Annotated in this window: 47 protein-coding genes (1 of these 47 only partly in view); 29 read left to right on the top strand and 18 right to left on the bottom strand. The window is 63.9% G+C overall.

Annotation, left to right across the window (positions count from 1 at the left end; genetic code table 11):
- Positions 1-352, bottom strand: the 5' portion of a protein-coding gene (locus tag LNV09_RS19455) for a DUF3667 domain-containing protein (RefSeq protein ID WP_263558732.1). The gene continues 89 nt to the left of window position 1, outside the view; 352 of the gene's 441 nt are visible here — the first part of the coding sequence; the start codon lies at positions 350-352; its stop codon lies off the left edge, out of view.
- A 120-nt stretch (positions 353-472) separates the two neighbouring features.
- Between LNV09_RS19455 and LNV09_RS19450 the strand changes: the two genes are divergently transcribed.
- Positions 473-688 (top strand): SlyX family protein, encoded by a 216-nt coding sequence (locus LNV09_RS19450; protein ID WP_263558731.1) that lies wholly within the window; start codon positions 473-475, stop codon positions 686-688.
- Between the two features lie 14 nt (positions 689-702).
- Here LNV09_RS19450 and LNV09_RS19445 read toward each other — a convergent pair whose 3' ends face one another.
- Positions 703-1,248, bottom strand: coding sequence for a LuxR C-terminal-related transcriptional regulator (locus tag LNV09_RS19445; protein ID WP_263558730.1), 546 nt, complete (start codon positions 1,246-1,248; stop codon positions 703-705).
- A 184-nt stretch (positions 1,249-1,432) separates the two neighbouring features.
- Between LNV09_RS19445 and LNV09_RS19440 the strand changes: the two genes are divergently transcribed.
- Both LNV09_RS19440 and LNV09_RS19435 read left to right on the top strand, forming a co-directional pair.
- Complete coding sequence (locus LNV09_RS19440) at positions 1,433-2,137, top strand: CoA transferase subunit A (protein WP_263558729.1); 705 nt, start codon at positions 1,433-1,435, stop codon at positions 2,135-2,137.
- A gap of 2 nt (positions 2,138-2,139) precedes the next feature.
- Complete coding sequence (locus LNV09_RS19435) at positions 2,140-2,778, top strand: 3-oxoacid CoA-transferase subunit B (protein WP_263558728.1); 639 nt, start codon at positions 2,140-2,142, stop codon at positions 2,776-2,778.
- 116 nt (positions 2,779-2,894) lie between these two features.
- On the opposite strand, the gene LNV09_RS24775 is transcribed toward LNV09_RS19435, so the two are convergent.
- Positions 2,895-4,442 (bottom strand): methyl-accepting chemotaxis protein, encoded by a 1,548-nt coding sequence (locus LNV09_RS24775; RefSeq protein WP_318023309.1) that lies wholly within the window; start codon positions 4,440-4,442, stop codon positions 2,895-2,897.
- A gap of 500 nt (positions 4,443-4,942) precedes the next feature.
- Here LNV09_RS24775 and LNV09_RS19425 point away from each other — a divergent pair, with 500 nt between their 5' ends.
- From LNV09_RS19425 to LNV09_RS24770, 15 genes are all read left to right on the top strand, one after another.
- Positions 4,943-7,342, top strand: coding sequence for a catecholate siderophore receptor Fiu (locus tag LNV09_RS19425; protein ID WP_263558727.1), 2,400 nt, complete (start codon positions 4,943-4,945; stop codon positions 7,340-7,342).
- 33 nt (positions 7,343-7,375) lie between these two features.
- Positions 7,376-8,059: a Fe2+-dependent dioxygenase gene (locus tag LNV09_RS19420; protein ID WP_263558726.1), complete on the top strand. Its 684-nt coding sequence runs from the start codon at positions 7,376-7,378 to the stop codon at positions 8,057-8,059.
- On the top strand, positions 8,056-8,724 hold the full coding sequence (locus tag LNV09_RS19415) for a PepSY-associated TM helix domain-containing protein (protein ID WP_263558725.1): 669 nt from the start codon (positions 8,056-8,058) through the stop codon (positions 8,722-8,724). The genes LNV09_RS19420 and LNV09_RS19415 overlap by 4 nt, the downstream gene beginning before the upstream one ends.
- An 8-nt stretch (positions 8,725-8,732) precedes the next feature.
- Entirely contained in the window at positions 8,733-9,245 is a 513-nt protein-coding gene (locus tag LNV09_RS19410; RefSeq protein WP_263558724.1) for a DUF2271 domain-containing protein, read from the top strand.
- Positions 9,246-9,257: 12 nt separating this feature from the next.
- On the top strand, positions 9,258-10,076 hold the full coding sequence (locus LNV09_RS19405) for a DUF4198 domain-containing protein (RefSeq protein ID WP_263558723.1): 819 nt from the start codon (positions 9,258-9,260) through the stop codon (positions 10,074-10,076).
- A gap of 6 nt (positions 10,077-10,082) precedes the next feature.
- Positions 10,083-11,105: an FAD:protein FMN transferase gene (locus LNV09_RS19400; protein WP_263558722.1), complete on the top strand. Its 1,023-nt coding sequence runs from the start codon at positions 10,083-10,085 to the stop codon at positions 11,103-11,105.
- 116 nt (positions 11,106-11,221) lie between these two features.
- Positions 11,222-11,815, top strand: a complete 594-nt coding sequence (locus tag LNV09_RS19395; RefSeq protein WP_263558721.1) for an ECF-type sigma factor — start codon at positions 11,222-11,224, stop codon at positions 11,813-11,815.
- A gap of 50 nt (positions 11,816-11,865) precedes the next feature.
- Positions 11,866-14,721, top strand: a complete 2,856-nt coding sequence (locus LNV09_RS19390) for a serine/threonine-protein kinase (protein ID WP_263558720.1) — start codon at positions 11,866-11,868, stop codon at positions 14,719-14,721.
- A gap of 188 nt (positions 14,722-14,909) precedes the next feature.
- Complete coding sequence (locus LNV09_RS19385; protein WP_263558719.1) at positions 14,910-15,770, top strand: PEP-CTERM sorting domain-containing protein; 861 nt, start codon at positions 14,910-14,912, stop codon at positions 15,768-15,770.
- A gap of 29 nt (positions 15,771-15,799) precedes the next feature.
- Positions 15,800-16,513 (top strand): PEP-CTERM sorting domain-containing protein, encoded by a 714-nt coding sequence (locus tag LNV09_RS19380; RefSeq protein ID WP_263558718.1) that lies wholly within the window; start codon positions 15,800-15,802, stop codon positions 16,511-16,513.
- A 602-nt stretch (positions 16,514-17,115) separates the two neighbouring features.
- Positions 17,116-17,415 (top strand): antibiotic biosynthesis monooxygenase family protein, encoded by a 300-nt coding sequence (locus LNV09_RS19375; RefSeq protein WP_263558717.1) that lies wholly within the window; start codon positions 17,116-17,118, stop codon positions 17,413-17,415.
- Positions 17,399-18,499 carry a cobalamin B12-binding domain-containing protein gene (locus LNV09_RS19370; RefSeq protein WP_263558716.1) on the top strand — a complete coding sequence of 367 codons (1,101 nt, stop codon included), beginning with the start codon at positions 17,399-17,401 and terminating at the stop codon, positions 18,497-18,499. Before LNV09_RS19375 ends, LNV09_RS19370 begins: the two co-directional genes overlap by 17 nt.
- 9 nt (positions 18,500-18,508) lie before the next feature.
- Entirely contained in the window at positions 18,509-20,767 is a 2,259-nt protein-coding gene (locus LNV09_RS19365; RefSeq protein WP_263558715.1) for a putative bifunctional diguanylate cyclase/phosphodiesterase, read from the top strand.
- Positions 20,768-21,173: 406 nt separating this feature from the next.
- Positions 21,174-21,830, top strand: a complete 657-nt coding sequence (locus tag LNV09_RS19360; protein ID WP_263558714.1) for a DVUA0089 family protein — start codon at positions 21,174-21,176, stop codon at positions 21,828-21,830.
- A 71-nt stretch (positions 21,831-21,901) separates the two neighbouring features.
- Positions 21,902-23,134 (top strand): DNRLRE domain-containing protein, encoded by a 1,233-nt coding sequence (locus LNV09_RS24770; RefSeq protein WP_318023308.1) that lies wholly within the window; start codon positions 21,902-21,904, stop codon positions 23,132-23,134.
- 292 nt (positions 23,135-23,426) lie between these two features.
- Here the strand turns inward: LNV09_RS24770 and LNV09_RS19345 are convergent, their stop codons facing one another.
- Complete coding sequence (locus LNV09_RS19345; protein ID WP_263558713.1) at positions 23,427-23,882, bottom strand: MAPEG family protein; 456 nt, start codon at positions 23,880-23,882, stop codon at positions 23,427-23,429.
- Between the two features lie 104 nt (positions 23,883-23,986).
- Between LNV09_RS19345 and LNV09_RS19340 the strand changes: the two genes are divergently transcribed.
- Positions 23,987-25,003 carry a GlxA family transcriptional regulator gene (locus tag LNV09_RS19340; RefSeq protein WP_263558712.1) on the top strand — a complete coding sequence of 339 codons (1,017 nt, stop codon included), beginning with the start codon at positions 23,987-23,989 and terminating at the stop codon, positions 25,001-25,003.
- A 13-nt stretch (positions 25,004-25,016) separates the two neighbouring features.
- Here LNV09_RS19340 and LNV09_RS19335 read toward each other — a convergent pair whose 3' ends face one another.
- From LNV09_RS19335 to LNV09_RS19310, 6 genes are all read right to left on the bottom strand, one after another.
- The gene (locus LNV09_RS19335) at positions 25,017-25,742 is read right to left on the bottom strand and encodes an ABC transporter ATP-binding protein (RefSeq protein ID WP_263558711.1); all 726 of its coding nucleotides are present in this window, start codon (positions 25,740-25,742) and stop codon (positions 25,017-25,019) included.
- 14 nt (positions 25,743-25,756) lie between these two features.
- Positions 25,757-27,769: a branched-chain amino acid ABC transporter ATP-binding protein/permease gene (locus tag LNV09_RS19330; RefSeq protein WP_263558710.1), complete on the bottom strand. Its 2,013-nt coding sequence runs from the start codon at positions 27,767-27,769 to the stop codon at positions 25,757-25,759.
- A 9-nt stretch (positions 27,770-27,778) separates the two neighbouring features.
- Positions 27,779-28,657, bottom strand: coding sequence for a branched-chain amino acid ABC transporter permease (locus LNV09_RS19325; protein ID WP_263558709.1), 879 nt, complete (start codon positions 28,655-28,657; stop codon positions 27,779-27,781).
- A 153-nt stretch (positions 28,658-28,810) separates the two neighbouring features.
- Complete coding sequence (locus tag LNV09_RS19320; RefSeq protein ID WP_263558708.1) at positions 28,811-30,064, bottom strand: ABC transporter substrate-binding protein; 1,254 nt, start codon at positions 30,062-30,064, stop codon at positions 28,811-28,813.
- 163 nt (positions 30,065-30,227) lie between these two features.
- On the bottom strand, positions 30,228-30,875 hold the full coding sequence (locus tag LNV09_RS19315; protein WP_263558707.1) for a response regulator: 648 nt from the start codon (positions 30,873-30,875) through the stop codon (positions 30,228-30,230).
- Positions 30,872-32,260: a cache domain-containing protein gene (locus tag LNV09_RS19310; RefSeq protein ID WP_263558706.1), complete on the bottom strand. Its 1,389-nt coding sequence runs from the start codon at positions 32,258-32,260 to the stop codon at positions 30,872-30,874. Before LNV09_RS19310 ends, LNV09_RS19315 begins: the two co-directional genes overlap by 4 nt.
- A 293-nt stretch (positions 32,261-32,553) precedes the next feature.
- Between LNV09_RS19310 and LNV09_RS19305 the strand changes: the two genes are divergently transcribed.
- Together LNV09_RS19305 and LNV09_RS19300 are read left to right on the top strand one after the other, a co-directional pair.
- The gene (locus tag LNV09_RS19305) at positions 32,554-34,452 is read left to right on the top strand and encodes a GGDEF domain-containing phosphodiesterase (RefSeq protein WP_263558705.1); all 1,899 of its coding nucleotides are present in this window, start codon (positions 32,554-32,556) and stop codon (positions 34,450-34,452) included.
- 150 nt (positions 34,453-34,602) lie between these two features.
- The gene (locus LNV09_RS19300) at positions 34,603-36,474 is read left to right on the top strand and encodes a gamma-glutamyltransferase family protein (protein WP_263558704.1); all 1,872 of its coding nucleotides are present in this window, start codon (positions 34,603-34,605) and stop codon (positions 36,472-36,474) included.
- Here the strand turns inward: LNV09_RS19300 and ubiM are convergent, their stop codons facing one another.
- From ubiM to LNV09_RS19285, 3 genes are all read right to left on the bottom strand, one after another.
- On the bottom strand, positions 36,475-37,731 hold the full coding sequence (gene ubiM, locus LNV09_RS19295; protein WP_263558703.1) for a 5-demethoxyubiquinol-8 5-hydroxylase UbiM: 1,257 nt from the start codon (positions 37,729-37,731) through the stop codon (positions 36,475-36,477).
- 66 nt (positions 37,732-37,797) lie between these two features.
- Positions 37,798-38,289 carry a disulfide bond formation protein B gene (locus tag LNV09_RS19290; RefSeq protein WP_263558702.1) on the bottom strand — a complete coding sequence of 164 codons (492 nt, stop codon included), beginning with the start codon at positions 38,287-38,289 and terminating at the stop codon, positions 37,798-37,800.
- A complete protein-coding gene (locus tag LNV09_RS19285; RefSeq protein WP_263558701.1) occupies positions 38,289-38,762 on the bottom strand; it encodes a RidA family protein in 474 nt (157 codons plus the stop codon). The genes LNV09_RS19290 and LNV09_RS19285 overlap by 1 nt, the downstream gene beginning before the upstream one ends.
- Before the next feature lie 155 nt (positions 38,763-38,917).
- Between LNV09_RS19285 and LNV09_RS19280 the strand changes: the two genes are divergently transcribed.
- Entirely contained in the window at positions 38,918-41,425 is a 2,508-nt protein-coding gene (locus LNV09_RS19280; RefSeq protein WP_263558700.1) for a DNA internalization-related competence protein ComEC/Rec2, read from the top strand.
- On the opposite strand, the gene mltB is transcribed toward LNV09_RS19280, so the two are convergent.
- Genes mltB through LNV09_RS19260 form a run of 4 tightly spaced genes read right to left on the bottom strand, consistent with a single transcriptional unit; the run spans position 41,405 to position 46,598 of the window.
- Positions 41,405-42,496, bottom strand: a complete 1,092-nt coding sequence (gene mltB / locus LNV09_RS19275) for a lytic murein transglycosylase B (RefSeq protein WP_263558699.1) — start codon at positions 42,494-42,496, stop codon at positions 41,405-41,407. The two genes, LNV09_RS19280 and mltB, sit on opposite strands and share 21 nt — an antisense overlap.
- A 9-nt stretch (positions 42,497-42,505) precedes the next feature.
- A complete protein-coding gene (locus tag LNV09_RS19270) occupies positions 42,506-44,629 on the bottom strand; it encodes a transglutaminase TgpA family protein (protein WP_263558698.1) in 2,124 nt (707 codons plus the stop codon).
- Positions 44,626-45,645 (bottom strand): DUF58 domain-containing protein, encoded by a 1,020-nt coding sequence (locus LNV09_RS19265; protein WP_263558697.1) that lies wholly within the window; start codon positions 45,643-45,645, stop codon positions 44,626-44,628. Before LNV09_RS19265 ends, LNV09_RS19270 begins: the two co-directional genes overlap by 4 nt.
- A gap of 2 nt (positions 45,646-45,647) precedes the next feature.
- Positions 45,648-46,598 (bottom strand): AAA family ATPase, encoded by a 951-nt coding sequence (locus LNV09_RS19260; protein ID WP_263558696.1) that lies wholly within the window; start codon positions 46,596-46,598, stop codon positions 45,648-45,650.
- 81 nt (positions 46,599-46,679) lie between these two features.
- Between LNV09_RS19260 and LNV09_RS19255 the strand changes: the two genes are divergently transcribed.
- From LNV09_RS19255 to LNV09_RS19225, 7 genes are all read left to right on the top strand, one after another.
- The gene (locus LNV09_RS19255) at positions 46,680-47,615 is read left to right on the top strand and encodes a histone deacetylase family protein (protein ID WP_263558695.1); all 936 of its coding nucleotides are present in this window, start codon (positions 46,680-46,682) and stop codon (positions 47,613-47,615) included.
- A gap of 48 nt (positions 47,616-47,663) precedes the next feature.
- Complete coding sequence (locus LNV09_RS19250) at positions 47,664-48,980, top strand: mechanosensitive ion channel family protein (protein ID WP_263558694.1); 1,317 nt, start codon at positions 47,664-47,666, stop codon at positions 48,978-48,980.
- 107 nt (positions 48,981-49,087) lie between these two features.
- Positions 49,088-49,807, top strand: coding sequence for a TetR/AcrR family transcriptional regulator (locus tag LNV09_RS19245; RefSeq protein ID WP_263558693.1), 720 nt, complete (start codon positions 49,088-49,090; stop codon positions 49,805-49,807).
- A gap of 11 nt (positions 49,808-49,818) precedes the next feature.
- Positions 49,819-51,270, top strand: coding sequence for an efflux transporter outer membrane subunit (locus tag LNV09_RS19240; protein ID WP_263558692.1), 1,452 nt, complete (start codon positions 49,819-49,821; stop codon positions 51,268-51,270).
- A 14-nt stretch (positions 51,271-51,284) separates the two neighbouring features.
- Positions 51,285-52,409, top strand: coding sequence for an efflux RND transporter periplasmic adaptor subunit (locus LNV09_RS19235; protein ID WP_263558691.1), 1,125 nt, complete (start codon positions 51,285-51,287; stop codon positions 52,407-52,409).
- 12 nt (positions 52,410-52,421) lie between these two features.
- Positions 52,422-55,511, top strand: coding sequence for an efflux RND transporter permease subunit (locus tag LNV09_RS19230; RefSeq protein ID WP_263558690.1), 3,090 nt, complete (start codon positions 52,422-52,424; stop codon positions 55,509-55,511).
- Between the two features lie 19 nt (positions 55,512-55,530).
- Complete coding sequence (locus tag LNV09_RS19225; protein ID WP_263558689.1) at positions 55,531-56,685, top strand: alpha/beta hydrolase family protein; 1,155 nt, start codon at positions 55,531-55,533, stop codon at positions 56,683-56,685.
- Here LNV09_RS19225 and LNV09_RS19220 read toward each other — a convergent pair.
- On the bottom strand, positions 56,580-57,212 hold the full coding sequence (locus tag LNV09_RS19220; RefSeq protein WP_263558688.1) for a hypothetical protein: 633 nt from the start codon (positions 57,210-57,212) through the stop codon (positions 56,580-56,582). The two genes, LNV09_RS19225 and LNV09_RS19220, sit on opposite strands and share 106 nt — an antisense overlap.
- Positions 57,213-57,240 lie beyond the last annotated feature (28 nt).

Raw genomic sequence — 57,240 nt, 5'->3', positions numbered from 1 at the left:
TGAATATTTTCAACAAGAGCAGCGCGATAAAGCTGATGCTGAGGTAGAGACGAAAAGGGTGGACAAACGACTTTCGCTGGCCCCGAAAGTAGGCCAGGGTCAGCGCACCCGGCTCGCACAGTTTGCGCAAGCTGCGCCACAGAGCGCCTTCTGTGGAGATGTAGTGGCCGCCGAAATGCTGAATAAATTCCAATAAGGTCGGTGCCTTGATCAAGACTTCCTGCCCACAGCGGCCGCAAAAGGGCTCGGCCGGCACTGGCAAATCCTTGCCGCAGTTGGGGCAAGAAGCGAGAGGCGAGGCCAGGTGAGGCGCTGCCGTCGTTGGCAGCGCTTTGAGCGATGGATCGGACATGGGCTCGCATGCTATCAAGCCGCGACGCGCCGCAAAGCGATTCGGACTTGCTCGGATGAGTCAGACCTGCAGTGGACACTAGGCCAGCAAAGGCCGTTCAGAATGAAGTCCAATACGGTCATGGACTCTACAAACACCGAACACCGCCTGACCGAGCTGGAAATCAAAGCCAGCTTCACCGAAGACATGGTGGATCAGCTGAACCTGATCATTACGCGTCAACAAGCGCAAATCGATTTGCTGCTGCGCGAAGTTGCCGAGCTGCGCCAGCAGGCACCCGATTCAGGCACGCCGGTGTTTCGCAGCTTGATGGATGATCTCCCGCCGCATTATTGACGGCCAATACAGTCTCAAGCGCTCAATAGTTTGTGGATCAGCTCAGGCGTCGAGCCGGCCGAGTATTTTTTCATCAGGCGCGCCCGGTACACGTCCACCGTGCGTGGGCTGATGTCAAGCCGGCGGCCAATCATCTTGCTGCTCAGGCCTTCGATCAAGAGCGCGGCTATCTCACGCTCGCGCGCGGTCAAGTCGGCCTTCAGTTGGCGATGCGCCGACAAATCTTCAAAGCTCCAGATGCCTTGCGCATGCGGGTCGGCCGGGTTCAAGGCGCGGCCCGACACATGGCACCAGAACAGCTCGCCGCTGCCGACCCGTTTCATCACCCGGTCATCGGCATAAAAGCCCCCTTGATCGAGGCTGGCAATGATCCGAGCGCCGGTGCGCTCGAACTCGATCATGCTGGGGTAGAGCACCTCAAAGCTGCGTCCTACCAATTGATTCTGTTCGGCGCCGAACATGCTGAGCAATTGCTGGTTGCAGTCGACGATCAAGCGATTGGCTGACAGCACCAGGCCAATCGGCGCCAATTCAAAGGCAGTGCGGTAGTCGAGTGGCATGTACTTTGGCGGCTCAGGGTGGCGAAAAGGGTCAAAAGTCGTCAAAGCGCCGGTGCTAGGGACGCGCTGCTTGGGTCGTAACGCTCAATCCTGGCGTATTGACTTAGGCGATTCTACGTATGCCTTGTAGCTGCCGGGTCGTAGTACGCTCTGACGCTTCCGACGAATTAACGGAGATTGCTCAATGAACAAGATTTTCCCCAGTGCCGACGCGGCGCTCAAGGGTATCGTCAAAGACGGCCAGTTGCTGGCGGTCGGCGGCTTTGGCCTGTGCGGTATTCCCGAGGCCTTGATCGCTGCGCTGCGTGACAGCGGCGTCAAGGAATTGACCGTGATCTCCAATAACGCCGGTGTTGACGGCTTTGGCCTGGGCCAGTTGCTGGAAACGCGCCAGATCAAGAAGATGATCTCCAGCTATGTGGGCGAGAACAAGGAGTTCGAGCGTCAATACCTGGCCGGTGAGTTGCAGCTCGAGTTCACGCCGCAGGGCACGCTGGCCGAGAAGCTGCGCGCCGGCGGTGCGGGCATCCCGGCTTTCTTCACCCGTACCGGCGTGGGCACCATCGTCGCCGACGGCAAGGAGCTGCGCGAATTTGATGGCCACACCTATGTGATGGAACATGCCTTGTGCCCCGAAGTGGCGCTGGTCAAGGCCTGGAAGGCTGACAAGAGCGGCAATCTGGTGTTCCGCCGTACGGCGCGCAACTTCAACCCGGCCGCCGCGATGGCCGGCAAGATCACCGTGGTAGAGGTGGAGCAATTGGTCGAGGTCGGCGAGATCGACCCGGACGCCGTGCACCTGCCGGGCATCTATGTGCATCGCATCGTGGTGAACGCCAATCCCGAAAAGCGCATCGAGAAGCGCACTCTGACAGTGAAGGGAGATTGATCATGGCCTGGACTCAAGACCAAATGGCGGCCCGTGCCGCGCAGGAGCTGGAAGACGGTTTCTACGTGAACCTGGGCATCGGCATCCCGACCCTGGTGGCCAATTTTGTGCCGGCAGACAAGGAAGTCTGGCTGCAGAGCGAAAACGGCATGCTGGGCATTGGCCCGTTCCCGACCGAGGATGAGGTCGATGCCGACCTGATCAACGCCGGCAAGCAAACGGTCACGACCATCGCCGGCTCTTCGATCTTCGGCAGCCATGACTCCTTCGCGATGATTCGCGGTGGCAAGATCAATCTGTCTATCCTGGGAGCGATGCAGGTCAGCGCCAAGGGCGATCTGGCCAACTGGATGATCCCGGGCAAGATGGTCAAGGGCATGGGCGGCGCGATGGATCTGGTCGCCGGCGTCAAGCGTGTGATCGTGCTGATGGAGCATGTGGCACGCAAGAAAGACGGCACGGAAGACATGAAGATCCTGCCGCACTGCACCTTGCCGCTGACCGGCGTGGGCGTGGTCAATCGCATCATCACCGATCTGGCCGTGATGGACGTGACGCCGGCGGGCTTGCAGTTGGTCGAGTTGGCCGAGGGTGTCACGCGTGAGCAGGTGCAGTCCAAGACGGGCGTACCGCTGCTTTAAGCTGTTATTGATTGCCGTTGCTTGATGGCCGCTGTTCAGGCCAGTCAAAAAAAGAAAATGAAAATAGAGAAGGCCGGCGTAAGCCGGCCTTTTTGCTGGGTCAAACTGGGTCAAACCTAGACAGGCAGGCCCGCCAGCTTGAAGACCGACACGCTTTGCACCAAAGCCTGAGCCTGCATGCGCAGACTCTCGGCGGCGGCGGTGCTTTGCTCAACCAGGGCCGAGTTCTGCTGCGTCGCCTGGTCCATCAGATCGAAGGCCTGGCCGACCTGCAAGACGCCGGCACTTTGGGCGCGGCTGGCCTCGCTGATCTCGCCCATGATGTCGCTGACATGCTTGATCGCGTCGACGATCTCGTTCATTGTCGAGCCAGCCTGGTTGACCAGGTGGCTGCCTTGCTCGACTCGCTCCACGCTGGCGCCTATCAAAGTCTTGATCTGCTTGGCCGCTTCGGCGCTGCGCTGCGCCAGGCTGCGGACCTCGGCGGCCACCACCGCGAAGCCGCGCCCTTGCTCGCCCGCGCGGGCGGCTTCCACCGCCGCATTGAGCGCCAGGATATTGGTCTGGAAGGCGATGCCGTCAATCACGCCGATGATGTCGGCAATCTGCTTGGAGGAATCGTTGATGCCTTTCATGGTGTCGACCACCTGACCCACCACATCGCCGCCCCTGACGGCCACTTCTGACGCGCCTTGGGCGAGTCGGTTCGCTTCGCGGGCATGGTCGGCGTTCTTTTCCACCGCCGATCCCAGCACCTTGATGGACAAGGCCGTGCCCTCCAGCGCGCTCGCCTGCTGCTCGGTGCGCTGACTCAGGTCCATATTGCCCTGCGCGATCTGCGCGGAGGCGCTGGCGACCGATTCGGAGTTCTGGCGCACGCTGTGCACCACGCTGGACAAACTGCCCATCATGCCGACCAGCTGCGCCATCAGGCTGGCGCTGTCGCCCGAGTTCAGCTTGATGCGTTGCGCAAAGTCACCGGCCGCCACGCTTTGCGCCAGGTTGGCCGCCTCCAGCGGATCGCCGCCCAACTGCTTGGCGATATGGCGGCTGAGCCAGAGTCCCGCCACGATGCCGCAAGCACTGGCCAGCCCCATCAACAGCAAGCTCAAGCCTATGGCCCGCTCGCTCTGGTCCGCGACCGCCTGGGCCGCGCGCTCGCCCTGTGCAGCGAACTGCGCGTCCAGCTCCTCCAGCAATTGCGTCGGTGCACGGTCCATGCCTTTGACGGCCTTGTCGCCCGCGCTCGGTTCAAAGTCGGCCGTCGTGAAGGCGCGGTAGCCCAGCCGGTAGTTGTCCCCCATCGACTGGTGGGCGAGCGCGAATTTGGCCAATAAGTCTTTGCTGGCGCCGGCGGGTAGTTCGCGCAGCAGCTTGGCTGTTCGCTCGCTGACCAGGCGCTCCTGCTTTTGAAACGCGGCCCAATGCTTGTCCAGTTGCTGTGGGTCTTTGCCGCGCAAGAGCGTGTTCTTCCACTCCTGAACCTGCACCTTGAAGCCGACAGTCAGCTCGCTCAGCGTGCGCTGCCGGCCATGACTGCTTTGAACCGTCTGGGTGAAACTGTCGAGCGAATGGTTGACGCTGAAGATGCCGTACAAGGCTGCCATTAGCATCAAGGCCAGCACGGCCACAAAGGCAAGAGGTAGTTTCAGACTGAGCTTCATATTTCTTGTTTGAAATCCGGCAAGTTGGCTTGTTAGGGTTCGAAAAATACGCGGGCGCCGCAGCTTGTCTGCCCGGCCACTTTGGCCGAGAGCGGTGCGACGGATGTGCGCTCTTCGGCCGGGCTTGGTCACGACTTGAGGGGCAAATCAGTCTTCCTGTGGGTGCTCGCTTGTATCAAGCGCCCAAGGGTGGAATTTTTCACACCATGGGGCTTCGCCGATCAAGGGGGCCCAAGCTGTGTTTGGGCGCTGCGCGCGCGGGTGGTTTTATAGCTGGGCTGTTTCGGCGCGCGCGGGGACATATAGCCGTGCGAACAGCCCCGAACTTGACAAAGACCTGTAGGCCTGAAAAATTTGCACATGCAAATAAGAACTGTTATCATTTAGGCCTGTCGCAGAGTAGACCCAGGCTATCCCCAGGTAAGGCGCGCACGCAAAAAGAACAGCGGCGTCGCGCCCACGCTCGAAGAAATCCAATTCGATCCCTGGAGTGTTCCTCAATGTCTTTCATCAAGAGCCGCAAGCACGCGGCCATGCCGACTTCATTCACCTCTTCTGCTTCTTCTCACTCGGTCGCCAGCGCGGCCTTGCTGGCACTAACGCTGCCGCTCGGCGCATGGGCGCAGACGCAAACTGCAGACTCGGCTGAGACCGCGCTGCCGGTGGTGCGCGCCAAGGCCAAGGCCGTGGTTGAGAACGAGTTCAAGGCCGAGGCAGCCTCATCGCCCAAGTTCGTCAAGCCCTTGCTGGACACGCCGCAGACCGTCACCGTGATCAACCGTGAGTTGATTCAGCAGCAGGGCACAGCGTCCTTGAGCGAGGCGCTGCGCAACACGCCCGGCATCACCTTCACGCTGGGCGAGAACGGCAACACCAATACCGGTGACACCGTCTTCATGCGCGGCTTCGACGCCAGCGCCAATATCTTTGTGGACGGCGTGCGCGACCTCGGCGGTATCACCCGTGACACCTTCAATGTCGAATCGGTCGAAGTGGTCAAGGGCCCGAGCGGCGCCGACAACGGCCGGGGCTCGCCCAATGGCTTCATCAATATGGTCAGCAAGAAGCCGCAGTTACGGGACTTTGCCGAAGGCTCGGCGCAAGTGTCCAGCGGCAGCCGTGTGCGTGTCAGCGCTGATCTGAACAAGAAGTTGGATCTGGGCTTGCCCGGCGCGGCGTTGCGCCTGAATGTGTTCAGCGACCGTGGCAATGTGCAGGGCCGCGATGTGCTGGAGCGCAATCGCTGGGGGGTGGCACCGTCCTTGACCTTGGGCCTGGGCACGGCCACCCGCGCCACGCTGAGCTATCTGCATGTGGATCAGGATGCAATTCCCGATGGCGGCATCCCCGGTGTGGGCCTGATGGGCTGGACCAATCAGCTGATCTTCAAGGATCTGGCTGGTGCGAATGCCAAACCGCCGGTGGGCGGCGTGTTGGCCACCAGCATCAAGGCGGTTGAGCGCAGCAATTTCTACGGCAGCAAAGACGATTTCGACAACACGCAAGCCGATATGTTGACCCTGCTGCTGGAGCATGACTTTGCGCCGGGCACCAGCCTGCGCAATATCTCGCGCTTTGGCCGCACCCAGCAGGATCTGAACCTGACGAACACCATCATCAGCAGCACGCCCGGCAATTGGTCCATCATCGGCGACGCGGCCAAACCGGCAGCCTGGACGGTAGGCCGAGGCCGCCTGGGCCGCGATCAGCGCAACCAGATTCTGGCCAACCAGACCAGCTTGAACAGCGCCTTCACGATTGCCGGCTTCAAGAACAACATCAGCACCGGCGTCGAGCTGACGCATGAAAAGCAGAACACGGCGGGCTTTGCCTATGTCAACACCGCCGGTGATCGTGCCAATTTGTATGCACCATCGGTCAACGACAAGTTCGCCCCGCTGACCCGCAACGGCGCCAGCACGGCCGGCGAGACCACGACCGCCGCCGCCTTTTTGTTCGACACCTTGGACATCACCGAGCGCTGGCAGCTCAGCGCCGGCCTGCGCGCCGAGCGCTTCCGCAGCGAGTACACCAGCATCCCCGCCACCTCGACCCCAGCGGTCGCGGCCAGTGCTTTGGTGAACAGCGACACGCTGCTCAGCGGCAAGCTGGGTCTGCTGTTCAAGCCGAGCGAGAACGGGAGTGTCTACCTGTCTTACGCCACCTCGCAAAAGCCGCCCGGCAGCGACAACTTCGCGCTCAGCAGCGCGACGCCCAGCTCTGACACCGGCGCGGTCAGCATCAACGCACCTAACTTGAAGCCACAGCAGGCCAATAATCTGGAACTGGGCACGAAATGGGACTTGCTGGACAGGCAGTTGCTGTTGACGGCCGCTTTGTTCCGCTCGCAAAACGAGAACGAGCTGGCGCGTGCCGGCAGCGCCACCGGCGAAGTGACGCAATACGGCAAAAAGACGGTCAAGGGCCTGGAGCTGGGTGCGGCGGGCGCAGTGTCCAGCAACTTGCAATTGCAGGCCGGCCTGGTGTGGATGGACAGCAAGGTCAATGAGGCCGTCACGGTCGTGCCCGGCGCGGTCGACGTGCAGACCGGCGCTCAACTGGTCTACACGCCGAAACTGAGCTTCACGTCCTGGGTCAACTACCGCGTGGCCGAAGGCCTGATGCAAGGCCTGAGCCTGGGCGGCGGCGCACGCTACACCGCCAGCCAGACCACGCAGGTCAATAACGGCGCGGCGCCGGTGGTCGGCATTGATGGCATCCCGAGCTACTGGGTGTTTGACGCGATGGCGGCTTACGAGATCAACAAGAACTTGGCCCTGCAGTTCAATGTGGCCAATCTGGCGGACAAGTTCTATCTGGCCTCGGTCAATAGCGGGCGCAATCGCTTCACGCTTGGCGCGCCGCGCAGCATGAGCTTGGCACTGAACGTCAAGTACTGATCTGGGATAGACGGAAGAGGAGGGCGGGCGACCATGTTGCTGCATATCCAGGGCGTGCTGAGTGCCGCCGAAGTGAGCGAGTTTCGTCAGCGTTTGCTGGCCGAGGGCGAGTGGGGCGATGGCCGGGCGACCGTCGGCGCTTTGGGTGCGCAGGTCAAGCGCAATCAGCAACTCAAGCCGGGCTCGGCGCTGGCGGTCGAATTGGGTCAGCTGATCCAGCAGCGCTTGAGCGCCCACCCGCAATTCTTCTCCGCCGCCTTGCCCTTGCGCATGCTCAGCCCTTTGTTCAACCGCTATGCCGGCGGCGAGCATTACGGCCTGCATGTGGACGGTGCGGTGATGAGCCAGCTCGGCAGCACGCAGCCGCTGCGCAGCGACGTCTCCAGCACGCTGTTCCTGTGCGAGCCTGGCGAGTACGAGGGCGGCGAGCTGGTCGTGCAAGACAGCTATGGCAGCCACGAGGTCAAGCTGCCGGCTGGCGACTTGGTCTTGTACCCGTCGACCAGCTTGCATCAGGTGCTGCCGGTGACAGCGGGCGAGCGACTTGCGGCCTTCTTCTGGACCCAGAGCATGGTGCGCGATGACGGCCGCCGCACCATGCTGTATCAGCTCGATCAAAGCATTCAGAGCCTGCGCGCTCGCTTCGGCGAGATCGACGAGGCGGTGAGCTTGAGCGGCCATTATCACAACCTGTTGCGGCAATGGGCCGAGACATGAGCAATGCCTCCGCCTATATCGCGACCGACACCGCAGCCAGCAAAACGCAGGTCAAGAGCCGGGCCGCCTATCTGAAGCAATTGCATTTGTGGCATTGGGTCAGTAGCGCGATCAGCCTGGCGGCGCTGCTGATGTTCAGCGTCACGGGGCTCACGCTGAACAACGCCGGTCTATTTGAATCCAAGGCAAGGATTTCGAGCGGGCAGGCGCAGTTGCCGGACGCGGTGTTGCGGGCCACGCTGGTGGCGGCACATTCGGGCGCGCAGAAGGCAGAGTTGCCGCCACCCCTGCAGCATTGGTTGCACCGGCAATGGGGCTTCAAGACCGAAGGTCTGTTGGCTGAATGGGCGCCGGACGAGCTCTATCTGTCCTTGCCGCGCCCCGGCGGCGACGCCTGGCTGCGGATCGCCTTGCCCAGTGGTGAGGCCGAATTCGAGCGCAGCGAGCGCGGCGCCGTCGCCTATCTGAATGATCTGCACAAAGGGCGCCATACCGGCCCGGTGTGGAGCTGGTTCATCGACCTGTTCGCCGTCGCCAGCTTGTTGTTCGCGATCACCGGCTTGCTGATTTTGAAAATGCACGCGGCCAAACGGCCCAGCGTCTGGCCCTTGGTGGCCGCTGGTTTGCTGCTGCCGGTCGCTTTATTGCTCATATTTGTTCATTGAATTTTTCTATGCAAAACAAACTTTTTTCCTACACGGTCTTGCTCGCCAGTGCTAGTGCCGTGCTGCCCGCCTGGGCCGCCGAAGCCCAGCTCAGCCTGGAGTTGCCGCGTCTGAATGTGGCCGAATACCACCGGCCCTATGTGGCCGTCTGGGCCGAGCGTGCCGGGGAGCCGGCCATCAGCTTGGCGGTCTGGTATGACCAGAAAAAAGCCAGTAACGCCGGTGCCAAATGGCTGCCCGATCTGCGCCAGTGGTGGCGCAAAAGCGGGCGTGACTTGAGCATGCCCATGGACGGGGTCAGTGGCGCGACCCGCCCGGTGGGCGAGCACAAGCTCAATCTGAGCAAGAGTCTGGCTGCTCTTCCCGCCGGCAAGTATGAAGTCGTGGTGGAAGTGGCCCGCGAAGGTGGCGGCCGCGAGGTCCAGCGCGTGCCGCTGCAGTTACCGATTAGCTCGGCGGCGCAGTTCAGCGCGCAGGGTGAGCACGAGCTGGGCAGCTTGGTGCTGTCGGTCAAACCTTGAAGGGATAAACACATGAAACGATCAATCTCAAGCTTAGCCTTGGCCGGCCTCATGCTGCTGAGCGCTGCCGGAGCGGCGCAAGCCCACCGCACTTGGCTGCTGCCGCAAACCGCGCACATCAATGTTGCGGCCGGTGGCAAGCCCAGCCTGGTCAGTATCGACGCGGTGGCTTCGGAGGAATTGTTCGAATATGAAAACGCGCTGCAGCTCGATCGGCTGCTGATTCTTGGCCCCGACGGCAGGCCTGTGGCGGCCGAGCCTGTTGTTGCGGCTCGCAACCGCACTAGTTTTGATATCAAGCTGGAGCAGCCCGGCACCTACCGCATCAGCAATACGGCCGAGTCGGCGTTTGCCAGCTACAAGCTCGGCGGCGAGACCAAACGCTGGCGCGGCAAGCCGGCCGATCTGGCCGGGCAGATACCCGCCGAGGCGCAGGATGTGCAGGTCACACGCAGCTGGATGCTCAGCGAAACCTTCGTTAGCAAAGAGCGCGCCGGCCTGCCGTCCGCTCAGCCCAGTAGCGTTGGCCTAGCCCTGCAAGCGTTGACGCCAGTGACTGATCTGAGCGACGGCGACAGCGTGCGCCTGCGCCTGCTGCTGGACGGCAAGCCGCTGCCCGATGCCAGCGTGACCGTTTTGCGTGGCGGCAGCCGCTACCGCTACAAGCTCGGCGAGTTAACGTTGAAAACGGACGCACAGGGCGAGCTGAACATCAGCTGGCCCGAGGCCGGCCGTTATTGGCTGGGCCTGGGGCATGAAGTGGCCGCCAGCGCCGATCAGCCAGCCAAGCGCTACCGTTACAGCGCCACCTTTGAGGTCTTGCCGAAGTAGGGCGAGATGACACTGACGATGGACAGGCGCGTGCTGCTGCCGGCGCACGTAGCCCCGGCTACGCCCGCGCTGGGCGAGCAGCTCTATGTGCTCGACGGCCAGAGCATGGGCACCCGTTGGAGCGTCAAGTTCTACGGGCCGTGCGGGCTTGACTGCGCACCTTTGCAACGCGGTCTGGAGGCCCGGCTGGCCGAGGTGGTGGCGCGCATGAGCCCTTGGGAGCCCGATTCGGATCTGCGGCGCTTCGGTCGCGCCCAGCCGGCCAGTTGGGTCGCGATCTCCGAGCCTTGTGGCCAAGTCTTGCGCATGGCGCTGGAGGTGGCGCAGGCCAGCGGTGGCGCTTTCGACCCGGCGGCAGCGGCCTTGGTGCGGGCCTGGGGCTTTGGCGCCGGTCTGCGTCATGACGAGCCGGGCTTTGTGATGCCAGCCGCTGCGCCGCAAGCAGCCGGCCTTGGCTGGCAAGATCTGCCCCTGCAAAGAGCTGTCGGCGGCTGGGAAGTTTGGCAGCCGGGCGGCTTGGAGCTGGATCTGTGCGGCATCGCCAAGGGCTTTGCGGTCGACCAAATGGCGGAGTTTTTGCTGGACTGTGGCTTGCCGCACCATCTGGTCGAGGTCGGCGGTGAGCTGCGCGGCGCCGGCCTTAAGCCGAATGGCCAGCCCTGGTGGGTGCAGCTGGAGGCCGTGCCCGGCGCCGCTGGCTTGAACGGCTCGGTGCTCGCCCTGCATGGGCTTGCCGTGGCCACCAGCGGTGACTACCGCAATTGCTTTGTCGACACGCAAGGCCGGTCTCGTTCGCACACGCTGGACCCGCGCAGCGGCGAACCTATCAAGCATGGTCTGGCCAGCGTCAGCGTGTTGCACTCGAGCTGCTGCTGGGCCGATGCCTGGGCCACAGCACTGATGGTCTTGGGGCCGGAGGATGGGCCAGCCTTGGCGGCGGAGCTGGGGCTGGCGGCTTTGTTCGTGCTGCGCGAACCGGGCTGGCGTGAGATTCTCAGCCCGGCCTTGCAGGCCATGTTGCAAGCTTAGGCGGCTGGCCCGGTCAAGTCCGGTCGTCTGCGTCGGCTGCAGCGCCAGCATCCCGTCGCAGTGCATGGGACTTTGATGTTAGATGCAACATCTGCCGTGTGCCAAAATCTCCGCCCATGGCTAGCCCTTCGTCTGCCCCCGGTCTGGAATCGCTGACGCTGCTCTTGCACCAGGCTCAGGCCGGTGATGCGCAGGCGGCTGAGCGTGCCTACCAGGCCCTTTACCCCGAGCTGCTCAAAATCGCCCATGCTCGCCTGCGCGGCCACCAGGTACCGACCTTGCTGGATACCCAGGCCTTGGTGCATGAGAGCTTTCTGCGTTTTGTGGGCGGCGCTGAGGTGGAGCTGAAAAGTCGCAAGCATTTCTATGCCCACGCTGCCAAGGCCATGCGCCATATCGTGATCGACTTCGTGCGGCGCTCCCAGGCGCAGCGGCGTGGCAGCGGGCAGGGCTCCATCACGCTCGATACCTTGGCCTTGCACAGCCTGAATGAGGTGGCCGCTACGGTCGTGCCGGTGAGCGCGGTGGAGCAGGCCTTGCAAGCGCTGGAGCAGCTCGACCCTCAGCTGGCCGAATTGGTGGAGTTGCGCTATTTCGGCGGCTATACCGATGTCGAGGTGGCGCAGGCCTTGGGGATCAGCGAGCGGACGGTGCGGCGCCTGTGGGACCGTGCCCGGGCCTTCCTCTTGTTGCAGATGCAGGCCGTTTAGGCAAGGCGCTGCTTGGCCGCCTTGCACCGCTTTTTGCGTATGTGCCTGTCATGAGTTCGGTCGAACCTTTGCCCCCTGCTGCGCCGACAACGGCTCCTTGCATTCCGCTGGCGTTGTGGCCCGAGGTGGCGGCGCGCTTTGACGAGGCGATGGGCCTGCCCGAGGGCGAGCGTGATGCTTGGCTTGCCGCCCTGCAAGGCGAGGCTGCGCCCTGGGTGCGCCAGATGCTGGCCTGCCATGCCCAAGTCGCCACGCTGGCGCCGCCCGCAGCGCAGCTGCTGAGCGAAGCGCTTGATGCACAGGGTCAAGTCTTGAGCCCTGGATTGACCATCGCCCAGTTTCGTCTGCTGGCGCCGCTGGGGCAGGGCGGCATGGCGGCGGTGTGGTCGGCCGAGCAATGCCACGGCGTGCGGCGGCGTGTCGCTTTGAAGCTGCCATTTGCGGGCCTGGAGCCCGCAGCTGTGATGGCTCAGCGCTTCGAGCTGGAGCGTGACCTGCTGGCCAGCCTTGAACACGAACATATCGCCCGTTTGTATGAGGCCGGCGTCAGCCCCGAAGGCCAGCCCTTTCTGGCCATGGAATTGATCGAAGGCCGGCCCATCACCGAGTATGCCGCCGGTCTGACCTTGAAGGCGCGGCTGGCGCTGTTTGCGCAGGTGCTTTCAGCGGTGAGTTTCGCGCATGGGCGGCTGGTAATTCATCGCGACTTGAAGCCCAGCAACATCCTGGTCACCATGCAAGGTCAAGTGAAATTGTTGGACTTCGGCATTGCGCGCTTGCTGGGTGAAAACGAGCCCCTGGCAGCTGGGCTATCGGGCCAGGCCTTCACACCCGAATGCGTGGCACCCGAGCAATGGTCCGGCCGGCCGCTGGGCGTGGGCGTGGATGTGTATGCGCTGGGCATTGTGCTGTTCGAGTTGCTCACCGGGCGCCGTCCTTACCAGTTGGACCGCGCCGGCGCCGCGCCCTTGGCCGAGCACTTTGCCAGCCAGTTGGCAGCGCTGCAGTTGCCGCTGGCCAGCGAAGCGGCGCCGGCCCAGCGAGCTGCTTTGCGGGGTGACCTGGAAGCCATCGTCGCCAAAGCCATGGCGCGCGACCCCGAGGCGCGTTACGCCAGCGTGGAGGCCTTGGCGGCTGATTTGCAGCGCCACCTGAACCGCGTGCCGGTGCTGGCGAGAGGCGCGTCGCGTGGCTTGTCGATCTGGCGTTATGTGCAAAGGCATGTGCTGGCTTTGTCGACCGCGACTGTGGTGGTGTTGGCCTTGGCGGGCGGCCTTTCACTGGCTTTGTGGCAGGCCGAGCAGGCGCGCGCCCAGGCGCGGCGGGCCGAGGCGGTGAAGGGTTTTTTGGTCAGTGTCTTCGAGGCTTCGGACCCGCGCCGCCCCGGCAGTGTCGCGCCCGGCCAGGCCAGCGCCCGCCAGTTGCTGGACGCCGCCGCCGAGCGGGTGGAGCGGGAGTTCGCCGACGAGGCGGTCCTGCGCATCGAGCTGATGGGTTTGCTGACTGAAATCTACGACTATCTTGAAGAAGACGAGCGCTACGCCCGCCTGCATCAGCGCCACCTGGCTCTGGCCGAAGCTCACTTTGGCGCGAACCACCGCGTGCCGCTCAAAGCGCGCCTGGAGGATGTGACGGTGGACGTTTATCACGCGCGTTATGCCAAGGCACAAGCGGCGCTGCGGGAGATCGATCGCCGGCTGCGCGAGGCCGAGCTCGACGCGACCGAGCTGCGCGCCCTGTGGTGGATGGAGCATAGCGAGGCCCAGCGTGGTACGCCGGGCGTGCTGCCACAGCGTCTGCAGTCACTGAACCGGGCGATCGCTTTGTACCAAGCGCATGCGCCTTCGAGCTTTGACCACGCAGCGGCGCTGGCCTTGCGCGGCGATGTCCATACCGCCTTGGAACAATGGCCGCAAGCCCAGCAAAGTCTGGAGCAAGCTTTGGCCTTGCCGCTGCCCGCGGGCGCCAGCCAGGAGAACCTGGCCAGCACGCACCAAAGTCTGGCCGAGGTTTTGTGCGAGCTGGGCCAGCCGGCGCAGGCCATGCCGCATTTCGAGCGGGCCCGTCAGCAAGCCTTGCGCACCTACGGGGCCGAGCATGTCAGCCACGTGCGCGCCGTTTCGCAGCAGGCGCTTTGCTTGCATAGGCAGGGGCAACGCGAGCAAGCCTTGGCCTTGTTTGACTCGCTGGGAATAGCCGGCGCGAAGGGTGCAGAGGGGGCGGCGACCGCGACCGCTGCTGTGCAGGCCGGTGATGCCGGTGAGGCCAATGAAGCTTGGGCCACAGCGCTATTGGCCGAGGGCCGCGCAGCTGAGGCTTTGGTGTTGGTGCAAACCCTGCTCGCCCGCGACCCCGCGCTGCGGGCCGAAGGCGATGAGCGGCGCTGGCTGGGCTTGAAGGGCGAGGCTTTGTTGCAATTGGGACAAGGGCCGCAGGCACGCGCGGCCTTACAGCAAGCGCTGAGTGCCTGCGAGAAATGGGACGCGCCTGACTCTTACCGCCTGGCCCAGGCCCGCGAGCGTTGGGCGCGCTGGCTGCTGGCCGACGGGCAGGGCGCTGCGGCGGCGCAGGCCTTCCAAGCGGCGGCGCAGTTGCCGCCCGGTGGGGCGCGTGGCCCCCAGGTCTTGGCCGCCATCGGCCTGGCTCGCGTGGCATGGGCCGAGGGCGACGCCGCGCTGGCTCTGAGCGCCGTGGAGGCGGCTCAACAACGCTGGCAGGCTTTGCCGAGCGGCCTGGCCGATGTGCGCATAGCCGCCTATTTGTGGCGCGTGCAAGCCTTGGCTTTTGAGGCCTTGGGTCAGCACAGCGAGGCCCTCAGCCGCCGACAAGCGGCGCTCGCCTCTGCGCTGCGGACCGATGCGCCTGAGGCGCCCACGCGCCAAGCGAGGCCGGCGCTGGGTTTTTGAAGCGCGGGGCTTGCAAGGCCTTATCCCTACGTTCTAGGGGGTGAGGGGCTGGCCGGTTTGCTTCCGGCGCTGCGTATGTCCCGGTGTCAGCATTTTCAAGTCGCGGCGCTGTTTGGCGCCGGCCTGAACAAGTTGGCGCGGCAGCAAGGCCGCCCCAACCAATGCTTCACTTCACCGGAGAACCGAGCATGAACCTCTTAAAACTCAGCGGCTTTGCCCTGGCCATCGCTGTGCCCCTGGCCGCGGGCGCGCAGAGCTATGGGGCCTATGGCAATGTCAACGCCACCAGCACGCTGATCCTCCCTGACCAGCCACGCGAAGACTTCAATCTCGTCGATAGTTTCGGCTTTACGGACAACCCGCAGGCCCTCTTGCCCCATAGCCTGAGCCGCACCGCCGAGGTCAGCAACGGCGGCGGCGCCACGGCGCTGTTCAAAGGCTCGGTGGGCAGCCTCAAGGCCTATTCCTCGGCCAACTTTGGCTATGGCTTTGATGCGCTGGGCCATGGCTTGTTCAGCGGCTATGGCAGCGGCTCGGCGCAGGGCAGTTTTGCCGATCTGGTGGTGGTGAGCGGCGCGGGCCTGGCCTTGGGCACGCCGGTGAGCTACCGGGTGGACTTCAGCATTGACGGCAGCTTGTCCTCACCAAGTTTCGAGATGGGCGGCTTCTTGGAAGTGAACGCCGGCGCCAGCACAACGCTGCGAGATCAGCAAAGCGGCCAGGAGATCCGCTTCGATTGGGACGCCCGCAAGCAGGCTACCGGCCTGTACTCGCTCAGCTTGGCCACCCAGGTCGGCCACACCTTGCAGTTCACGGGAAGTCTCTACACCTCGGCCTATGTCAGCTATTACGCCCAGCTCGGCCGCAGTGCCGAGGCCGACTTCTATCACTCGGCGCTGTATTCGCTGGCGCCCTCGGTCGCCGGCCTGAACACCGTGGGTGCCAGCGGCCATGATTTCTTGGCCGGCAATGTGCCCGAACCCGCCAGCTGGTCGCTGTTCGGCAGCGGCTTGTTGGCCTTGCTCTGGCTGCAGCGCCGCCGCAGCTGAAGTCACCTTTCTTTTACCGGAGAACGACCATGAAGCACCACAAACTCAGCGCACTCGCCGGCGCCATGATCTTGTCGCTCAGCAGCGCGCAGGCCGCGTCTATCCTGGATACTTTCAGCGACGGCCCCGGCCTGATTCAAACCGACGCCGCCCCCTATGCGGAAATCTATCTGCCCTCGGTCGAGGCCCCCGGCGCGGGCCGCTACATCGCCAATACCATCGCTGCGGGCGTGGCGCAAACCGGCAAGTTCAGCTTCGCCGCCATCCAGGCCGGCGCCTACTTCACGCTCTCGGATGCGGCCATCCCGCTCTACACCAACCTGGCCTATGGAGTCGCCCATGGCTTTGGGCAAGACCTCTCGCTCGATCTGCAAAGCGAGTCCGCTTTCAGGCTCGACTTTCGCTACCTGAGCGCACCGATCTCGCTCACCGTCACCGTCATCACCGCGCATGGCGGCGGCTCGCCGAGCAGCGTGGCCGATTTTGCGATGACGGTGGACGCCTCGTTCGCCCAGACCGTGCTGATCCCCTTCGCTGCCTTCGTCAACGACGCAGGCAACCCCAGCCCGGTGAGCTGGGGCGATATCGATGCGATCAGTTTCATCGCATCCGGCCCTGGCGGCGCGGGCTTTGCGATCGACACCTTCAGTACGGTGCAGGCGGTGCCGGAACCAGCCAGTCTTGGCTTGCTACTGGCGGGTTTGGGGCTGGTGGCGAGGGTGGCGAGGCGGCGCAGCATTTGAGACCACGGCGGCGTCCTTGGCCAGCGAGCCGCTGCTGGCCAACCTGTTTGTGCTGCGCGAGCCGGACTGGCGCGAAACTCTTGGCTGGGCCTTGCAAGCCCTGTTGGAAGCGTAGGGCAGCTCGCAGCCCGCGGATGGGGGCTATGCGACGTACTTGGGGGCAAAGAAGCGCCTCTCCGTTTCGATTTGGCCGGCTGCAGCGGCGCTTGTGACTACGAATTCTGAAACTTCAAAAGGACTGCGAAGTGCCGTTGCAGTGGCCGCAAGCCTCGCAAAGGTGCCCAACAAAAACTCCGATTCCGACCTACCTGGTCGCCATGAGCGACGGCCAGATACAAACGATGTTTGACCTGTAGCAATACAAAGGCCATGCGTTGAACCATACTGGCGCGAATTCCTTCCGAGACGAGCACCAAAGTAGGAGCGACCTTGCTCTTTCCATTCATCCAGATGACCGTGATAGGTAGGCGTGCCTGGGCATTTGGAACGATTCTTCTAATCCTGGGTCCCCTTGCGTATTGCGAATATAGTGCTCGAAGCACAGCAATAAAAAGCTATCAGCATCAAAGCGCGGATGGGCATCGTCCTCGGGAAAGGCTTTCATGTTCGTTGTCCTAAGTCGCTTCGAGATTGCCAATGGCATGGTGGAAGAGGTCAGAGCAGCGTTCCGGGAGCGCCCACATCGCGTGGAAGATGCGCCGGGCTTTGTGCGGATGGAGGTCATGAGTCCCTGCGACAAGCCCGAGGAAGTCTGGCTCCTCACCTATTGGTCGGATGCCGACAGCTTCAATGCCTGGCACCATTCTCACGCCTACAAGGACGCTCACCGCGGCATCCCCAAAGGCCTGAAGTTAGTACCCCGGAGTACCGAACTGAGGCAGTTCAATGTATTCGCTCGCTGAGCCTATGCCTCAGCCTGTGCCGCGCCTCATCAGCAGCGAGGATTTGCAGCGCCTGTTCCTGCTCAAGGGTGCGGCTGCCGACTATGCCTGCCAAGCGTTTTACGACAAATTCGGAGAGCGCTATGCGCAGTTCGGCGAGCGCGGCCGACAACTCTGCCTGGAAGATCTCCACCACCACCTGGACTTTTTGCTTCCTACACTGGCCACCGGACTTGCCGCCCCGTTCTCTGCCTATCTTTGCTGGGTTCGCGAAATGCTGGGGGCCAGGCACATTCCGTCAGAACACATCGACATCTGTTTGCGCTGGATGGTGGAGTATTTGGCCAATAGTCTCGGCGAAGAGGGCCCGCTCCTGACGGACTGGCTAGACGCCGCGTTAAGGGAGTCCAATGAGCCAGGTCGGCCAGTGGTAGCGCCAAGTCGCCATGCGCCTTTCGACATCCAAACTCGCTTCGAGGATGCGCTGCTCACGGGCGATCGCAGGGGCGCCCTTCAAATGGTCGCGGACCTGGAATCGCAAGGTCATGGCTTGGTGGAGATCGAGGTCAGGTTGGTCGAGAACTGCCTGCGCAGCATTGGCCAACGTTGGCAGCGCAATGAGGTATCGGTGGCTCAGGAGCACTTGGCCACGGCCACGGCCAGCACCGTCATGGCAGAGCGTTTTGCCCACCATCCCTTGCCCGCAAGCCTAGGCCACAAGGCCGTGTTGGCCAGCGTGCAGGGCAATCAGCATAGTGTGGGTTTGCGCATGGTGTCCGATGCGCTGGAACTTGCCGGATGGGACGTCCAGTGCCTCGGTGCCAACACGCCGACCCGTGATCTGGTACGCCAAATCCAGCAATGGCAGCCGGATCTGGTGGCCTTGTCGGTCGCCTTCCCAAGCCAGTTGGCGGATGCCCGACACGCCATCCAACAGATTCGCCAAGCCTGCCCCCTGAACAGCCCGCGCATCATTGTCGGCGGCATGGTGCTCAATCAGCATCCGGGCTTGGCGGACTTCCTGGGGGCCGACGCCTTTGCCCACGACGCGCTGGCTGTAACGGTGCCGCCCTTGCCACTGTTAGGCGAACTGCCCGCGCGCTGAGAACCTGCAATGATGCTGGACTTGCCCGGCCCCCACGAACATTCCTTTGGGAGCGCTTTGGAGTCTGAGGAATGGGTCCGTTGCAGTCTGTGCGTCGTCCAGGCCCGCATCAACGCCCGGGGCGAGTTGCTGCAGGCCAATGCGGGCTTCCAGCACCTGCTGATCGGTGGGGCGCCCCAAGCACCCGCTTGCGCGCGCCAGGTGCGCGCCATCTTTCAGAGTCCGACGCTGGACGAGCTGTTGGAATTGCCCATGGATGCCACCGGACAGGTCTACGCCGGTCTACTGACCCTGGGCTGGCCGACTGTCTCGAGGCACAGCCTGAACGGCTGGGTCCGGCGCGAGGGTGATGCCTTGCTGCTCATGGCCGAACACAATGTCAACGACTGGGACCACCTGCAATGCAAGGTGCTGGCCCTGAACGAAAACCTGATCGACTCGCAGCGGGCCCTCGCCCGAGCCAATCGCAACCTGACCACCCGTGTGATGGAGCTTGACGCCGCGCTGACGCTATCCCGGACACAGGCGCAGGAGCTGCGTATTGCAGCCATTGCCTTCGAGACTCAGGAGTCCGTGTTCATCGCCGATGGACAACTGAAGCTGCTGCGCGTCAACCCGGCCTTTTCCCGGCACACGGGCGTCGATGCCGTGGCGGCCATCGGGATGGCTTGGACCGATATCCTGGCGCCTCGGCATGGGGCAGACTTCCTGGCCAACGTCTGGCAACTGCTCACCCGCAAAGGCACCTGGGAAGGCGAATGCTGGACCCGTCGGGCAGGTGGTTCGGACAGTCCCTCATGGCTGACGCTCACCGCCGTTCATGATGAGGTCGGGACTTGCAGCCACTATGTGGGCTGCTTTCTGGATATTTCGGCTCGCAAGGCTGCCGAAGACGAGATTTATCACCTCGCGTTTCACGACGCGCTCACTCAGTTGCCCAACCGGCGGCTGCTCCATGAAAGGCTTCGGCATGCCTTGGCCATTCATCAGCGCAGGGGAGCCCCCTGCGCGTTGATCTTTCTGGACCTGGATAACTTCAAGGCGATCAACGACTCCCTGGGGCATGACTTCGGCGATGCCCTACTCGTGGCAGTTGGCCGGCGAATCAGCGCCTGCGTTCGCGAATGCGACACCGTGGCGCGATTGGGAGGCGACGAATTCGTCATCCTGCTGGAGGGGCTGGATGCCGAGATGGTTGGAATGCAGGCGGAGCGGGTGGCGCAGAAAGTGGCCGAACAGGTCCGCCAACGCCACAGCTTGACCCTGGACCGCGACGGCGCCGTCATGCACGTCGAACATTTTTGTACCGCAAGCATTGGTATCGCGGTGCAACAGGGGCCCGACCAGAGCGCCGACGAGTTGTTGCGCCATGCCGACCTGGCCATGTATCAGGCCAAGGCCTCGGGGCGCAACCTGATTCGCAGCTTCGAATCGCATATGCAGGCCAGAATGCTGGAGCGGACCGCCCTGGAGTCCGATCTGCGAGAGACCCTTCACGGTGGGCAGCGTCAACTTCAGCTTTACTTCCAGGTTCAGATCGATGCGGACAATAATCCCATGGGGGCCGAGGCCTTGTTGCGCTGGTGTCATCCCACGCTGGGCATGATTTCCCCAGCGCAGTTCATCCCCTTGGCTGAAGAGTCAGATCTGATCCTGACGCTGGGGCTCTGGGTGCTGAACAAGGCTTGCGAACAATTGGCAGCTTGGGCAGCTCATCCGGTGCGCGCATCACTGACCTTGTCGGTCAATGTCAGCCCCAAGCAGTTCTTGCAGACCGATTTTGTCGATTCCGTGTTCGGAATCCTGACGGAGCACCACGCCCCCCCGACCCGGCTCAAACTCGAACTGACCGAAAGTACATTGATTTCCAAAACTGACGAAGTCATGTCCAAGCTGCACCAGTTACGCAAGATCGGAGTCGGGCTTTCGCTGGACGACTTTGGAACCGGTTTCTCGTCACTGGCCTACCTGAAACTGCTGCCCTTGGATCAGATCAAGATCGACCAAGGCTTTGTAGCCGGACTTCCCGATGATGCTCACGATGCTGCGATCTGCCGCACCATCATCGATCTGGCCAAGAACCTGGATATCGCTGTGATTGCCGAAGGTGTCGAGTCGCAAGCACAACTGGAATTCCTGCGCGCAAATTGCTGCCAGCATTACCAGGGCTACCTATTTGGCAAGCCGGTGCCGATCGAGGACCTGGAACCGTGGCTGGACAGCCACTCTCCCTCTCTCCAGTCAAACCAAACACGTAGCCTGTGTTGAGAGACATCCGGAGCGATTACTTCGCGCTAGTCTTCATCGAATGCCATTGTCGGTCCCAAATTGACGGACCTAAGCCTCGGCTGCACCTAGGTCTATCGCCACTTCAGCAGGCTTGCGCAGATTGCCAAGTACAACATCTGGGCTTTCCTCATGTGGCTCGCACCTCGGCAAAAGGAACTCGACGCACAACTCAGTCAAGCCCTGCAATTGATGGCTGGTGAGCTTGCGCAATGTTCATCATGGACTTCTCTGCGCGTGCCGGTCAATGCCAGCACGCGCCCTCGACGTGCCGGCGCTGGCCGATTCCGCACGGCGGGTCCGAGGTAAAAATCGCCCTCCAAAAAGGCCAGCCTGCTCATATAATTTTGCACCCGCCTGACATTTTTGTCGGCCAAAGGAGTAGAGCATGCCTCGATTCCGATTGAAAGTTTTGGCCGCCGTAATATGTGCCGCCAGCTTAGTTAGTGTGGGCCAGGCCGCCACCAGTTCCTACCAGGGGAATTTCAGCCTCGACAATGACTTGGCGATTTTCGCCTTCGATCTGGCCGCTGCCGGCGACATTGCCGTTACCACCTTTTCGCACAGCGGTGGCCTCAATGGCGCTGGGCAAAGCATTCTGGCCGGTGGCTTCGCCCCGGTTCTGACCCTGTTCGATGCCAGTGGCTACAGCGTGCAAGGCAATATAGGTTCGAGCAATGCTTGCGCAAGCGCTGGCAGTTTTTGCTGGGACGCCATGTTCAGCTTGGCAGGCGCTGCCGCCGGCCATTACACGCTGGTGCTGTCACAGGACGACAACAATGCAGTCTCGGGGCCTGTCACGGTGCACGCGATGAGCAGCTTTTACAGCCATGCCGGCGAGACCCATTACACCTCGGCCTATCTCGGCTTTCCCGATGACGACACCCTGCATTTTGTGCGCGTCGACGGCGCTCAGCGCAGCGGCCATTGGGCGCTGGATGTTGATGTGGCTGCCAGCGTGATCCAGGTGCCAGAGCCGGCCAGTGTGCTGCTGTGGGCGCTGGGGCTTGGCGCTTTCACCCTCGCCCGCCGCCGCAGGGCTTGAATCCCCTTCCTCCCGCCCATGGGCAGGCCCGCGGCCGGTTTGCACTTCGCTCGCAACCCCAAGGAGATGTCATGACAAACCAATGTCTCGCGCCTCAGCGCCCGCAACTCCAGCGCTCGCGCGCCCTCTTGGCGCTGTGCCTTGCCACCTGCGTCCTGATCACCGCACCGGCTCTGGCGCTTGAGGCGCCGCTGGCCGCCGACACCCATATCAGCTCGACTCAACCGGCCGTCAATTTTGGCGCGCAGCCGACCCTGAACGTGGGCGGCGGCTCGAACGCGCTACTACGCTTTGATCTTGGCACGCTACCTGCGGCCACCACGGCCGCCAAGCTGCTCAAGGCCACACTGGTGATGTATGTCAACCGTGTGGGTGCGCCGGGTGCTGTCGACATCAACTCGGTGAACACGGCCTGGACCGAAGCTGGCATCAATTTCGGCAATCAGCCCGCGGCCGGCGGCATCAGCCTGCTGGGCGTGGTGGTGCCGGCTGCCGGACAGTACCTAGCGGTGGACGTCACCGCTCAGGTCAAAAGCTGGATCAGCAACCCCGCCACCAACTACGGCTGGCTCATCGGCGCCGCCGGCACCGCACCAGGCACCGTGGTGTTCTTTGACAGCAAGGAAAACACCGCCACCGGCCATGTCGCGAGGCTAGACCTGACGCTGGCCGATCAGGGGCCGGCCGGGCCGCAGGGTGCGCCCGGCCTTGCTGGGCCGCAGGGCGCGACCGGGGCAACAGGACCGGCCGGTGCCACGGGACCCATCGGCCCGGCCGGGCTGACCGGGGCTACTGGTGGGTTCGGCCCCGTTGGAGCTACTGGCGCGACAGGCGCGACTGGTGCCACTGGTCCCCAAGGCCCCCAGGGTCCGCAAGGTGCGCAGGGGCCGACCGGTGCGTCGGGAGTTGTCAACATCGCCTTTGCCCAGTCCAGCATCAGTTCGTCGATCGCAGTGGCGCAGGGTGTCTTCAGCTTTGTCGGCACATCGACCCAAGTCACGACGACCGCGAGCCAGCGTGTAACCGCCTCGGGTGCCTTCTCGGTGGGAGCAACTGCGGGCGGGACTCTTCTGGTCGACATCTGCTTCCGCGCATCCACCAGCAGTTCTGCCCCGAGCAGCATCAACAATGCCTACAAGACGGCCAGCGCACCGGCAAATCAACGCATGATGTTCTCGCCGGTCACGTCCTTCGTGCCCGGCGCAGGTTCTTGGCAGATCGGTAACTGCGTTGCAAGCAATAGCGGGAATGTCACCTTGAACCTCAACGACTGGAACACGATCTGGAGGATGGTCAGCAACTGAGGGTGCCGGGGCCAAGTGGGCCTGCGATGCGAGAAAAAGAGGGGGCAGCGATCATTGCGGAAGTCGGATTGAGTCCCTGACAATGACCAGCGCCACAGGCCAAGTCAGGCGTTTGCGCTGATTGAGATTTACTCACTCAGCTCAGCTCAGGGAACGGAGCTGACTTCCAAAATTGAAGGTTATCAGTTCAGCGGGGCACCCCGCTCAGCAATTTGCAGCAATCCTTCACGCACGAGCGCCATGCCAATCTGGCGGGCTCACCGCATTCAAGCCAGCCCTTTGCTCCAAACATTCAAGCAAGCAGGCCGCCCAGCAGCAAGGACTTCCACGCGATCACCCAGCACACCGCCATGCCGCTCAAGTAAAGCAGGGCGCGCCAGGGCTGCAGGCCCAGCAGGAACACGAGCGTATGGGCGAAACGCAGCAACACATAGGCGCCGAACAACTGGCTTGCCGATTCGGCCGACGCCCCCAAGAGCGTATAGACGAGCGCGAGCGCAAAAAACAGCGGCAGGTTTTCGGTATCGTTGCGCCAGACATTGGCGCAGCGGCGCACAAAGGGTGCCTCGGCCTCGGCCGGCTTTTTGCGCAGCAGGCGGGCGTCCTCCGGGATCGGGAAGATGCCGGCACGCAAGCGGCTGAGCACCTGTACCACGCTGGTCAGCGTGGTCTTGGCAAACAGCGCCACCAAGGCCAAGGTGAAGGCGGGCAGGGCAGGATAGATTTGGCTTGAAGCAGTGAGCAGCATGGGCGTCGACTTTCAATTTATGGAGCCTTAGTGTGCGACTGTTCGAAATAATCGGCCATTGGCTAAAATGACATTTCTATGTTGGTTTTAGACAGTCTATGACTATGGCGAACGGCAGATCGATCACCGTGGGTATCCTGGTCTATCCGGGCTGCTTGGCCAGCGGGGCGGTCGGCCCGGCCGATGTGTTTCGCATCGCCAATACCTTGAGTGAGCTGCAGCCGGCGCGCCAGCGTGTGCACTTCGAGCTTGACTGGCTGACGGCGCGCCGCGAGCCGCTGCTCAGCGTCGGCGGCCTGAGCTTTGCGTGCAAGCCGCTGCAGGGCAGCCGCCTGGATGTGTTGCTGCTGCCGGGCATCTACCACGCTGGTGTGGGCGAACTGGAGGCCGTGCTGGCCGATTGCGATGCCGAACTGCAGGCCTTGCGAGAGCTGGGAGAGTTGATAGATTTGCGAACGGCACCGCCCCTGCTCGCCGCCGCCTGCTCGGGCACTTGCCTGCTGGCTGCAGCCGGTCTGCTGAACGGCCGCCGCGCCACCACCAGCTGGTGGTTGGGCAGTTACTTCCGCAGTCATTACCCGCGGGTTGAGCTGGCGGCGGATCAGTTGCTGGTGCAGGATGGGAATTTGATGACTTCCGGGGGCATAACTTCTTACTTCGACCTCAGCCTGGCTTTGATCGGCCGCTTTGGCGGTGACGATTTACGCCAGCAGACGGCACGCGTGCTGGTGATGGATGCGCAGCGGGCCTCCCAAGCGCCCTATATTGCCAGCGCGATGATGGCGGGCGAGGGCCATGTCTTGATCGAGCGCGCTCGCAGTTGGTTGAACGCGCGGCTGGACCTTGACTGGACGCTGCCCGAACTGGCCGCGCATTGCAACGCCAGTTCGCGCACCTTGCTGCGCCGCTTTCATGCGGTGCAGGGCTGCACGCCGGTTCAATACGTGCAGCAGCTGCGGGTCGAGCGCGCGCGCGGGCTCTTGGAAAGCACACAGCTGTCCATGCAAGACATCACCTCGCGCTGCGGCTATGAGGATGTCTCGACCTTCAGCAAGGTCTTCAAGCGCTGGGTCGAGCTGACGCCGCGTGACTATCGCAAGCGCTTTGGTTTACGGGTGTAAAACCAGGCGGGCCTCAATGCACGCCGCTGCCCAGATAGGCAGCTTTCACGGCCGGGTCATCGCGCAGCTGGTGCGCCGGGCCATGCACCGAGATGCGGCCGTTTTCCAGCACATAACCATAATCAGCGACGGCCAGTGCGGCGGCGGCGAACTGTTCGACCAGCAACATGGTCACGCCTTCGCTTTTGAGTCGGGCGATGATCTTGAAGACCTCCTCCACCAGCACCGGCGCCAGACCCATGGACGGCTCGTCCAGCAGCAGCACCTCGGGGTTGAGCATGACCGCGCGTGCCATCGCCAGCATTTGCTGCTCGCCGCCCGAGAGCGTGCCGGCCAGCTGCGTGCGGCGCTCCTTCAGACGGGGGAAGAGTTCCATCGCCCGCTCCAAGTCGCGTTTGACGTCGCCACGCGGGCGTGCGCCGGTGATGCGCGGGAAGGCGCCGAGCAGCAGGTTGTCGGCCACACTCATGGTTGCAAACACGCGCCGGCCTTCCGGCGAATGGGCCAGGCCCTTGCGGGCGATGTAGAAGGATTCGAGGCCGCCGATGGGCTGGCCGTTGAGGCTGATGTCACCGCTGCTCGGCGCGATCATGCCGGATATGGCGCGCATGGTGGTGGTTTTGCCGGCGCCGTTGGAGCCGATCAGCGTCACGACCTGGCCCTTGGGCACATTCATGCTGATGCCTTGCAGCACTTCGACCTTGCCGTAGCCGGCATGCAGATTGCTAATTTGGAGCATAGGGGCTTTCGCGGTCAAACGGATTCGGCGCCGAGGTAGGCCTCGATCACCTTGGGGTCGTTGCAGACGTCGGCGGGGCTGCCTTCGGCGATCTTCTGGCCGAAGTCGAGCACGCTGACGGTGTCGCAGATGGACATCACCACGTCCATATGGTGCTCGATCAGGATCACCGTGATGCATTGCGCCTTGATCTTTTCGATGATGGCGATCAGCTCTTTGATGTCCGGCGCGGTCAGGCCGGCGGCGGGCTCATCCAGCAGCAGCAATTGCGGATCAAGCGCCAGTGCGCGTGCAATTTCCAGCAGGCGTTGTTTGCCGTAGGGCAGGTTGCGCGCCTCCTCTTGGGCGAGATCGCTCAGGCCGACGAAACGCAGCAGTGCCATGGCGCGCGCGCTGGCCTGTGCATGCTCGCGTCGATAGCGCGGCAATTGCAGCGCCACATCCAGCAAATTACTGTTGAAGCTGTGATGCAGGCCCACCATCACGTTGTTGAGTGCCGTCATTTCGCCGAACAGCTGCACGTTCTGGAAGGTGCGGGCAATGCCGCTGAGCGCGATGTCGGACGGCGTGCGCCCGTTGACTGCGCGGCCGCAGAAGGCGACCTTGCCGGCCGTGGGCTCGTAGATGCCGGTCAGCACATTCATCATCGTGCTCTTGCCCGAACCATTCGGCCCGATCAGGCCGTGCACGGTGGCGCGCTGCACCCGCAAGTCGACCTGATTGAGCGCCTTCAAACCACCAAACTGCATCAGCACGCCTTCGGCCACCAGCAGCTCGGCGGGGGTGCCGCTTTGGGCGCGCATCAATGCGGCTTCGCCCCCGGCGGTATCGGCGGCCAGCGCAGCGGCGTCGTGCGCCGGTTTGATGCCGAGCGCCTGACGCACGAAGCCCACGATGCCGTCCTGCAGGTAGTAGACGACGAACAGCGTGATCACACCGAACACCGACAGCCGCCATTCGGTCATGCCTTGCAGCACAAAAGACAGACCGGCCAAGGCGATGCTGCCGAGCACCGGCACGGCCACCCGCTGCCAGCTGCTGCGGCCCTTGGCCAGCAACACCACCGCGCCGATCAGCATCAGCAGCGCCAAAGCGACCGCGCCGATACGAAACCATTCCAGGTCGTCCAGCAGCTTGGGCAGCAGCACGATGATGGCCGCACCCAGCAGCGAGCCGACGCGGCTCTTGCGCCCACCCATGATGACCGCGAGCAAGAACATCACGGTCAACTCGAAGTTATAGGTATTGGGGCTGATGTACTGTTCGGAGTACGCGTACAGCGCGCCCGACAAGCCGGCCAAACCGGCACTGATGACAAAGGCATAAACCTTGTAGCGGTAGACCGACACGCCCATGCAGTCCGACGCCACCGGGCTGCCGCGCAAGGCTTCGAAGGCGCGCCCCAGATGCGAGCGCAGCACGCGGTGCACGAACACCAGCGACAGCAAGAGCATCACGGCGACCACCCAGAAGAACTCGACCTCACTCAGCTTGTGACCGAACAGCGCCGGCTTGGCGAGCTTGATGCCCATTGGCCCTTCGGTCAAAAAGCTCATCTCATTGATGAGGATCTGGATGATGGTGCCGAAAGCCAGCGTCACCATCGCCAGATAGGGCCCGGAAACACGCAGCGCCGGCAAGGCCAGCAAGGCGCCAAACAAGGCGGTCACCGCGATCGACGCCGGCAGCGTGACCCACAGCGAGGCGCCCAGTTGGAACACCAGCACGCCGGCCGTGTAGGCGCCGATGCCGAACAGCCCGGCGTGGCCCAGCGAGACCTGGCCGGTGTAGCCGACCACGATGTCCAGGCCGAACAGCACGATGGCATAGATCAGAATCGTCTCGACCAGGTGGACGTAATAGGGGTTGTGCACCACCAACGGGAAGGCCGCCAGGGCCAACACGGCCAGCACGCCGAGCACCCAGGGGCCGAGGGCGTTAGCACCAGCCTCGCGTGCAATCGGCGCGGGAATCTTGGCTGCGGTGGAGTTGTCAGGGGCGCTCATGTGATTGATCGGGGTCTGCATACGAGGTCCTTAAACCTTCTTGATGGCGGTCTTGCCAAACAGGCCGGCCGGTTTGATGGCCAGCACCATCAGCAGCAGCAGCAGGCCCGGCACATCCTTGTAGCCGGTGGAGAGGTAGTAGCCGGTGCAGGTCTCGGCGATGCCCAGAATCAGCCCGCCCACGATGATGCCCATGCCGCTGTTGAGCCCGCCGATGATGGCCACCGCAAAAGCCTTGAGCCCGAGCACGGCGCCCATGGTGGCGCCGGTCAGCGTCAGGGGTGCGATCAACATGCCGGCGAAAGCAGCGGTCAGTGAAGACAAGGCGTAGGAAAAGGTGATGACCAGGCCGGTGTTGATGCCCATCAGCTTGGCCGCGTCGCGGTCATTGAAGGTCGCCACCACGGCCTTGCCGTAGATGGAGCGGCGGTTGAATACCTCCACCGACAACATCAGGGCGAGGGCACCGAACACGACCAGCAGCTCCATCGGCAAGACATTGGCGCCCAGCAATTGCAGCGGCGCTTCGGGCAGCGGCGAGGGAAACTTCAGGTCATCGCGACCCCAGACGTTCTCGGCCACGTTCTTGAAAATGATGCCCAGCGCGATGGTGGACATGATCCAGCCGAACTCGCTTTTGATCTTGATCGCCGGGCGCACGCCGATGCGCTCGACGAACATGCCTTGCACGGCACCAAACAGGCACACCACGGGCAGCGCCAGCCAGTAGTTCAGCCCCACCACGGTGACCAGGGTGAGGCCGACCAGCGCCCCCAGCATCAGCGCGTCACCTTGGCCGAAGTTGAGCGTGTCCGAGGTGGCGAAGGTGAGTTGGTAGCCGAAGGCGATGACGGCGTAAATCATGCCGAGGGCAATGCCGCTGAAGACGAGTTGGGTCAGAATTTGCATGGGTGCGCTCCGGCGCGCCGCCATGGGCGGCGCGCGAGGGGTCAATCAAGAAGGACTGCCGAGGCGCTAAGGCCCCGGCAAAAACAGGCCGCAAAGTTCATACAGGCCGGACCGGCCCGTAGAGGCCATAGAGGCCATAGAGGCCGTACAGGCTTACTTCTTGATCAGGGCGCCTTTGGCGTTGACGTCCTTCAGGCGCACTTCCGAGGCCTTTTTGAAGTCTTCCGGGTAGGCGTAGACGACGCGCTGGCCCTTGACCTCACCGAACACCGGGATGTTGGGCGTGATGGCCTCGTGGTCCTTGGCGGTGAAGGGCTTGATATAGGTCGTGACCACGCCTTCCACCGGCGCCTTCAGGTCTTCAAGCGCGGCCTTGATCTTGGGGCCCTCGGTGCCGCCTGCCTGCTTGATCGCGGCCGCCAGCAGAAAGATCGAGTCATAGCCTTGCGCGGCCGATACCGGCGAGTCGATGCGACTCATCTTCGGGTTGAAGCTGCGCAGATAGTTGACGATGAAGCTCTGGCGCTTCGGCGTGGTGGGCTCCTGGATGAAGGTTTGCGGCATGCGCGCGCCTTCGCCGCCGGGGCCGGCGTTGTCAATGAAGTTGGCCATCGACAGCGTCCAGCTGCCGATCATCGGCACCTTCCAGCCGAGCTTGGTCATGCCGTTGGCGATTTGCGCCAGCTCAGGGCCAATGGCATAGGTCAGCACCGCCTCGGCGCCCGCTTCCTTGGCCTTGAGCAACTGCGGCGTCATGTCCACATCCTTGATGTTGAACTTCTCGACCGTGACCGCCTTGAGGCCTTTTTGCGCCAAGGCGGCCTCCAGGTCGGCGCGGCCCAACTGGCCGTAATTGGTGGAGTCCGCCAGGATCGCCACGCGCTTGTAGCCGCGCCTTGCGACGGCTTCCTCAACAATCATCGGGGCCTGGATGCTGTCGTGCGCGGCGTTGCGAAACACATAGTTCTCGGGCTGGTCGTCGAACTGGTGGGTCACCAGCGAGCCGGTGGCGACGTTGTTCATGACCGGGATCTTGGCTTCCTGGAAGAAGCGCTGCGAGGCCAGGGCCACGCCGGTGTTGATATAGCCCACCACGGCGGCGACGCGCTCCTTGTTGATCATCTCTTGCGCAATCTGCACGCCACGCTCGTTCCTGGCCTCATCGTCGCGCTCAACCAGCAGAATCTGGCGGCCGAGAATGCCACCGGACTTGTTGATCTCGTCCGTGGCCATGCGCACGCCGTCGCGCATCGACACGCCCATCGACGATGAACCGCCGGTGAAGGGGCCGGCCACACCGATCTTGATCGGGTCGGCAGCAAATGCAGCAGGAGCGGCAAATGTGGCTACAGCGGCAGCAGCAGCCAGGGTGAGCGTGCTGAGCGAAGGAAGGAATTTTGTGTGCATGGCTTGTCTCGGTGGTTTTTGTGAGCTGCCGGTGACGAGGATTGACCCGACATGACCACAATGGTGCGCTGATGCACCAAAACAAGCTTCCGTCTGATTACGCAGAGCGGCTGCGCAAGAACACGTACTAGAAAACCCTGAACGACTTGTGCGCCAGCTGCGCTCAGCGCGGCGGCTGGCGCCCGTGTTCCACCGCATAGCGTATCAAATCGGCCTGGCCCGACAGGTCGAGCTTGCGATGCAGGTTGAGGCGGTGAGTTTCCACCGTGCGCACGCTGATTTCGAGCGTGCGGGCGATCTGCTTGCTGGACTGCCCTTGACCGATCAAGCCGAGGATTTGCGTCTCGCGTTCCGACAGTTCCACCCGTGCCGGCGCCGGTCTGAACAGGCGCTGAGCCACGCCCGGGCTGATATAAGTGCCACCGGCGACCAGCGTGTTGATGGCCGCAATGATCTCGGTCGAGGGCGAGTCTTTCAGCACATAACCGCGCGCACCGGCGGCAAGTGCTTGCCGGGCGTACTCGGGGTCGTCGTACATGCTCAGCACCAGCACGATCGGCGCGGGCTCGGCCGGCGTGGCGCGGGCCATCAAGCGGCGAATCAGCTCGATGCCATTGACCTCGCGCATGCCGATATCGGTCAGCACCAGGTCGGGCTTGAGCTCGGCGGCACGGGCGAGACCTTGCAGCGCATCCCCGGCTTCGCCGACCACTTGAAACTGCGGTACCGCGTCCAGCCTTGCGACCAGGCCCTCGAGCACGAGCGGGTGGTCGTCAACCAGCAGGATGCGAATGCTTGTGTTTGTACTCATGCGGATTGGGCCAGTCCTTGCACCGCTCGGCGCGGAATCGTCGCCTCGACCTTGGTGCCATGTTCATCCGAGCTCAGCTCCAGGCCGCCGCCGACATTGTTCATACGTTCTCGCATATTGCGCAGGCCTATGCCCTGCTTGGGGCTGCGGTCGATTGCCTCGGCGCTGAAGCCGTGGCCATTGTCTTGCACGGTCAGCCTGATCTCGGCGCCGCCCTTGTGCAACTGCATGTGCACGTGGCTGGCCTGTGCATGCTTGAGTGCATTGGTCAGCGCTTCCTGCGCGACCCGAAACAGCGTGGTGCGCACCTCCGCCGGCAGGCCGTGGGGCTCGTTGCCGGAGACCTCGAAGCTGAACGTCAGGCCGGCGGCCGAGCAGCTGTCCTCGCCAAGCTGACGCAGCGCGCTGGTCAGGCCCAGCGTGTCGAGCGTGGCCGGCCGCAAGCGGTGCGAGATGTCACGCACGCCATCGAGCGCGTCACCGATGCGGGCCATCGCGCGCTCCAGCATGGTGCGCACGCTGTCGGCGTTAGCGTCAGCGTCAGCGGGCAAACGCGCCAGCGCCGACTCGGTCAAGAGCTTGGCGGCCACCAGGGTTTGGCTGGTGCCGTCATGCAGCTCGCGTGATAGCCAAGCGCGCTCATCCTCTTGCGAGTGCACCAGCCGGCGCGCCAGCAAGGTCAGCTTGGCATCTGCGCTGCGCAACTCGCTGATCGACAAGCCCAACACACTGGCCAGCATAAAGCTCGCCGACAGCAAGGTGGTCAGGCCCACCCAGCGCAAGGTGCTGCCCAGGCTGGCCGTCAATTGATCGGCCAGCTGCTGCTGGATCTTGTCGACCTCGTCGGTGTAGATGCCGGTGCCTATCATCCATTGCCAGCGCTCCAAGCCGGTCACATAGGCGATCTTGGGTCTTTGCTCATTCGTGGAGGGCTTGTTCCAGGTGTATTCAATAAAGCCGCCGCCGGCGATGGCGCGCTCAATCATCTGGCGTATCGCCGGCCGACCCTGCGCGTCCCGCATCTCCATCAGGTTGCGGCCGACCAGTTCGGGCTGACGCGGGTGCATCAGGCTGACGCCCTTGTAGTCGTACAGGAAAAAATAGCCGTCCGGGCCATAGTCCAGGTTCACCAACTGCTGGACCGCCAGTCGCTTGATGTCCTCATCATCGCGTCCCGTGTTGTAGAGCGGGCTGATCGTACTGAGTGCCAGCGCCACTTGATGGCGCAGCTCTGAGCGAGTCGCCTGCGAGTAGGCGTCCCGCACCAGCGTCTGCTGAAGCTCGGCCAATTTGTTTTGCTGCACACGCAGAACCCAAGCGGTCAGGGAAAACGCCAACAGCAGCGTCAAGGTGGCCACCAGCATCAGCTTAAGGCGAAGTGTCATGCTGCCTTTTCTTGTTGAACTTTGGGATCGGTCGGCGGGGTTCAAATATTGGTCGGGTGGAAGCGTAACAGTTCGTCGGCCGCTGAACTTTTTCAGGCTCGCTCGCATGCAGGGCTGTGCATGCTGATCTATGTCGGCCAAGGGTGTTGGGCTCAAGCCGGAGCAAGGCGCTTGCAAAGCTAGAAAGGCAGGGCTTTGTGTATGAGTGGAGCAGCGTTTGCCTCCCTACAATGCCCAGCGCTATCACCCCGCTTCATAGGGCTCCGGTGAGAGCGATCACCCGGAGACCTGCTATGAACCCATCCCCGGCTTCCTTGGCGGCCGACCCTGCTGCCAGTGACCCGTCCATGCGACGGCTTGAGCCCGCGATGAGCCTGGGGCTTAGCGACCGCTTGATCAATCGCATGCTGTTGATCGCCAGCGCCATCGCCGCGGTCTGCTCGGTGGCCTTGCTGCATGCCCAGGTCTATCCGGTTTCGATGGTGGTGGACGCGTTGGCCGCGCTACTGCTGGTCTTGCTTTGGCTGGCCCGGCACCGCATCTCCTCGGGTCCACGCCTGGCTTGCCTGGCCCTCACCGGCTTCTTGGTGGCTGTGCCCGCGATCGTCTTCAACCCTTATGCGCCGGACGGCTATCTGTTGTTGGCTGCGGTGATGGCCTTGTCGTTCACGAATTGGAGTGGCCCACGTGCCTTGGCGCTTCCGGTGGCCTGCGTGCTCTTGCTTGCGGCGACGGCGGTCGGCGTCAGCATGGGTTGGATCCATGTCAGCACGGATGCTCCTAATTTTTCCGGTCGCCCGCAAGCTTGGCTGATCGTCTGCCTGACGGTGGTGGTGCTGGGAACTGCCATGGGGGGAGCGATCTTCGAGTTGAAGCACCGACTGCTGGGACAGATCGAGCAACTCGAGTCCGGCCACCGCCAGCTTTTCCGCTTCGCTTACCAGGACGCGGTCACAGGCCTGTGGAACGGCGAGTTTCTAGGCCGCGAGCTGGAGCGGCACCGTGCCTCGGGCCAGGTGCACCAGCTGATGGTGATCGAACTCATGGGCCTGCGCGAGCTGAGTGCCTTGCACGGCCCCCGGCGGGTGGACCAACTTTGGCGCGACGGCGTGGAGCTCTTGCGCAAGAACCTCTCATCCAGCTCGTTGATGCTGTGCCGGCTTTCTGGTGATCAGCTGGCTGTGTGGTCGCCTGCGGCCGAGCCGCATCGTCTGGTCGAGGCCAGCCAGGCCTTCATGGCGCATGCCCGGACCGAACTGGCAATGGACCGCCTGGGCATTCAGTTTCATGCGGCCTCGGTGAGTTTTCCCGCGCACGGCACCGAGCTGGACGCCTTGCGACGCAGCGCCCAGGTGGCTTTGCAGCGTGCGGTCGCGCAAGGGCCGGGCGCTTGCGTGGCTTTTGCTGCCGAGATGTTGCAACAGCTGCACGACGAACAAGTGCTGAGGGAGCGTGTGCGCCTGGCCTTGGACCAAGACGGCTTCTATGCCGTCTATCAGGCCAAAGTCGATCTTGAGCATCAGCAAATTGTCGGCTTCGAAGGGCTAGCGCGCATGCGTCCCGTCGGTGATGAGCAGGTGCCTGGACCCGCGACTTTCATTGGCGTGCTGCATGCCGAGGGCTGGATGACCCAATTCGGCGAGCGCATGCTGCAGCGCATCTTGCAAGACCTGCCGGCGCTGTGCGAGCGCTATGGCGCCGCCGCGCAGGTGGCTGCCAATGTGTCGCCCGCCTTGTTCCTCTCGCCCGGCTTCCCTGATCTGCTGCAGCGCCTGCTGCTTGAAAGCGGTGTTGCGGCAGGCAATCTCATCATCGAGATCACCGAGGAAGTCTTCGTCGGTGATCTGCAACGCCTGCGCCAGGCCTGCGCGGCCTTGCGCGATATGGGTGTGCAGGTCTCGCTGGACGATTTCGGCAGCGGCTTCTCCTCACTGAGCTATCTGCGCGAGGTGCACTTCGACGAGATCAAGATCGACCGCTCCTTCGTTCAGCGCATTGAGACTGATCGCCGCAGCCAGATGGTTTTGTCGACCCTGTGCGAACTTGGGCGCGACTTCGACTGTCGGGTCGTCATCGAGGGGGTGGAGACGGCCGGCCAGGTCGAATGCATCAGCGGTCTGCATGGTGTGTGCCTGCAAGGTTTTTTCTTTGCCCGGCCGCAACCCTTGGAGCAACTGCTGGGCGCTAGCTGAGCTAACTGTGGCATGCAGCGGGCTGCATCCGGCCGCCTGACCTGGCATCCATGTGCATGTGGCCATACTTGAACTGCCAGGGTTTATTTGTCGCAGCTGCTCGCTGGGCGCCTTACCATCGCAGCAGTTTTTGCTCCGGCCCACTCCTCGATGAAAAACAAATATCGACTCATGGCGATGCCCTGGCTGCCCCGTTCCGCATGGTTGGCGCTGCTCTTGACGGCTTGTGCGGCGCCGCTGCCGCCGGCCATCCTGACGCCTGCCGCCAAGCCAAGCACGGTGGAGGCAAAAGCCGACATCCCGCAGCAACCCGAAGGCCCCAGTGGCTGGACCCACAAGCCGGCTTGGGCCGTGCAGCGCTTTGCGGTGGCGGCCGCGAATCCGCTCGCCGCAGACGCGGGCTACGAGATGCTGCGGGCCGGCGGCAGCGCGCTGGATGCGGTGATCGCCGTGCAATTGGTGCTGACCCTGGTCGAGCCGCAATCCAGCGGCATCGCCGGCGGCGCATTTTTGATGCATTGGGACGGCCAAGACATCACCGCCCTGGACGGCCGCGAGACGGCACCGGCCGCCGCCGGCGAAGGTCTGTTTCTCAAACCCGACGGCAAGCCGATGAGCTACACCCAGGCGGTGGTCGGCGGCCGCTCGGTCGGCACGCCCGGGCTGCTGCGCATGCTGGAGTTGGCCCACCGCAAATACGGCACGCTGCCCTGGGCGCGGCTGTTCGAGCCGGCGATTCGGCTGTCCGAGAACGGCTTTGAGCTGGGGGCGCGCATGCACCAGATGCTGGTGATGGACCCGCAGATCAAGACCGATCCGCAGGCCTTGAAGTATTTCTTCGACGCGAATGGCGCGCCGCTGCCTATCGGCACGCTGCTGCGCAACCCCGCGTTGGCCGAGGTCTTGCGCATGGTGGCCAAGGGCGGCGCCGAGGCCTTTATGCGCGGCCCAGTGGCTGCCGACATCGTGCGCCGCGTGCGTGGTCACGCCAGCAATCCGGGCTTGTTGAGCGAGGCCGATATGGCTGGCTATAAGCCGCAGCTGCGCGCGCCAATTTGCACCGATTGGCGCGAGACTTGGCGCGTCTGCGGCTTTCCGCCGCCCTCGTCGGGCCATCTCGCGGTGATGCAGATGTTGGGCATGACGGCGCAGCAAAGTGCGGCGCAGTCGCTGGACGCTATCGGTCTGCCGAATGCCGCTTGGCTGAACCGGTATGCGCAGGCCGCCAATCTGGCTTTTGCGGATCGCGCGCAGTTTGTTGCCGACCCCGATTTCGTGGCCGCGCCCGGTGGCGACTGGGCCAGCTTGTTGGCGCCCGACTATTTGCGCCAGCGCGCTCAGCTGATCGGCCCGCGCAGCAGCGGCGTGGCCAAGGCGGGTCAGCCGGGCGCTGTCAAAACTGCCTATGCAGCGCAGGTGGCACAACCCGAGCATGGCACCAGCCATATCAGCGTGATCGATGCTCAGGGGCGCGCGGTGTCGATGACGACGACGATAGAGACGGTGTTTGGCGCCCGCATCATGAGCGACGGCGGCACCGGGCTGACGGGCGGGTTCTTGCTCAATAACCAGCTGACGGACTTCGCGCTGAACCCGCGCGACGCCGCCGGCCAGCCGGTGGCCAACCGCTTGGAGCCCGGCAAGCGGCCGCGCTCCAGCATGGCGCCGACCTTGGTGTTTGACCGCCGCGACGGCCGCTTGTTGATGACGCTGGGCTCGCCCGGCGGAGCGGCCATCATCCACTATGTCGCCAAGACCTTGATCGCCACGCATGACTGGGGCATGGATGTGCAGCAGGCGATTGCACTGCCCAATTTCGGCGCGTTCAACGGCCCGACGCTGCTGGAGAGCGATTTGTTCCCGGGCAGTACGGCGGCCGGCTTGCGAGCGCTCGGCCATGAGGTGCTGGAGCGCGACTTAACGAGCGGCCTTCAGGCCATCATGCGCCGGCCGGCCCAAGCGGGCGGCGGCTGGCTGGGCGGCGCCGACCCACGCCGCGAGGGGGTGGTGAGGGGCGACTGATCAGCCCCTGACCAAGCTCTGGACCTGGCGCAACAACCCGGGCCGGCGGCCGGTCAGCTGCGCGCTGATGGCAGCCTTCAAGGGCGGCAGATGTTGGGCCACTTGCAGCACGCCGCGGCGCAGCAGGCGCGCGGCCGGGCGCTCGTCGGTGAAGAGCTTGACGACGGCATTGGTGCCTTGGTAGATGGCCCAGGTATTGCGCCTGTGTGCGCTGGCGTAACGCTCTAAATGGCAGGCAGCGCCAAGGTCTTGGCCGGACTCCTTGGCCGCGCCCAGCAGGCCCGCCAGCAGCTCCACCCCATACAGACCAAAGTTGTAGCCATGCGCGGTGACCGGGTGCATGCCCACGGCCGCGTCGCCAACCAGGGCCAGGCGATGGGCGGCAAAGCGGTGTGCATAAGTGGCCACCAAGGGGTAGAGGTGGCGGCTGCCCAGCGCGGTAACGCTGCCCAAGCGACCGCGCAATTCGCTCTCGACCCATTGCGTGAATTGCGCCTCATCGCAGGCCAGCATGACCGTGGCCCGGTCGGCCGGCAGCGTCAGCACCAAGGAGCTGCAATCGCCATTCAGCGGCAGGATGGCCAGCGTGTGGCCATAGTGGAAACACTCCAGCGCAATGCCCTGGTTGGGCTGGCTGTGCTGGATGCGGCAGACGATCACGCTGCGGCCGAAGTCGCGCATCTCCACGCCGATGCCGGCCTGGCGGCGGATGTTTGAAAAGCGGCTGTCGGCGGCGATCAGCAACGGGGCCGTCAAGCGCTCGCCGCTGGCCAGGCGGATGCTGGCTGCTTGCGCACTCAGCTCAATGCCTGCGACCGGGCTGTCGGCGCGGATGCTGATCAGCGCTGCGCGTTTCAAAGCACCCTGGTAGGCCACGCGCCTCAGCCAATGGTTGGACACCAACTGCCCCAAAACCTCGCGGCCTGAACCTTGGGCGTCAAAGGCGAGCGGCTCGCCCAGGCCGTCGCCATCAAAGACATGGGCGCGCCGCAGCGGCGCCATCTCGGCCGCCGGCAGGTCCTGCCATTGGCCCAAGCCTTGCAGGATGGCGATACCTTTGTGCGTCAGGGCGATTTCGCGGCCGTCCTCGGCCGGCTCCTGCAGGGCGGCGAGGCTGCTGGCTTCCAGCACGCAGCTGGAGATGCCTGCATCGGCCAGTGCGCAGGCCATGCTCAGGCCGGCCGGGCCGGCGCCGACGATCAAGACCTCGGCAGATGTGGGTGCGTGATCGTCGTGGTTGCTGCGGGTCGCTTGCATGCGGGTGGCCTCATTTCAGGAAGCCGCGAGCGTAGCCGGCCGCCGCGCTGCACGCTTTGACCTGGGTCAGCGCTTCTTCAGCGAGATCAGGCAGACCAAGCTGATGGCCGCAAACAGCAGGCCGCTCCAGACCTCGTAGGGCAGGCCCAACAAGCGGTAGGCGGCCGCCTCGCTGCAGGAAGCTGTCACCATGAAGACGGACGGCAACAGGTTCTCCAAATCAAGCGCGTTCAGCAGCCTATCGGCAAAAGTCATATCGCAAGACGCCAGTTTGGCCGCGACTTCATGCTGAAACACCGCCGCCGCCACGCCCGCCGCACCCAGCAAGGCGGTCAAGAGCAGACCGGCGCTGCGCAGCGGACGCATGCCCTTGAGCAGCCAGGTCAGGCCCGCCACCAAGGCAATCAACAAGAACACCCCGCGCTGCATCACGCACCAGGGGCAGGGCTTGACCCCGAACGCGTGTTGCGCCACCAGGGCGGCGGCGACGGCGGCGAGGCTGACGAAGAAGATGGCGGCAAGTGCCTGGGCTGGGAACTTCGAACGCTGGAGGAACATCAGTCGGCCGCCACTTCAGCGATCAGATCGATTTCGACGCAGGCACCCATCGGGTTCTGTGCCACACCGAAGGCGCTGCGCGCATGGGCACCGATTTGGGGGCCGAAAACCTCGGCCAGCAACTCGGAGCAGCCATTGGTGACCAGATGCTGCTCGGTGAAGTCACCGGTGCTATTGACCAGGCTGGTCAGCTTGACGATGCGGGTGATCTTGTTCAGGTCGCCTAAAGCGGCGTGCAAAGTGCCCATCAAGTCGATCGCGATGGCACGTGCCGCAGCCTTGCCGGTGGCGGTATCGACATTGCGGCCGAGTTGGCCGACCCAGGGCTTGCCGTCTTGTTTGGCAATATGGCCGGACACAAAGATCAAATTGCCGGTGCGCACGAAAGGCACATAGGCGGCGACCGGCACCGCCAGCGGCGGCAGCTCGATACCCAAAGTCTGAAGCTTGCTGTAAATGGGGCTGGTATTCATGGCGGACTCGCTATATCGGGTTGGTCTTGCTTGGTGGGACTTGCTTGGCCGGCGCACTGGTATTACAGCCGGCCTATCGCTAGGATCAGGTGGCGCGCATCCTACACCGAGCCGATTCGAATCCACGCGGCGGCCCGTGAGCAAGGCGATCCGACATGCCCCAAGCGGCCCCAAGATTTGAAGCCACCCACCTGGCGCTGCCGGCCATCGGCTGGCTCTTGGGCCTGTTGACGCTGCAGCAATGCGCCCGCCTGCCTGATGCGGCCGAATATGCGGCCGGCCTGCTGCTCGCTTGTTTCGTCGCGGCTGTGACTTGCTACTGTTTGCGGGCCAAGGCGATCACAGTTGCGACGCTGTGCCTGACGCTGAACATCGCTTTGCTGGCCTTCGCCCAAGCCGCCTGGCGCGCCGAGCAGCGCTTGAGCGAGCGTTTGCCCGAGGCTTGGGAGGGCCGCGAAGTGCTGGTGCTGGGCCACGTCAGCAATTTGCCCAGCGCGACGCAGGGCATGTTCGGTGCGCCTGGCTGGCGCTTTGAGTTCGAGTTGGAGCAGGCCTTTGCCGGTGCGAGTCGGCAAGACCCGGCGCTGGCCTTGCCGCGGCGTTTGGCGCTGGCCTGGTATGCGCAGAGTGAGGACGCGGCGGCGCCGCCGCTGCGCGCCGGCGAGCGCTGGCAATTGCTGCTGCGCCTGAAGCGTCCACATGGCTTGCTGAACCCGCACGCCTTCGATTTTGAGTTCTGGATGTTCGAGCAAGGCCAGCGCGCCAGCGGCGTGGTGCGGCCCGGCGCTGAACTGCGTCTGGCGCAAGCGCCTTGGTGGTCGCTGCATGCCCTGCGTTCGGATCTGCGTGAAGCTCTGCAGCGGCGCGTGCATGACCCGGCCATTGCCGGCATGCTGGCGGCGCTGAGCCTGGGTGATCAAGCGGCCATCTCCAAGTCCGACTGGGCGCTGTTTCGGGTCACCGGCGTCAGCCATTTGCTCAGCGTCAGCGGCCTGCATGTCACGATGTTTGCTTTTGCGGCGCGCGGCCTGGTTGGCTGGCTGTGGCGGCGCAATGCGCGGCTTTGCCTGCGTTGGCCGGCGCCGAATATCGCGCGCTGGGCCGGCGTACTGGCGGCCCTGGCCTATGCCTTGTTCTCCGGCTGGGGCGTGCCGGCGCAGCGCACGGTCTGGATGCTGGTCACGCTGGCCCTCTTGCGCAGCCTGGGTCTGCGCTGGCCCTGGCCGCTATGCCTGCTGTTTTCAGCGCTAACGGTGACCTTGATCGACCCTTGGGCGGTCGGTCAGGCGGGCTTTTGGCTGTCTTTTGTGGCGGTCGGCTTGCTCATGGCCAGTGGCGATGAGCAAGCGCGCTTGCTGGGTTGGCGTGCACATTTGGGCGCCGGCCTGCGCAGCCAGTGGATCGCCACCTGTGGCTTGGCTCCCTTGAGCCTGCTGTTCTTTCAGCAAATCTCGCTGGTCGGTCTGCTGGCCAATTTGTTGGCGATTCCTTTGGTCAGCTTTGTCATCACGCCCTTGGCCATGTTGGGGGCTGTTGTGCCCTTGCTGTGGCACTTGGCCGCCTGGGCGGCCCAGCTTTTAATGGCTTACCTGCACTGGCTGGCAAGCTGGCCTATGGCTGTGTGGACGGTGCCGGTGGCGCCGATCTGGGCGCAAGCCTTGGGGCTGCTGGGCGGCGTCCTGCTGGTCTTGCCGCTGCCCTGGCGCGTGCGGGTTCTGGGGCTTGCTTATCTGCTGCCGATGCTGTGGCCGGCGCCGGCGCGCCCGCCGGCCGGCGAGTTCGAGTTCCTGGCGGTCGATATCGGCCAAGGCACGGCCGTGGTCGTGCAGACCGCTGAACATAGTCTGCTGTATGACAGCGGCCCCGCCTATGGGCCCGGGGCAGACGCCGGCCAGCGCGTGCTGCTGCCGCTGCTGTTTGCCTCGGGCGTGACGCGCCTGGATCTGCTGATGCTCAGCCACCGGGACAGTGACCATACCGGCGGCGCGGCCTCGGTGTTGGCCGGCATGGCGGTAGAGGCCCTGAGCAGTTCGCTCGAAGCGGCCCACCCCTTGCTGCAAGGCCCCACACCGCAACAGCGCTGCGCCGCCGGCCAAAGCTGGCTCTGGGACGGGGTGCGCTTTGAGGTGCTGCATCCGCAGTCGGCGGACTACCAGATGCCGCTGAAAAGCAATGCTATGTCTTGCGTGCTGCGGCTGACTTCGGCCTCGGGCCACAGCGCTTTGCTGACCGGCGACCTGGAAGCGCCGCAAGAGCTGGCTTTGATTCAACGCAGCACAGGCGGCGCGCTGCGCAGCGAGGTCTTGCTGGTGCCGCACCATGGCAGCAAAACATCGTCCACCGAGGCCTTCTTGGACGCAGTGGCGCCGCGCTGGGCGTTTGTGCAAGCGGGCTACCGCAACCGCTTTGGCCACCCGGCGCCGGGCATCTTGGCGCGCTATCAGGCGCGTGACATCGGCGTGCTCAGTTCGGCCGAATGCGGCGCTTGGCGCTGGCGCAGTGGCCAGGCGCAAGGGCAATGCCAGCGCGAGCAATTCAGGCGCTACTGGCATTGGCGGCCTGAGGCTCAGGCGCTGCTGCAGGGGCCTTGGCCTGGGCTCACCGCGCCGGAGTCGCTGCAGGAAGCGACAGAATTCATCGACTCACTGAGCCTGGCGCAGTAGCTGCAGCGTGCGCCCCAGCTCGATCACGGCCATCGCGTAATAGCTCGACCAGTTGTAGCGCGTCAGCGCATAGAAGTTCTCGCTGCCCAGCCAATAGACGGGTGCTGCCGCGCCCATTTGCAGCTCGATCACGGCCAGCGGCCCGCCGTGCGCCAGCGCCGCCTCGGACGGCTGCGCGCCCAGGGCCTGCAATTGCGCGGCACTGAAAGTCGGCAAGATGTCGGGTGCCAGGAGCCGAGCGCGCGCCGAGGTCTCGACCGGCAGCGCGACGCTGTAATGCGTGGGCATGCCGCGCTGCCAGCCGTGGTTGGCCAGGAAATGGGCGACGCTGCCGATCGCGTCGGCCGGGCTTTGCATCAGGTCGACATGGCCGTCGCCGTCAAAGTCGACCGCATGCTTGTTCCAACTGCTGGGCATGAATTGCGGCCAACCCATCGCCCCGGCGAACGATCCCTTGACGCTCAGCGGTTCCAAGCCTTCGCGGCGCGTGAGCTTCAGGAACTCGGCCAGCTCGGTGCGGAAGAACGCGCTGCGATCGCTGCGCCCGCTGGGAAAATCAAAGGCGAGCGTGCTCAAAGCGTCGATGACCCGGAATCCACCAGTAATCTGGCCGTAAAAGGTTTCGACCCCGATCAGGCCGACGATCAGCTCGGCCGGCACGCCGTAGAGGTTTTCGGCGCGCGCCAGGGCGGCGGCGTTTTGCTCCCAAAACGCCAGCCCGGCTTGCAAACGGCGCGGCTCCACAAAGCGTGCCCGGTAAGCGCCCCAGTCTTTGGCGCTGCCGGCCGGTGCAGGCATGATCAAACGCTGCACAGCGGGCAGGCTCTTGGCTTGCGCCAATTGCGCTTGTAGCGCTTGCAGGGCCTGGGCGTCCCAGCCTTGCTCGGCGGCTAACTCGGCGGCAAAGCGCATCACATCGGCACGCTCGCCGAAAGGCTGCGCCGGCTTGTCCTGCAGTTTGCTGGATTTGGCCTGCTTGGGTTTCTTTTTATGCGGTTCTTTGGCCCAGGTGTCGGGGCAGGGCAAGAGCAGGGCGGCCGAGAGAAAGAGGAGGGAGCTGAGCTTGAACATCGGAATCATTTAGCGGATCTTGGCGCGCAGCATACGGCCTGCGGCGCGGAAGTCGCGCAGCCAGCGTCGGCGCGCCCATGACTTGACAAGCGCGCTGCGCTGATGGCCAGGGCTTGGTGGCCCATAACGCGCCGCTTCAAGTGCCAGCAGCATCCCGGCAGCTGGCTCGGCGGCCTCGCCATGACGCGTTTGCAGCAGCTCGGCCCAGCGGCGCGGCCCCTGGTGCGCGCCTGCCTCGCTCAGTCCCCAGCCCCACAGCTCGCGCAGGATGCGGGCACGCTGGCGGCTCCAGGCGTCATGCGGGCGCGCCCGCCAATGCGACCACGCGCCGCCGGCCAGGGCCGCCAGGGCGATCAAGGTGGCGCTGACCTGGCCCAGCAGGGTCCAGTCGGGCGCGGCAAAGCCGGCGCTTTTGAGCAGGTCGAACTGGCTTTGGCGCGAGTAGTTCAGCACGCTTTGCTGCCAGCGGTTCTCCAAGACCTCCCAGCCGCGCCGCATCGACAGCCAGAGTTGCGGGTTGATTTGGCCGAAAGCACCTTCAAAGGCGCCGGCTAAAACACCTGGGGCGGGGCGCAGCGCTAAGCCGTCTTGAATCCGCTCGGGCGCTACAGCTGCGGTCGGATCGGCGCGCAGCCAGCCCTGGCCGGGCACCCAATATTCGGCCCAGGCATGGGCATTGCTGTTGCGCACGATCCAAAAGCCATCCTGGGGCTGCGCGTCCATGCCTTGAAAGCCGGTCACGATGCGGGCCGGCACGCCCATGGCCCGCATCATCACGACAAAGCCGGCCGAGAAATGCTCGCAAAAGCCCAGCCGCCGGTCGAACCAGAACTCATCGATCAGATGCGGTGTGACTTCACCATAGCGGCCCGGCGCCAGCGTGTAAATGAAGTCGGCGCTGCTGATATGCCTGAGCACGGCCGCCGCCAGGGCCGGGCTCAGCGCGGCCTGATCCAGTTGCGCGAAACGCGCTTCGCGCCGCAAGGCCGCCGCCCATTGCAAGCTGCGCGGGTTGAAGCCCGCAGGTAGATCAAGATAGTTCTGCAAGGCCAAGCTGGCCTCCATAGGGCCATGCCTGAATTGCGGGTAGACCTGCGCCTGCAGGCGCAGCCGCTCGGTGATAGGCCGGGCGGTCAGCCAATGCAGCTCGGGCGCGCGCTTAAAGCTCAGAGCTTCTACCGACCGCTCGGTGCCGGCGGGTTCGGCACTCATCTCCAACATCGGCAGTACCGTGCTGCGCAGCGGCTCCACCGTCATCTCGTAGGCCAAGGGCTGGCCGCTGACCTGCAAGGCGTCGGTCTTGCCGATCCAGCTCAGCGTCGAAGGCCGCCAAGTGCGGCCGTCGAATTGCCCCAGCACTGGGCCGCGAAAATAGCGCGCTGAAGGCGGCGGAGGCGGGCCGGCAAAGCGCAGGCGCAGCGCGACGCTGTCGTCATTGGCGATCTCGGACATGGCACCGAAGTCCAACCGGTCTGACAAGCCGGTGCGCCCGACCGAATCGGCCGGAATGCCCCACAGCGGCCCGATGCGGGGGAAGAGCAAGAACAAAAAAACCATCACCGGCAGGCCGTACAAGGTGCTGCGGGCGGCTTGGGCAGCGGCCAGGCGCAGGCTGGGCGTGCCGACCGGCATCTGTGCGAGCACCAAGGCGCTGAGCAGGGCCCAGACATTGGGGATCATCCACAGGGCGGTCAATATCGACTGCGAATACAGAAACTGCGTCAGCACCAGAAAGAAGCCCAGCAGAAACACCACGAAGGCATCGCGGCGCGCGCGCAGCTCCAAGGTCTTCAGCGCCATCAGCATCACCAGCAGGGTGACGCCGGCTTCGCGGCCCAGGAGGGTGCGGTGGCTCAGCCAGGTCAGGGCCGCGGTGAGCAGCAAGACCGCCACCAAGACCCAGCGGCCGGGCAGCGCCGCAGCGCGCCAGGCCAGCAGCGCACGCCAGGCCAGAATCAGCGCGGTGATGGCGCTGGCCCAGGCCGGCAGATGCCTGGCATGCGGCAGCACCACGGCGGCAATGGTGGCGAGCAGGAACAGCGTGTCACGGCTATCGCGGCTCAATTGCCTGAGTTGGTTGAAGGGCCGCAGCGCCCCAAAGCTGCTGAAGCTGCCGAAGCCGCCGGCTTTCATCGGGAGGCCTCGTGTTGGGAAACATGCAGCGTCAAGGCCTGCAAGCAAGTGCTCAAATGATCAGGCCCCAGATCGGGCGGCCATTCACCGCTTGGCAGGCGCAGGCCATAAGGGGCTTGGGCGCGCTCGGCCGCCAGCAACCAGGCACAGAGGCGGGAGCCACGAGGCGCAGGGTTGGCGGCGCCCAAGGCCGCGCTGTCGCGCCAGTCCAGCCACAGTGTTTGGGCCACCGGCGCATGGGTTTCGCGCACCCACAGCTGCGCACTGCCTTGTGCCAGGCTCAAGGCGGCTTTCTTCCAAAGCACTTGGCGCATCGAGTCGCCGCGCCGGTAGCCGCGCACGCCCTCAAAGTCCTGGCCGCGCTGCAAGCTGCTCGCCGCGCTGATGTCGCCGCTGGCCGCAGCGTCTTGTTGGGCCGGGAAGGGCGGTGCCGGCTCCTCCGGCTGCGGATAAATCCAGACCTTGGCGGCCGGCCGCCAAATACTCCAGGACCGGAACAGGCCGAGCGGGAAGCGGGTGACGATTTGCAGCGTCGGCAGCGGCTGCCAGCCACAACGCTGCGCCGGGTAGCGCAGCACCAAGGGCGCATGGCTCAAGGCCGCGACATCGGTGTAGGCAATTTCTGCGCGGGCGGCGCCTTGCACATGCACGCCGATGCCGTAACGCGCCGCGCCGCTGTTGTGCAGGCGCAGGGCCACTTGCACATCGTCGCCTTCAAAGACCGGCTCAGGGGCTTGGAGGTCCAGGTTCAAGCCGCGCAGATTGGCATGCGTGTTGTGCATTGAGGCAAGTCCAGCGCCGGTCAGTAAAAATGTCAGCAGATAGCCCAGGCTGAGCTGATCGTTGATGGAGGCCAGCAGCAGCAGGCCTAAGGTGGCGCAAAACGCCAGGCCGGGGCGGCTGGGCAGGATGTAGATATTGCGCTGGCCCATCAGATGGGTGTCGAGCGGGGGATGGCGGGCCGCCCACCAGTGCTGCCAGAGCTGTCTCAAACCGGACTTGCGCGCGGCCTTCATCTTCAGGGCAGATTGATCGCTTCAATCATCGCCCGTACCTGCTCGCGCGCGCCGCGGCCACTGCCGGGCTTGGGCCTCAAGCGATGCGCAATCGTCTGCGGCAGGATGGCCTGCACATCGTCGGGGGCGACGAAATCCCGACCCTCCAGCAAGGCCCGTGCGCGTGCGGCGCGCAACACGCCAAGGCCCGCACGCGGGCTCAGGCCCTGCGCAAACCAGAGGCCCGAGCGGGTCGCCTCGATCAAGGCTTGCAAGTAATCGAGCAGGGCAGCGGAGGCATGGATGGCGTTGACGGCCTCTTGCGTGGCCAGCAAATCGGTGGCATTCATCACCGGCGCCAAGGCTCGTAGCGCGGCGCGGCTATCCTGGCCGCTGAGCAACTCGCGCTCGGCGGCGCGGTCGGGGTAGCCCAAGGAGATGCACATCAAAAACCTGTCCAGCTGCGACTCGGGCAGCGGGTAGGTGCCGAGCTGCTCGCTCGGGTTTTGCGTCGCGATGACGAAAAACGGCTGCGGCAGTGCATGGCTGACGCCGTCAACGCTGACCTGCTTTTCTTCCATGGCCTCCAGCAACGCGCTTTGCGACTTTGGCCCGGCGCGGTTGATCTCATCGGCCAGCAAGACCTGGGCAAACACCGGGCCGGGGTGAAACACAAAATCGGCCCGGCCGCTTGCCGCGTCGCGCTCGTAAATACTGACGCCGAGCAAATCGGAGGGCATCAGGTCCGAGGTGAACTGCAGGCGAGAGAACTTCAGCCCCATCGAGATCGACAAGGCATGGGCCAAGGTGGTTTTGCCGACGCCGGGCAAATCCTCGATCAAGAGATGGCCGCCGGCGATCAAGCAGGCCACGCAGTCGGCGATCTGAGTCCGTTTGCCCTTGATGATCGTGCTAACCTGCTGTTGCAGAGCCGTCAGTTGAGCCGCGAGAGTGTGGGTTGAAGTTGAACTCATGGGCTCATCTTATGGCTTTGATCCAGAACATGAGACAAGCGGCGCCAAGCTCGGTGCTTGGCCCTTCGAAACGATAGAACTATGTCCACTGCTTACTTCAGCCATCCTGACTGCCGCCGGCACGATATGGGGGCCGGCCATCCCGAATGTCCGCAGCGTCTGACGGCGATTGATGACTGGCTGCTGGCCACGGGCATCGATCTGGCCTTGACCCGCGTGGAGGCCGAAAAAGTCGATCTCGCCGATGTGGAACGCGCGCATACCCATGGTTATGTGGCCGAGATTGGTGATCTGCTGCGCGGCTGCGAAAGCAGTGGCGAGTCACGTGCGGTGGACCCGGATACCGTCGCCAATCCGCACACCTGGGCGGCCACGCTGCGCGCTGCAGGAGCAGCGGTGCAGGCGACCGAGATGGTTTTGAATGGCAAGTTCGAGAACGCTTTTTGCGCGGTGCGCCCGCCCGGCCACCACGCCACCCGCGATCAAAGCATGGGTTTTTGCTTTTTCAACAATGTCGCGGTGGCGGCGCGCTATGCGCTCGATGTGCGCGGCCTGCAGCGGGTGGCGATCGTTGACTTTGACGTGCATCACGGCAATGGCACCGAGGACATCATTGCCGGCGACGACCGGGTCTTGATGGTCAGCATCTTCCAGCACCCGCTCTACCCCTATAACGGCGCGGCGCCCAAGGGCGAGAACATGGTCAATGTGCCGGTACCGGCCTATACCAAGGGAGCGGAGATCCGCGCGCTGATTGAGGCGATGTGGATGCCGGCGCTGGAGGAATTCAAGCCCGAGATGATTTTTATCTCGGCTGGCTTCGACGCGCACCGGGAAGACGATCTGGGCCAGTTGGGCTTGGTGGAGTCTGACTATGAATGGATCACTCAGCGCATCAAGGCGGTGGCGGATACCTGTTCACAGGGGCGCATCGTTTCCTGCCTGGAGGGCGGCTATAACCTCGACGCGTTGGCCCGCAGCGTTGGCGTGCACTTGCGCGTGTTGGCTGGAATTTAGGCCGGTAGCTGAGTCCGAGCCGGCTTCACTGAGAAAACAAGAGCCTGAATGACAAGCAAAGCAATTGATTTCGCCGAGTTGCGCGATTTGGGCGAAGCCCTGTTGAGTACGAATTCCCTGGTTGGTTTGGCCATCTTGACGGTCTGTCTGGGCCTGTCCTGGGTGGTGGTGAGTTTGCTGCAGCGGCGCATTGCGCACCAGCGAATGTCGGTGTTTTTTGGTCAGCGCATCTTTGACGGTGTGCTGTTCCCCATCCTGGCGCTGCTGCTGGCACTGTCCGCCAAGGCGGTTTTGCCGCTGCTGGGCTTCTCGCATGCGGTGTTCAAACTGGCCGTGCCGGTGCTGGTGTCTTTGCTGATCATTCGCCTGACGGTGCAGGTGCTCAGAACTGCCTTGCCGAAGTCAGCGCTGGTCGAGTTGATAGAACAAACCGTGTCATGGGCGGCCTGGGCCGGCTCGATTCTGTGGGTGATAGGCGTGCTGCCCTGGCTGCGCGATGAGTTGAACGACATCACCTTCAAACTGGGCGCCACCACCATTTCGGTGACCAATCTGCTCGAGGCCTCGATGACGGCCTTGATCGCGATCGTGTTGGCGCTGTGGTTGTCGTCGGTGATCGAGGCGCGACTGTTGAGCCGCCCAGTCGGTGATTTGTCGCTGCGCAAGATCGCCGCCAATGTCACTCGCGCCGTGCTCTTGCTGGGCGCGATTCTGTTCTCCCTGTCGGCGGCCGGCATGGACTTGACGGCCTTGAGCGTGATGGGCGGCGCGGTCGGTGTGGGCATTGGCCTGGGCATGCAAAAGCTGGCCTCCAACTATGTGTCGGGCTTTGTCATCCTGGCCGAGCGCTCGCTGCGCATCGGCGATATGGTCAAGGTCGACAACTTCGAGGGTCGCATCACCGATATCAAAACGCGCTTCACGGTGATCCGCGCCTTGAACGGGCGCGAGTCCATCGTGCCGAATGAATTGCTGATCACGCAGCGGGTCGAGAACTCCTCGCTGGCTGATCCCACCGTCTTGATCAGCACCGTGGTGCAAGTGGCTTACGGCACCGATCTGGACATGCTGTTGCCGCAGCTGACCGATGCGGTGAGGCATATTCCGCGCGTGTTGAAGACGCCCGAACCCTCGGTGCTCCTGACCCAGTTCGCCGCTGACGGCCTGGAGCTGACGGTGAGTTTCTGGATTTCAGATCCCGAAAACGGCCAGGGCGGGGTTCGCTCCGAGGTCAATCTCAGCCTGTTGCGCAAGTTGAATGAGTTGCGGGTCGAGATTCCGTTCCCGCAGCGCGTGATGCATGCGCCGCCGCAATCGCAGTCGCCTCTGGCGCCAGTGCTGGACGAGGCAGCGACCCGTTTCTAGGCTGGCGAGCTGAGCTTGGAGGGGTGAAGAAGGTCACGCTTGGCTGAAGCGCGTCGTGATTGAGAAATTTAATCAAACGATTGATTAAATTGGACTAGCATGGCGCCATGCCGAAGCCTGTCCATCCTCCAGCCCGCCAAGTCCGCCAAAGCCTTCCAACTCCTCCAGCGGTTGCAGCCGCCGCAGTTCCTCAGCACGAAGATTCAAGTGACCGCCGCTCGCGCCTCTTGCGCGAGGCGCGGCGAATTTTTGCCGCCAAGGGCTTTGACAAGGCCAGCACGCGCGAGATCGCCACTGCCGCGCAGGCCAATATTGGCCTGATCGCCTATTACTTCGCTGACAAACAGGGCCTCTACCGTGAGGTCTTGCTGCAGCCGATTGCCAATGTGATGACTGGCATGCCGGAGGCCGATGCGGCGCAGCCGCTGCGTGAATGGCTGCGCAGTTTTTACGCTGCTTTTTTGCGTCCGCTCTATGACGCCGACTCTGGCTTGAGCGACAGCACACGTATTTTTTGCCGCGAAATGATTGCCCCCAGCCCGGTCTGGGCCGATATCTGCGCCGAGCACATTGCGCCTCAACATCACGCGCTGGTGGAAATGCTGGCGCAGCGCTGCGGCGCCGCGGCAGTCGATGCTGAGTTGCACCAACTGGGCTTCGCCCTGGTGGCGCTGGCGCATGACTACTGGCTCTCGGCCCAAGATATGGAAGGCTTGCTGCCGGGCGTGGTCTACGGCCCGGGCGCCTACGAGCGCACCTTGAACCGCCTGGTTGCTTTTGGCCAGGCCCTGATTGAAGCAGAACAGGCTCTGCGCCAGAGCCGCTGAGGATGAGCGTCATGCCCTTGATTTTGAAACGCAGGCATTGCCTGTCTCTATTGACGCCGCTGGTCGCTGCGGGCCTGGCCGGTTGCGCCGCGACCGCGCTGCCGCCAGATACGCTCAAACAAGCCGAGCAAACGCCGCCGGCCTGGGTCGCGCCGCTGCCGCATGGCGGGCAGGCGCTGGCGCTGCAGGACTGGTGGGGCCAATTTGACGATCCGATACTGGCTCAGCTGATCGCCCAAACGCAGGCGGCTAACCCCAGCCTGCAACAGGCAGTGGCGCGCATCAAACAGGCCCGCGCGCTGGCCGAGCAGGCCGGCAGCGCTCAATGGCCGGGCGTCAATCTGAATGCGAGCGCGCAGCGTCAGCGCCTGCCGCTCGCACCCGGTGTGCCGACCCAAACGCTGAGCAATCTGAGCCTGGACGCGGCCTGGGAGATCGATCTGTTTGCGCGGGTGCGCCAGCAGCGCGAGGCGGCCGAGGCGCGCGCCCAGGCCAGCGAGCTGGATTGGCATGCCGCAAAGGTCAGCCTGGCGGCCGAGGTGGCACAGACTTATGTCAGCCTGCGCGCCTGCGAACGTTTGACCCAAATCAGTGTCGCCGATGTCGAGGCCATGACGCGACTGAGCCAATGGTCCAGCGACAAACTCAAGGTGGGCTTTGAGTCCACGGCCAACGATGCCTTGCTGCAAGCCGCCGCGGCCGACAGTCAGAACCGCTGGTTGAATCAGCGCGCCGAATGTGACTTGCTGGTCAAGGCCTTGGTCAGCCTGAGCGGGCAGTTTGAGCCCGAGCTGCGCGCACAGCTGGCGCCGGCGTTCGCAAAGCTGCCCAGCAGCCCGGGCTTGCAAGTCGCGCAATTGCCGGCCGCCACGCTGGCGCAGCGCCCAGATTTGGCGGCGCTGCAGCGTCAAGTGATCGCGGCCTGGTCGGAACGCGGTGCCGCTGAAGCCGCGCGTTACCCGCAGCTGCAGCTGGGGGGCTCGATCTCGCTCTCGGCCTTGCAAGTCAGCGGCGGCGGCAAGGTTGATGGCAATGGCTGGAGCTTTGGGCCCTCGCTGAGCCTGCCGATTTTTGATGCCGGCTCGCGCCGTGCCAACGCCGATGCGGCGCAAGCGCGCTTTGAGGAAAGCCTGGCCGGCTACCGCGCTGCGGTGCTGCTGGCGGTGCGCGAGGTCGAGGAGGCCTTGGTGCGGCTCGATTCGGCCCAGCAACGCGAGCGTTATGCGCAAAGCAGCGCCGATGGCTATCAACGTTCGGCCGTGGCCACTGCCGGCAGCTGGCGCGCCGGCTTGGCCAGCGCGGCCGACTTGGAGCAGGCGCGCCGCCTGACCTTGAACGCGCAGTCGGCCTTGGTGCAAGTTCAAGCGGCCCGCTTGGCGGCCTGGTTCTCACTCTACAAAGCTTCGGGCGGCGCTTGGGCCGCCGAAGCTTCCCCTCAAAGCCCAGTCGGCAAAGCCCTATGAATCACGCCAATCACATGAACAAGTTTCAACTTTGCCTGCTGTCCTTGCTGGTCGGCGCGGCGCTGCAAAGCCCCGTGCTGGCCGCCGACCAGGCGCCCGCGGCCAAGGCGCGCCCGGCGCTGACCGTCGCTTTGCTCAGCGCCGAGAAAAGCGATTGGGCGCAGACCTTGAGCGCCAATGGCAGCGTGGCGGCTTGGCAAGAGGTGTTGATTGGCAGCGAACTCGGCGGCCTGCGCCTGGCCGAGGTGGCGGTCAATGTCGGTGACGCGGTCAAGCGCGGCCAGCTCTTGGCGCAGTTGTCGGCCGACACGGTGCAGGCCGAGCTGGCGCAAGCGCGCGCCGCGGCCAGCGAAGCTCGCGCCAATCTGAGTGCGGCCAAGCTCGACGCCGACCGCGCGCGTGAACTCAAGAGCAGCGGCAGCGATGCCTTGAGCGGCCAGCAATTGCAGCAATACCTGACCCTCGAGTTGACCGCCGCCGCCCGCCATGAAGCGGCCGTGGCGCGTGTCAAGAGCGATGAGCTGCGGCTGGCTCAAACCCGCATCACGGCGCCCGACGACGGCCTGATCTCGGCACGTATCGCGGCCGTGGGCGGCGTTGTGCAGCCGGGCCAGGAGCTGTTCCGTTTGATCCGCAAGAACCGGCTGGAATGGCGCGCCGAGGTGCCGGCTACCGAGCTGCTGCAGCTCAAGCCCGGTATGGCGGTGACGGTGATCGGGCTGGACCATCAAGCGATCACCGGCCGCCTGCGCATCACGTCGCCCAGCGTTGACGCGCAAACCCGCATGGGCCTGGCCTATGTGGACTTGCCCGCGGGCGCCGCGCTGCGAGCCGGCAGCTTCGCACGCGGCGAGTTCAAACTGGGCGCTAGCAGCGCCCTCAGCCTGCCGCAAACGGCGCTGCAGCTGCGCGATGGCTTTGCCTATGTGTTCCAGGTCGGCGCTGATGGGCGCGTGCAGCAGCGCAAGGTCACGCTTGGACGGCGCAGCGGGGAGCGCGTCGAGCTGACCGGTGGGCTCGATGCCGGCGCGCGCGTGGTCGCCAGCGGCGTGGGCTTCCTGAGCGATGGTGATCTGGTGCGGGTGGTGGACGCTGCCCCCGCAGCCAAGCCCGCCAAACCAGCCGCATCAGCCAAATAAGCGGAGCCCACGATGCTGAACGTTTCCTCCGCCTCGATCCGCAACCCGATCCCGGCCATTTTGCTGTTCATCATGCTGACACTCGGAGGTCTGCTGGGTTTCAAGGCGATGAAGATTCAGAACTTCCCGGACATCGACCTGCCTACGGTGACCGTCACGGCGGCGCTGCCGGGCGCGTCGCCGGCGCAGCTGGAGTCGCAAGTCGCCCGCAAGCTGGAGAACCAGTTCGCTACGCTGCAAGACGTCAAACATATCTACACCACGGTGCAAGACGGCGTGGCCATCGTGACGGTGGAATTCCGCCTGGAAAAGGGCACGCAGCAAGCGGTGGACGATGTGCGCGACGCGGTCTCGCGCGTGCGCTCTGACCTGCCGGCCGATCTGCGCGACCCGGTGATCTCCAAGATGGAGTTGTCGGGCATGCCCATCCTGACCTATTCGGTGGCGTCACCCAGAATGGATGAGGAGGCGCTGTCCTGGTTTGTAGACAACCAGGTCGCCAAGCGCATCTTGGCGGTGCGCGGGGTCGGCGCGGTGTCGCGCGTGGGCGGTGCCAGCCGCGAGGTGCGGGTCGAGCTGGATCCGGCCAAGTTGCTGGCGCTCAACGCGACGGCCGCCGATGTGTCGCGCCAGTTGCGCCAGATTCAGCAAGAGGCCTCGGGCGGGCGCGCCGATATCGGCGGCGCCGAGCAATCGGTGCGCACGCTGGCGACGGTGCAGACCGCGCAGGAGCTGGCGGCCATGGACATTGCGCTGTCGGACGGCCGCCGTATCCGCCTGGATCAGGTGGCGCAGGTCAGCGACACGGTGGCCGAGCAGCGGTCCAGCGCGCTCTTGAACGGCAAGCCGGTGGTCGGCTTCGAGATCACCCGCACACGTGGCGCCGGGGAGGTGGAAGTGGCCGCCGGCGTCAAGCTCGCCATCGAGGAGTTGCGCAGCGCGCACCCGGAGATCGAGTTTGCCGAAGCCTATAACTTTGTCGATCCGGTGCGGGAAAACTTCGACGGCTCGATGACGCTGCTCTACGAGGGCGCTTTGCTGGCCATCATCGTGGTGTGGTTCTTTTTGCGTGATTGGCGCGCCACGTTGGTGGCGGCCACCGCCTTGCCACTGTCAGTGATCCCGGCCTTTGGCCTGATGTATCTGCTCGGTTTCACCGTCAACACGGTGACGCTGCTGTCCCTGTCCCTGGTGGTCGGCATCTTGGTTGACGACGCCATCGTCGAGATCGAAAACATCATGCGCCATCTGGCCATGGGCAAGACCCCTTACCAAGCGGCGATGGAGGCGGCCGACGAGATCGGCATGGCCGTCATCGCCACCACCTTTACCTTGATCGCGGTGTTTTTGCCGACCGCCTTCATGGGCGGTATTCCCGGCAAGTTCTTTGTGCAGTTCGGTTGGACGGCGGCGATCGCGGTGTTCGTCTCGCTGGTGGTGGCGCGCATGTTGACGCCGATGATGGCGGCCTACATTCTGAAGGCGCCCAAGCAGGACCACACCGAGCCGCGCTGGCTGACCGTCTATACCGGCTGGGCCAAATGGTGCTTGCAACATCGGCTGATCACGCTCGGCGCCGCCTTGGCCTTCACGATAGGCTCACTCGCCTTGGTGCCCTTGCTGCCGACCGGCTTCATACCGCCGGACGATTTGAACCAGACCCAAGTCACCATCACCTTGCCACCCGGCAGCACCTTCAAGCAGACCGAGGCGCTGGCCGAACAGGCGCGCTTGATCGTTGCCGCTAACCCGCATGTCAAGCTGATTTACACGGCCATTGGCGGCGGCAATGCCGGCGGCGACCCGTTTGCGATGAGCGGAGCGCCCGAGGTGCGCAAGGCGACCCTGACCCTGAATATGACGCCGCGCGGCGAGCGCAAGGGTTTGAGCAAACAGGCGTTGGAAGGGCAATTGCGAGATGCGCTGGACGTCTTGCCTGGCGCGCGCGTCAAGGTCGGTTTTGGCGGCAGCAGCGAAAAATATGTGATCGTGCTGGCCGGCGAAGACGGCCGTGCGCTGGCCGAGCATGCCCAGCTGGTGGAGCGCGAGCTGCGCGGCATTCCCGGCATCGGCGCGGTCACTTCGACCTCCAGCCTGGTGCGCCCGGAGCTGATTGTGCGGCCCGACTTCGCGCGCGCTGCCGATCTGGGCGTCAGCGCGGCGGCGATTGCCGACACCTTGCGCATCGCCACCGCCGGTGACTATGACCAAGGCCTGGCCAAGCTCAATCTCGCCCAGCGCCAGGTGCCTATCGTCGTCAAGCTGCGCGCCGATGCGCGGGCTGACTTGGCCCTGCTGGCCAGCCTGCCGGTGCCGGGCAGCAAAGGGCCAACGGCGCTCTCCAACGTGGCCACGCTGGAGATTGCCAGCGGACCCGCGCAAATCGATCGTTATGACCGGCTGCGCAATATCAACTTCGAGATCGAGTTGAACGGCCAGCCGCTGGGGCTGGTGGAAAAGACCGCCCTGGGCTTGCCGACCTTGAAGAATCTGCCGCCCGGCATCATTCAAACCACGGTTGGAGACGCCGAGGCCATGGGGGAGTTGTTCGCCAGCTTTGGCCTGGCGATGCTGACCGGGGTGATGTGTATCTACATCGTGCTGGTGCTCTTGTTCAAGGACTTTATCCAGCCGGTGACGATTCTGGCCGCGCTGGTCTTGTCGATTCCCGGTGCTTTTTTGGCGCTTTTCATCACCGGTACGGCGCTGTCCATGCCCTCGATGATCGGCCTGATCATGCTGATGGGCATCGCCACCAAGAACTCGATTTTGCTGGTGGACTATGTGGTGATCGCGCGCCGCGACCATGGCTTGGCGCGTATGGCGGCCATTCTTGATGCCTGCCATAAGCGCGCCCGGCCGATTGTGATGACGACGATCGCGATGGGCGCGGGCATGTTCCCGATTGCGATGGGCTGGGGGGTGGACCCGAGCTTTCGCGCGCCGATGGCCATCGTCGTGATCGGCGGCTTGATCACCTCTACGTTCCTTAGCTTGCTGGTGATTCCGGTGGTGTTCAGCTATGTGGACGACGGCATTCAGCGTGTTGCACGTTTGTTCAAACGCCGGGCGGCGCTGCCCAGCGAAGCCCTTGAGTCTTGAAATTCGGAGTTACGCAGCCATGATGAACAAGATGAATAAACCGCATCGGACGATTGGAGTGCGTGGCGCTCTGGCTTTGAGCTTGCTCTTGGTTCTGGGTGCTTGCCGCTCGCCTGAGGCCGGGGCCTTGAGTGGCGATCCCTTGCCGCTACTGGACGCGCCGCCAGCCTCCGATGTGGCTTTGGGCTACAGCATCGAGGATTTGGACTGGCAAGACGGCGCCCGCCAGCGCGCGGTACCCGCGCGCTTGTACTGGCCGAGCAAGGCTGTGTCTCATGGGGCGACGGTGCCGCTGATTGTGTTTTCCCACGGCATCGGCGGCTCACGGCGCGGCTATAGCTATCTGGGCGCCTATTGGGCAGCCCAAGGCTATGCGACGCTGCATGTGCAGCATGTGGGCAGCGACCGGGCTTTGTGGCTGGGCAATCCTTTTGGCCTGGTTGGGCGCCTGCAAGATGCGGCCAAGGAGAGTGAGGCCTTGAGCCGGGTTGCCGATGTACGCTTTGCACTGGACCAATTGCTGCTTGGGCCGCGCGGTAGCCAGATTGACCCGGCCCGCGTGATTGCGGCCGGCCATTCTTACGGCGCCAATACGGTGATGCTCTTGTCGGGCGCGCAGGTGGTGCGCCGTGGCGCTGTGATGGACCAGCTGCACGACCCGCGCTTCAAGGCGGCCATCATCATCTCGGCGCCGCCGTTTTATGGCGAGACCGAGCGCACGGCTGAAATCCTCAAACCCATCACGATCCCGACACTGCACATTACCGCCACCGAGGACGTCATCGTTATCCCCGACTACCATTCCGATGCACGCGACCGCATCGGCGTCTTCAATGCCACCGGCAGTGCGGTCAAGTCCTTGGTGGTGTTCGAGGGCGGCTCGCACAGCATGTTCACCGACCGCGCCGGCACCGGCGGCGTGACGCTGAACCCGCTCGTCAAGACCGCCACCAAGGAAGTTGCCTTGGCTTTCTTAAGCCAGGTCTTCGAGGGTCAAAGCGAGCCGCTGCAGCAATGGAGCGATCGCCACAAGGCGATCGTCAATCACGCCAAGCTCGACCTCGCTTATCAGCCATCCAGCGTCGTGCGACCGGCGGGCTCGCAGGTGTCCACCGGCTTGGGGATGCTGCCTTCCAGATCCGAGATCCAGCAGGCGTCCAGCACCGAGCAGTAGCAGGCCTCGACGGTGACCTTGCCGCGGCCTTGGCGGTCAAATTGACGCCATAGCTGCAAGGCCTCGGTGTCTTTGGCGGCTGGTTGAACCCAGGAAAACAGCTTGATGCTGCTGCCGGGTGAGATCAAGCGCGGCGCAATCGTCGAGGTCATGATTTCGAGCGAAAATTTGGCCAGCTCAGGGCTTGATTCGCGAACCTGCGTGCGCAGGCTCTTGACTAATTTGCCATCCGACTTCATCTCGAACCAGACGATGCGAGCCGGGCCATTGCCGTCATTGGTGACCGAGAAACTCAGCGCAGGCTGGCCGCCGTCGAAATTGCTGCTCATGAATTGCAGCAGCGGCGTGGAGCTGGCCAGCACCAGGCGAGAGTTCTCTTTCACCAAGGCTTGCATTGCCGCGCTGGTGCGCATCGAGCTGTAGACCGCGCTCCCAGTGCTCAGCACCATGCTGGCAGCGACGGCAATATGGAACCATTTCGGCGCGGGTTCGGCTTCGGGCTTGATGAGTTTGGTGGCTTCGATCATGGCTTGGGTTGGTGGCTGTCTTTATTGC

The organism is Paucibacter sp. B2R-40 (genome assembly GCF_025717555.1).
Classification (GTDB): domain Bacteria; phylum Pseudomonadota; class Gammaproteobacteria; order Burkholderiales; family Burkholderiaceae_C; genus Paucibacter_A.
This window is presented reverse-complemented; position numbering and strand designations above follow the sequence as displayed.

Bases quoted from the DNA above. Each gene is read 5' to 3' on its own strand.
- LNV09_RS19450 (WP_263558731.1), top strand. From the start codon at position 473: ATGGACTCTACAAACACCGAACACCGCCTGACCGAGCTGGAAATCAAA.
- LNV09_RS19445 (WP_263558730.1), bottom strand. From the start codon at position 1,248: ATGCCACTCGACTACCGCACTGCCTTTGAATTGGCGCCGATTGGCCTG.
- LNV09_RS19440 (WP_263558729.1), top strand. From the start codon at position 1,433: ATGAACAAGATTTTCCCCAGTGCCGACGCGGCGCTCAAGGGTATCGTC.
- LNV09_RS19435 (WP_263558728.1), top strand. From the start codon at position 2,140: ATGGCCTGGACTCAAGACCAAATGGCGGCCCGTGCCGCGCAGGAGCTG.
- LNV09_RS24775 (WP_318023309.1), bottom strand. From the start codon at position 4,442: ATGAAGCTCAGTCTGAAACTACCTCTTGCCTTTGTGGCCGTGCTGGCC.
- LNV09_RS19425 (WP_263558727.1), top strand. From the start codon at position 4,943: ATGTCTTTCATCAAGAGCCGCAAGCACGCGGCCATGCCGACTTCATTC.
- LNV09_RS19420 (WP_263558726.1), top strand. From the start codon at position 7,376: ATGTTGCTGCATATCCAGGGCGTGCTGAGTGCCGCCGAAGTGAGCGAG.
- LNV09_RS19415 (WP_263558725.1), top strand. From the start codon at position 8,056: ATGAGCAATGCCTCCGCCTATATCGCGACCGACACCGCAGCCAGCAAA.
- LNV09_RS19410 (WP_263558724.1), top strand. From the start codon at position 8,733: ATGCAAAACAAACTTTTTTCCTACACGGTCTTGCTCGCCAGTGCTAGT.
- LNV09_RS19405 (WP_263558723.1), top strand. From the start codon at position 9,258: ATGAAACGATCAATCTCAAGCTTAGCCTTGGCCGGCCTCATGCTGCTG.
- LNV09_RS19400 (WP_263558722.1), top strand. From the start codon at position 10,083: ATGACACTGACGATGGACAGGCGCGTGCTGCTGCCGGCGCACGTAGCC.
- LNV09_RS19395 (WP_263558721.1), top strand. From the start codon at position 11,222: ATGGCTAGCCCTTCGTCTGCCCCCGGTCTGGAATCGCTGACGCTGCTC.
- LNV09_RS19390 (WP_263558720.1), top strand. From the start codon at position 11,866: ATGAGTTCGGTCGAACCTTTGCCCCCTGCTGCGCCGACAACGGCTCCT.
- LNV09_RS19385 (WP_263558719.1), top strand. From the start codon at position 14,910: ATGAACCTCTTAAAACTCAGCGGCTTTGCCCTGGCCATCGCTGTGCCC.
- LNV09_RS19380 (WP_263558718.1), top strand. From the start codon at position 15,800: ATGAAGCACCACAAACTCAGCGCACTCGCCGGCGCCATGATCTTGTCG.
- LNV09_RS19375 (WP_263558717.1), top strand. From the start codon at position 17,116: ATGTTCGTTGTCCTAAGTCGCTTCGAGATTGCCAATGGCATGGTGGAA.
- LNV09_RS19370 (WP_263558716.1), top strand. From the start codon at position 17,399: ATGTATTCGCTCGCTGAGCCTATGCCTCAGCCTGTGCCGCGCCTCATC.
- LNV09_RS19365 (WP_263558715.1), top strand. From the start codon at position 18,509: ATGATGCTGGACTTGCCCGGCCCCCACGAACATTCCTTTGGGAGCGCT.
- LNV09_RS19360 (WP_263558714.1), top strand. From the start codon at position 21,174: ATGCCTCGATTCCGATTGAAAGTTTTGGCCGCCGTAATATGTGCCGCC.
- LNV09_RS24770 (WP_318023308.1), top strand. From the start codon at position 21,902: ATGACAAACCAATGTCTCGCGCCTCAGCGCCCGCAACTCCAGCGCTCG.
- LNV09_RS19345 (WP_263558713.1), bottom strand. From the start codon at position 23,882: ATGCTGCTCACTGCTTCAAGCCAAATCTATCCTGCCCTGCCCGCCTTC.
- LNV09_RS19340 (WP_263558712.1), top strand. From the start codon at position 23,987: ATGGCGAACGGCAGATCGATCACCGTGGGTATCCTGGTCTATCCGGGC.
- LNV09_RS19335 (WP_263558711.1), bottom strand. From the start codon at position 25,742: ATGCTCCAAATTAGCAATCTGCATGCCGGCTACGGCAAGGTCGAAGTG.
- LNV09_RS19330 (WP_263558710.1), bottom strand. From the start codon at position 27,769: ATGCAGACCCCGATCAATCACATGAGCGCCCCTGACAACTCCACCGCA.
- LNV09_RS19325 (WP_263558709.1), bottom strand. From the start codon at position 28,657: ATGCAAATTCTGACCCAACTCGTCTTCAGCGGCATTGCCCTCGGCATG.
- LNV09_RS19320 (WP_263558708.1), bottom strand. From the start codon at position 30,064: ATGCACACAAAATTCCTTCCTTCGCTCAGCACGCTCACCCTGGCTGCT.
- LNV09_RS19315 (WP_263558707.1), bottom strand. From the start codon at position 30,875: ATGAGTACAAACACAAGCATTCGCATCCTGCTGGTTGACGACCACCCG.
- LNV09_RS19310 (WP_263558706.1), bottom strand. From the start codon at position 32,260: ATGACACTTCGCCTTAAGCTGATGCTGGTGGCCACCTTGACGCTGCTG.
- LNV09_RS19305 (WP_263558705.1), top strand. From the start codon at position 32,554: ATGAACCCATCCCCGGCTTCCTTGGCGGCCGACCCTGCTGCCAGTGAC.
- LNV09_RS19300 (WP_263558704.1), top strand. From the start codon at position 34,603: ATGAAAAACAAATATCGACTCATGGCGATGCCCTGGCTGCCCCGTTCC.
- ubiM (WP_263558703.1), bottom strand. From the start codon at position 37,731: ATGCAAGCGACCCGCAGCAACCACGACGATCACGCACCCACATCTGCC.
- LNV09_RS19290 (WP_263558702.1), bottom strand. From the start codon at position 38,289: ATGTTCCTCCAGCGTTCGAAGTTCCCAGCCCAGGCACTTGCCGCCATC.
- LNV09_RS19285 (WP_263558701.1), bottom strand. From the start codon at position 38,762: ATGAATACCAGCCCCATTTACAGCAAGCTTCAGACTTTGGGTATCGAG.
- LNV09_RS19280 (WP_263558700.1), top strand. From the start codon at position 38,918: ATGCCCCAAGCGGCCCCAAGATTTGAAGCCACCCACCTGGCGCTGCCG.
- mltB (WP_263558699.1), bottom strand. From the start codon at position 42,496: ATGTTCAAGCTCAGCTCCCTCCTCTTTCTCTCGGCCGCCCTGCTCTTG.
- LNV09_RS19270 (WP_263558698.1), bottom strand. From the start codon at position 44,629: ATGAAAGCCGGCGGCTTCGGCAGCTTCAGCAGCTTTGGGGCGCTGCGG.
- LNV09_RS19265 (WP_263558697.1), bottom strand. From the start codon at position 45,645: ATGAAGGCCGCGCGCAAGTCCGGTTTGAGACAGCTCTGGCAGCACTGG.
- LNV09_RS19260 (WP_263558696.1), bottom strand. From the start codon at position 46,598: ATGAGTTCAACTTCAACCCACACTCTCGCGGCTCAACTGACGGCTCTG.
- LNV09_RS19255 (WP_263558695.1), top strand. From the start codon at position 46,680: ATGTCCACTGCTTACTTCAGCCATCCTGACTGCCGCCGGCACGATATG.
- LNV09_RS19250 (WP_263558694.1), top strand. From the start codon at position 47,664: ATGACAAGCAAAGCAATTGATTTCGCCGAGTTGCGCGATTTGGGCGAA.
- LNV09_RS19245 (WP_263558693.1), top strand. From the start codon at position 49,088: ATGCCGAAGCCTGTCCATCCTCCAGCCCGCCAAGTCCGCCAAAGCCTT.
- LNV09_RS19240 (WP_263558692.1), top strand. From the start codon at position 49,819: ATGCCCTTGATTTTGAAACGCAGGCATTGCCTGTCTCTATTGACGCCG.
- LNV09_RS19235 (WP_263558691.1), top strand. From the start codon at position 51,285: ATGAACAAGTTTCAACTTTGCCTGCTGTCCTTGCTGGTCGGCGCGGCG.
- LNV09_RS19230 (WP_263558690.1), top strand. From the start codon at position 52,422: ATGCTGAACGTTTCCTCCGCCTCGATCCGCAACCCGATCCCGGCCATT.
- LNV09_RS19225 (WP_263558689.1), top strand. From the start codon at position 55,531: ATGATGAACAAGATGAATAAACCGCATCGGACGATTGGAGTGCGTGGC.
- LNV09_RS19220 (WP_263558688.1), bottom strand. From the start codon at position 57,212: ATGATCGAAGCCACCAAACTCATCAAGCCCGAAGCCGAACCCGCGCCG.